The 56,013-nt window shown below is 70.7% G+C and carries 55 protein-coding genes, 1 tRNA gene and 1 pseudogene (2 of these 57 running past the window's edge); 32 read left to right on the top strand and 25 right to left on the bottom strand.

Annotation, left to right across the window (positions count from 1 at the left end):
- A protein-coding gene (locus M4I32_RS08380) for a helix-turn-helix domain-containing protein (RefSeq protein WP_319034030.1) crosses the window boundary here: on the top strand, positions 1-1,020 show its 3' portion. 444 nt of this gene lie to the left of the window's left edge; 1,020 of the gene's 1,464 nt are visible here — the last part of the coding sequence; its start codon lies beyond the left edge, outside the window; the stop codon is at positions 1,018-1,020.
- An 18-nt stretch (positions 1,021-1,038) separates the two neighbouring features.
- Here M4I32_RS08380 and M4I32_RS08385 read toward each other — a convergent pair whose 3' ends face one another.
- The gene (locus M4I32_RS08385) at positions 1,039-2,574 is read right to left on the bottom strand and encodes a PucR family transcriptional regulator (RefSeq protein ID WP_319034031.1); all 1,536 of its coding nucleotides are present in this window, start codon (positions 2,572-2,574) and stop codon (positions 1,039-1,041) included.
- An 89-nt stretch (positions 2,575-2,663) separates the two neighbouring features.
- Between M4I32_RS08385 and gabT the strand changes: the two genes are divergently transcribed.
- From gabT to rplA, 8 genes are all read left to right on the top strand, one after another.
- The gene (gabT, locus tag M4I32_RS08390) at positions 2,664-4,022 is read left to right on the top strand and encodes a 4-aminobutyrate--2-oxoglutarate transaminase (protein WP_319034032.1); all 1,359 of its coding nucleotides are present in this window, start codon (positions 2,664-2,666) and stop codon (positions 4,020-4,022) included.
- Positions 4,023-4,036: 14 nt separating this feature from the next.
- Positions 4,037-5,500 carry an NAD-dependent succinate-semialdehyde dehydrogenase gene (locus tag M4I32_RS08395; protein ID WP_319034033.1) on the top strand — a complete coding sequence of 488 codons (1,464 nt, stop codon included), beginning with the start codon at positions 4,037-4,039 and terminating at the stop codon, positions 5,498-5,500.
- Positions 5,501-5,656: 156 nt separating this feature from the next.
- Positions 5,657-6,094 carry a pyridoxamine 5'-phosphate oxidase family protein gene (locus M4I32_RS08400; RefSeq protein WP_319034034.1) on the top strand — a complete coding sequence of 146 codons (438 nt, stop codon included), beginning with the start codon at positions 5,657-5,659 and terminating at the stop codon, positions 6,092-6,094.
- 153 nt (positions 6,095-6,247) lie between these two features.
- Positions 6,248-6,320 (top strand) — tRNA-Trp (locus M4I32_RS08405).
- Between the two features lie 49 nt (positions 6,321-6,369).
- Entirely contained in the window at positions 6,370-6,648 is a 279-nt protein-coding gene (gene secE / locus M4I32_RS08410; RefSeq protein ID WP_319034142.1) for a preprotein translocase subunit SecE, read from the top strand.
- An 81-nt stretch (positions 6,649-6,729) separates the two neighbouring features.
- Positions 6,730-7,761, top strand: coding sequence for a transcription termination/antitermination protein NusG (gene nusG, locus M4I32_RS08415; RefSeq protein WP_319034035.1), 1,032 nt, complete (start codon positions 6,730-6,732; stop codon positions 7,759-7,761).
- A 164-nt stretch (positions 7,762-7,925) separates the two neighbouring features.
- Positions 7,926-8,357: a 50S ribosomal protein L11 gene (gene rplK, locus M4I32_RS08420; protein WP_319034036.1), complete on the top strand. Its 432-nt coding sequence runs from the start codon at positions 7,926-7,928 to the stop codon at positions 8,355-8,357.
- A 14-nt stretch (positions 8,358-8,371) separates the two neighbouring features.
- A complete protein-coding gene (rplA, locus tag M4I32_RS08425; RefSeq protein WP_319034037.1) occupies positions 8,372-9,061 on the top strand; it encodes a 50S ribosomal protein L1 in 690 nt (229 codons plus the stop codon).
- A 71-nt stretch (positions 9,062-9,132) separates the two neighbouring features.
- On the opposite strand, the gene M4I32_RS08430 is transcribed toward rplA, so the two are convergent.
- The 6 genes from M4I32_RS08430 to M4I32_RS08455 all read right to left on the bottom strand — a co-directional run bounded on the left by M4I32_RS08430 (position 9,133) and on the right by M4I32_RS08455 (position 15,025).
- On the bottom strand, positions 9,133-9,402 hold the full coding sequence (locus tag M4I32_RS08430; protein WP_319034038.1) for an acylphosphatase: 270 nt from the start codon (positions 9,400-9,402) through the stop codon (positions 9,133-9,135).
- Positions 9,403-9,448: 46 nt separating this feature from the next.
- On the bottom strand, positions 9,449-10,471 hold the full coding sequence (locus tag M4I32_RS08435; RefSeq protein WP_319034039.1) for an NADP-dependent oxidoreductase: 1,023 nt from the start codon (positions 10,469-10,471) through the stop codon (positions 9,449-9,451).
- Between the two features lie 110 nt (positions 10,472-10,581).
- The gene (locus M4I32_RS08440) at positions 10,582-11,046 is read right to left on the bottom strand and encodes a MarR family winged helix-turn-helix transcriptional regulator (RefSeq protein ID WP_319034040.1); all 465 of its coding nucleotides are present in this window, start codon (positions 11,044-11,046) and stop codon (positions 10,582-10,584) included.
- A gap of 5 nt (positions 11,047-11,051) precedes the next feature.
- Positions 11,052-12,764: an MDR family MFS transporter gene (locus M4I32_RS08445; RefSeq protein WP_319034143.1), complete on the bottom strand. Its 1,713-nt coding sequence runs from the start codon at positions 12,762-12,764 to the stop codon at positions 11,052-11,054.
- 201 nt (positions 12,765-12,965) lie between these two features.
- A complete protein-coding gene (locus M4I32_RS08450; RefSeq protein WP_319034041.1) occupies positions 12,966-13,601 on the bottom strand; it encodes a YqaJ viral recombinase family protein in 636 nt (211 codons plus the stop codon).
- 230 nt (positions 13,602-13,831) lie between these two features.
- Positions 13,832-15,025, bottom strand: a complete 1,194-nt coding sequence (locus tag M4I32_RS08455) for an integrase (RefSeq protein WP_319034042.1) — start codon at positions 15,023-15,025, stop codon at positions 13,832-13,834.
- Between the two features lie 354 nt (positions 15,026-15,379).
- Here M4I32_RS08455 and rplJ point away from each other — a divergent pair, with 354 nt between their 5' ends.
- Positions 15,380-15,895, top strand: a complete 516-nt coding sequence (gene rplJ, locus M4I32_RS08460) for a 50S ribosomal protein L10 (protein ID WP_319034043.1) — start codon at positions 15,380-15,382, stop codon at positions 15,893-15,895.
- 46 nt (positions 15,896-15,941) lie between these two features.
- Entirely contained in the window at positions 15,942-16,334 is a 393-nt protein-coding gene (gene rplL, locus M4I32_RS08465) for a 50S ribosomal protein L7/L12 (RefSeq protein WP_319034044.1), read from the top strand.
- Between the two features lie 71 nt (positions 16,335-16,405).
- Here rplL and M4I32_RS08470 read toward each other — a convergent pair whose 3' ends face one another.
- On the bottom strand, positions 16,406-17,446 hold the full coding sequence (locus tag M4I32_RS08470; RefSeq protein ID WP_319034045.1) for a LacI family DNA-binding transcriptional regulator: 1,041 nt from the start codon (positions 17,444-17,446) through the stop codon (positions 16,406-16,408).
- A 239-nt stretch (positions 17,447-17,685) separates the two neighbouring features.
- Between M4I32_RS08470 and M4I32_RS08475 the strand changes: the two genes are divergently transcribed.
- The 3 genes from M4I32_RS08475 (at position 17,686) to M4I32_RS08485 (ending at position 21,199) form a co-directional block, all read left to right on the top strand.
- Positions 17,686-19,017 (top strand): ABC transporter substrate-binding protein, encoded by a 1,332-nt coding sequence (locus M4I32_RS08475; protein ID WP_319034046.1) that lies wholly within the window; start codon positions 17,686-17,688, stop codon positions 19,015-19,017.
- Positions 19,018-19,094: 77 nt separating this feature from the next.
- Complete coding sequence (locus M4I32_RS08480) at positions 19,095-20,228, top strand: sugar ABC transporter permease (RefSeq protein ID WP_319034047.1); 1,134 nt, start codon at positions 19,095-19,097, stop codon at positions 20,226-20,228.
- Positions 20,228-21,199: a carbohydrate ABC transporter permease gene (locus tag M4I32_RS08485; RefSeq protein WP_319034048.1), complete on the top strand. Its 972-nt coding sequence runs from the start codon at positions 20,228-20,230 to the stop codon at positions 21,197-21,199. Before M4I32_RS08480 ends, M4I32_RS08485 begins: the two co-directional genes overlap by 1 nt.
- A 114-nt stretch (positions 21,200-21,313) precedes the next feature.
- Here M4I32_RS08485 and M4I32_RS08490 read toward each other — a convergent pair whose 3' ends face one another.
- Entirely contained in the window at positions 21,314-22,042 is a 729-nt protein-coding gene (locus M4I32_RS08490) for a DUF305 domain-containing protein (RefSeq protein ID WP_319034049.1), read from the bottom strand.
- A 3-nt stretch (positions 22,043-22,045) separates the two neighbouring features.
- Positions 22,046-22,744 (bottom strand): DUF3105 domain-containing protein, encoded by a 699-nt coding sequence (locus M4I32_RS08495; RefSeq protein WP_319034050.1) that lies wholly within the window; start codon positions 22,742-22,744, stop codon positions 22,046-22,048.
- A 241-nt stretch (positions 22,745-22,985) separates the two neighbouring features.
- Between M4I32_RS08495 and M4I32_RS08500 the strand changes: the two genes are divergently transcribed.
- From M4I32_RS08500 to M4I32_RS08550, 11 genes and pseudogenes are all read left to right on the top strand, one after another.
- A complete protein-coding gene (locus M4I32_RS08500) occupies positions 22,986-24,215 on the top strand; it encodes a multidrug effflux MFS transporter (protein WP_319034144.1) in 1,230 nt (409 codons plus the stop codon).
- Between the two features lie 26 nt (positions 24,216-24,241).
- Positions 24,242-24,829: pseudogene (locus M4I32_RS08505) on the top strand (phosphatase PAP2 family protein); the annotation flags it as partial.
- Positions 24,830-24,910: 81 nt separating this feature from the next.
- Positions 24,911-27,343: an FdhF/YdeP family oxidoreductase gene (locus M4I32_RS08510; RefSeq protein ID WP_319034145.1), complete on the top strand. Its 2,433-nt coding sequence runs from the start codon at positions 24,911-24,913 to the stop codon at positions 27,341-27,343.
- The gene (locus M4I32_RS08515) at positions 27,343-28,896 is read left to right on the top strand and encodes an SDR family oxidoreductase (RefSeq protein ID WP_319034051.1); all 1,554 of its coding nucleotides are present in this window, start codon (positions 27,343-27,345) and stop codon (positions 28,894-28,896) included. The genes M4I32_RS08510 and M4I32_RS08515 overlap by 1 nt, the downstream gene beginning before the upstream one ends.
- A 9-nt stretch (positions 28,897-28,905) precedes the next feature.
- Positions 28,906-29,406, top strand: coding sequence for a MogA/MoaB family molybdenum cofactor biosynthesis protein (locus M4I32_RS08520; protein ID WP_319034052.1), 501 nt, complete (start codon positions 28,906-28,908; stop codon positions 29,404-29,406).
- Positions 29,406-29,837 carry a molybdenum cofactor biosynthesis protein MoaE gene (locus tag M4I32_RS08525; RefSeq protein WP_319034053.1) on the top strand — a complete coding sequence of 144 codons (432 nt, stop codon included), beginning with the start codon at positions 29,406-29,408 and terminating at the stop codon, positions 29,835-29,837. Before M4I32_RS08520 ends, M4I32_RS08525 begins: the two co-directional genes overlap by 1 nt.
- Positions 29,838-30,021: 184 nt before the next feature.
- Positions 30,022-30,930 carry a transporter substrate-binding domain-containing protein gene (locus M4I32_RS08530; protein WP_319034054.1) on the top strand — a complete coding sequence of 303 codons (909 nt, stop codon included), beginning with the start codon at positions 30,022-30,024 and terminating at the stop codon, positions 30,928-30,930.
- Positions 30,931-30,948: 18 nt separating this feature from the next.
- A complete protein-coding gene (gene ehuC, locus M4I32_RS08535) occupies positions 30,949-31,680 on the top strand; it encodes an ectoine/hydroxyectoine ABC transporter permease subunit EhuC (protein WP_319034055.1) in 732 nt (243 codons plus the stop codon).
- Positions 31,677-32,333 (top strand): ectoine/hydroxyectoine ABC transporter permease subunit EhuD, encoded by a 657-nt coding sequence (ehuD, locus tag M4I32_RS08540; protein WP_319034056.1) that lies wholly within the window; start codon positions 31,677-31,679, stop codon positions 32,331-32,333. The genes ehuC and ehuD overlap by 4 nt, the downstream gene beginning before the upstream one ends.
- On the top strand, positions 32,317-33,138 hold the full coding sequence (gene ehuA, locus M4I32_RS08545; protein WP_319034057.1) for an ectoine/hydroxyectoine ABC transporter ATP-binding protein EhuA: 822 nt from the start codon (positions 32,317-32,319) through the stop codon (positions 33,136-33,138). The genes ehuD and ehuA overlap by 17 nt, the downstream gene beginning before the upstream one ends.
- A 191-nt stretch (positions 33,139-33,329) precedes the next feature.
- On the top strand, positions 33,330-33,860 hold the full coding sequence (locus M4I32_RS08550; RefSeq protein ID WP_319034058.1) for a hypothetical protein: 531 nt from the start codon (positions 33,330-33,332) through the stop codon (positions 33,858-33,860).
- A gap of 74 nt (positions 33,861-33,934) precedes the next feature.
- On the opposite strand, the gene M4I32_RS08555 is transcribed toward M4I32_RS08550, so the two are convergent.
- Genes M4I32_RS08555 through M4I32_RS08575 form a run of 5 tightly spaced genes read right to left on the bottom strand, consistent with a single transcriptional unit; the run spans position 33,935 to position 38,075 of the window.
- On the bottom strand, positions 33,935-34,168 hold the full coding sequence (locus M4I32_RS08555; protein ID WP_319034059.1) for a MoaD/ThiS family protein: 234 nt from the start codon (positions 34,166-34,168) through the stop codon (positions 33,935-33,937).
- A complete protein-coding gene (locus tag M4I32_RS08560) occupies positions 34,168-35,037 on the bottom strand; it encodes an NTP transferase domain-containing protein (protein ID WP_319034060.1) in 870 nt (289 codons plus the stop codon). Before M4I32_RS08560 ends, M4I32_RS08555 begins: the two co-directional genes overlap by 1 nt.
- 7 nt (positions 35,038-35,044) lie before the next feature.
- Positions 35,045-35,518: a cyclic pyranopterin monophosphate synthase MoaC gene (moaC, locus tag M4I32_RS08565; RefSeq protein ID WP_319034061.1), complete on the bottom strand. Its 474-nt coding sequence runs from the start codon at positions 35,516-35,518 to the stop codon at positions 35,045-35,047.
- A complete protein-coding gene (glp, locus tag M4I32_RS08570; protein WP_319034062.1) occupies positions 35,515-36,762 on the bottom strand; it encodes a gephyrin-like molybdotransferase Glp in 1,248 nt (415 codons plus the stop codon). The genes moaC and glp overlap by 4 nt, the downstream gene beginning before the upstream one ends.
- Positions 36,759-38,075 (bottom strand): HesA/MoeB/ThiF family protein, encoded by a 1,317-nt coding sequence (locus M4I32_RS08575; protein WP_319034063.1) that lies wholly within the window; start codon positions 38,073-38,075, stop codon positions 36,759-36,761. Before M4I32_RS08575 ends, glp begins: the two co-directional genes overlap by 4 nt.
- A gap of 147 nt (positions 38,076-38,222) precedes the next feature.
- Between M4I32_RS08575 and M4I32_RS08580 the strand changes: the two genes are divergently transcribed.
- From M4I32_RS08580 to M4I32_RS08595, 4 genes are read left to right on the top strand one after another with little or no spacing between them, the layout of a single operon-like run.
- Positions 38,223-38,615: a TOBE domain-containing protein gene (locus M4I32_RS08580; RefSeq protein ID WP_319034064.1), complete on the top strand. Its 393-nt coding sequence runs from the start codon at positions 38,223-38,225 to the stop codon at positions 38,613-38,615.
- Positions 38,616-38,644: 29 nt separating this feature from the next.
- Positions 38,645-39,394, top strand: coding sequence for a molybdate ABC transporter substrate-binding protein (gene modA / locus M4I32_RS08585; protein WP_319034065.1), 750 nt, complete (start codon positions 38,645-38,647; stop codon positions 39,392-39,394).
- 58 nt (positions 39,395-39,452) lie between these two features.
- Positions 39,453-40,217 (top strand): ABC transporter permease, encoded by a 765-nt coding sequence (locus M4I32_RS08590; protein ID WP_319034146.1) that lies wholly within the window; start codon positions 39,453-39,455, stop codon positions 40,215-40,217.
- The gene (locus M4I32_RS08595) at positions 40,214-41,350 is read left to right on the top strand and encodes a sulfate/molybdate ABC transporter ATP-binding protein (RefSeq protein WP_319034066.1); all 1,137 of its coding nucleotides are present in this window, start codon (positions 40,214-40,216) and stop codon (positions 41,348-41,350) included. The genes M4I32_RS08590 and M4I32_RS08595 overlap by 4 nt, the downstream gene beginning before the upstream one ends.
- Positions 41,351-41,633: 283 nt before the next feature.
- Here M4I32_RS08595 and cydC read toward each other — a convergent pair whose 3' ends face one another.
- The 4 genes from cydC to M4I32_RS08615 form a co-directional block, all read right to left on the bottom strand.
- The gene (gene cydC, locus M4I32_RS08600) at positions 41,634-43,271 is read right to left on the bottom strand and encodes a thiol reductant ABC exporter subunit CydC (protein WP_319034147.1); all 1,638 of its coding nucleotides are present in this window, start codon (positions 43,269-43,271) and stop codon (positions 41,634-41,636) included.
- Between the two features lie 80 nt (positions 43,272-43,351).
- Positions 43,352-45,118, bottom strand: coding sequence for a thiol reductant ABC exporter subunit CydD (cydD, locus tag M4I32_RS08605; protein WP_319034067.1), 1,767 nt, complete (start codon positions 45,116-45,118; stop codon positions 43,352-43,354).
- A gap of 26 nt (positions 45,119-45,144) precedes the next feature.
- On the bottom strand, positions 45,145-46,158 hold the full coding sequence (gene cydB, locus M4I32_RS08610) for a cytochrome d ubiquinol oxidase subunit II (RefSeq protein WP_319034068.1): 1,014 nt from the start codon (positions 46,156-46,158) through the stop codon (positions 45,145-45,147).
- Between the two features lie 9 nt (positions 46,159-46,167).
- Entirely contained in the window at positions 46,168-47,586 is a 1,419-nt protein-coding gene (locus M4I32_RS08615; RefSeq protein WP_319034069.1) for a cytochrome ubiquinol oxidase subunit I, read from the bottom strand.
- A gap of 238 nt (positions 47,587-47,824) precedes the next feature.
- Between M4I32_RS08615 and moaA the strand changes: the two genes are divergently transcribed.
- Positions 47,825-48,922, top strand: a complete 1,098-nt coding sequence (gene moaA / locus M4I32_RS08620; protein WP_413466801.1) for a GTP 3',8-cyclase MoaA — start codon at positions 47,825-47,827, stop codon at positions 48,920-48,922.
- Positions 48,923-48,960: 38 nt separating this feature from the next.
- The gene (gene fdhD, locus M4I32_RS08625; RefSeq protein WP_319034070.1) at positions 48,961-49,851 is read left to right on the top strand and encodes a formate dehydrogenase accessory sulfurtransferase FdhD; all 891 of its coding nucleotides are present in this window, start codon (positions 48,961-48,963) and stop codon (positions 49,849-49,851) included.
- Between the two features lies 1 nt (position 49,852).
- On the opposite strand, the gene M4I32_RS08630 is transcribed toward fdhD, so the two are convergent.
- From M4I32_RS08630 to M4I32_RS08645, 3 genes are all read right to left on the bottom strand, one after another.
- Positions 49,853-50,512, bottom strand: coding sequence for a cation transporter (locus M4I32_RS08630; RefSeq protein ID WP_319034071.1), 660 nt, complete (start codon positions 50,510-50,512; stop codon positions 49,853-49,855).
- Positions 50,513-50,603: 91 nt separating this feature from the next.
- Positions 50,604-51,236, bottom strand: coding sequence for a helix-turn-helix transcriptional regulator (locus tag M4I32_RS08640; protein ID WP_319034072.1), 633 nt, complete (start codon positions 51,234-51,236; stop codon positions 50,604-50,606).
- Between the two features lie 33 nt (positions 51,237-51,269).
- On the bottom strand, positions 51,270-52,355 hold the full coding sequence (locus M4I32_RS08645) for a zinc-binding dehydrogenase (protein WP_319034073.1): 1,086 nt from the start codon (positions 52,353-52,355) through the stop codon (positions 51,270-51,272).
- A gap of 34 nt (positions 52,356-52,389) precedes the next feature.
- Between M4I32_RS08645 and M4I32_RS08650 the strand changes: the two genes are divergently transcribed.
- On the top strand, positions 52,390-52,956 hold the full coding sequence (locus M4I32_RS08650) for a TetR/AcrR family transcriptional regulator (RefSeq protein WP_319034074.1): 567 nt from the start codon (positions 52,390-52,392) through the stop codon (positions 52,954-52,956).
- 120 nt (positions 52,957-53,076) lie between these two features.
- On the opposite strand, the gene M4I32_RS08655 is transcribed toward M4I32_RS08650, so the two are convergent.
- The 3 genes in view from M4I32_RS08655 to M4I32_RS08665 are tightly spaced (at most 56 nt apart) and all read right to left on the bottom strand, a layout consistent with a single transcriptional unit that may run on beyond the window.
- The gene (locus tag M4I32_RS08655) at positions 53,077-53,229 is read right to left on the bottom strand and encodes a hypothetical protein (protein ID WP_319034075.1); all 153 of its coding nucleotides are present in this window, start codon (positions 53,227-53,229) and stop codon (positions 53,077-53,079) included.
- Between the two features lie 56 nt (positions 53,230-53,285).
- Complete coding sequence (locus tag M4I32_RS08660; RefSeq protein ID WP_319034076.1) at positions 53,286-55,346, bottom strand: heavy metal translocating P-type ATPase; 2,061 nt, start codon at positions 55,344-55,346, stop codon at positions 53,286-53,288.
- A gap of 20 nt (positions 55,347-55,366) precedes the next feature.
- Positions 55,367-56,013, bottom strand: the final stretch of a protein-coding gene (locus M4I32_RS08665; protein WP_319034077.1) for a heavy metal translocating P-type ATPase. Its footprint extends 1,576 nt past the window's final position; the window shows 647 of its 2,223 coding nt (coding positions 1,577-2,223); its start codon lies off the right edge, out of view; it ends in the stop codon at positions 55,367-55,369.

Here is a 56,013-nt window from a genome sequence, read left to right on the forward strand (position 1 = left end):
AACGTCGACCTGCGCCATCTCATGCGCGAGCAGAAGAACTACTTCGGCGATCTCGAGAACCAGGCCGGGAAGATTCTGGATGCCGTCGGTCACCCGGGCGGTCCGCTCACCCAGCGCACGGCATCCGACATCGCCGCCCACCTCGGATTCACGCTGCACTACGTCGCCGACCTGCCCCAGACCACCCGCAGCGTCGCCGACCTGCGAAACGGACGGCTGTATCTGTCGAGCCGGCTGTCGGCGAAGGGCGACCCGCGCACGGCGGTGCTGCAGGCGCTGTCGAGCCGCATCCTCGGCCACACCGAGCCGCGCAGCTACGCCGAGTTCCTGCGCCAGCGGGTGGAGACCAACTACCTCACGGGCGCTCTGCTGATCCCCGAGGGCCACGCGGTCCCGTTCCTGCAGGAGGCGAAGGCGAACCGGGCGATCTCGATCGAGGATCTGCGCGATGCCTACTCCGTCTCGTACGAGACGGCGGCGCACCGCTTCACCAACCTCGCGAGCGTGCACCTCGGCATCCCGGTGCACTTTCTCAAGGTGCACGAGTCGGGCACGATCACCAAGGCCTACGAGAACGACGACGTGAACTTTCCCACAGACCGGCTCGGGTCCATCGAGGGGCAGATGTGCTGCCGGCGCTGGACGAGCCGCGTCGTCTTCGACGAGGACGACCGCTTCAACCCTTATTACCAGTACACGGACACCGGCAACGGCACCTACTGGTGCACCGCGCGCGTCGAGCACTCGAGCGAGGGCGCGCACTCGGTGAGCGTGGGGGTGCGCTTCGACGACACCAAGTGGTTCCTCGGTCGCGACACGACGAACCGGGGAGTGTCGAAGCACTCGGTCGAGGTGTGCTGCCGACGGGCGCCCGCCGAGCTCGAAGCCGCGTGGCGCGAGAACGCATGGCCGAATGTGCGCACCCCGCGCACGCTGCTCGCGACGCTGCCGACGGGCTCGTTCCCGGGCGTGGACTCGACCGAGGTGTACGAGTTCCTGCAGGCGCACGCGCCGGCGTAGCGCCGGCATCGGCTCGCGTCACCCCCCGAGCGCGCGCAGATCGGCCCAGAGCTCCGCGCGGGCCGCGAAGGCGCGCAGGTCGCGGTCGAGCAGGCGGGCGGCGAGCGCGGTGCGGGTGCGCACCGTGTGCCGGTGGATGCCGAGGGTGCGGGCTGTGGCCTCGCCCTCGCCGTCGTGCTCGAGCCATGCGCGCAGCGTCGCGATGAGCTCCGAGCCGTGCGCGGCATCGTGATCGACCAGCGGCGCGAGACGCGCCCGCGCCACCGCGCGTGCCGCTTCGGCGGGCACCAGACCGATCACGCCCAGGTGCGCCGTCTCGTCGAAGCGCCAGACGCCCGCACGAGCCCCGCTCTGCAGGGCGATCCGCGCCTGGACCAGCCCGTCCTCGAAGCGGTCGTACGGCACGGGATCCGACTCCCCGAAGCGCACGCCGTGCCGTGCGGCGACGTCGGCGAGCGCATCCGCACCGGTGCCGACCGCGGGCCGGACGAGCACGACGCTGTCCTGCACGCCCGCGTAGATCACCGGTCCCGCGTCCGCCCTCGTATCCAGAGCCTCGAGCAGGGCCTCGCGGCGGTCGGATGCCGCATCCGTTACGGCGATCCGAACCGGCGCCGCGGGAAGGCCGCCCCAGAGCTCGCCGGCGACGCGTTCGGCGATCGGCGTCGCCCCGAACCGCAGCAGCTCGATGAGTGCGCCGCGCAGCCCGGAGCGCGCGACGCCCAGGCTGCGCTCCTGCTCCAGCGCGAGTCCCGCCAGTGCCACGACGAACGTGACGACGCCGCGCGCCTCGGGGTCGAGCCCGCCCTCCGTCGCGATCACCCCGCGCACGCGGGCCCCCGCGCCGACGGTCTGGAGCAGGTACGACGCGCCGGCGACCTCCACCGTCGCAGCCGCGTGCCCGCCACGACGCAGCATGTGACGCGCCTCGTCTCCGAGCGACGGGGGAGCGGCGGATGCCGCCGGCCCGGCCGCGTCGTGGCGCTCGAGCACACCGGCCGCATCGAACAGCCCCACCCACCCGTTCAGCTGCCGCGCGAGCTCGGCGAGCGTCGCGCCGAGGGCGTCGGGCTTCAGCGCAGCCAGGGCGATCTGGCGCTGCGCGCCGAGCGCCCAGCTGCGACGCGCATACGCCTGGGCGGCGACGGCCTCGGCGTTCGCCCGGGCGATGGCGATGAACGGCGTGCCGTACGGCACCTCGAACAGGGGGATCCGATGCCGGCGGCATGCGGCGATCAGCGCCGGCGGCACGCCCTCGCGCACCACGTCGGTGCCGAACCCCAGCGCCACCACACCGCTCGTCGCGAGCCGGGCGACGTACGCGTCATACACACCGGACCCGTCGGCCCCGGTGAACTGGATGCCGGTGGTCAGCAGCGCCAGGCCCTCCGAGAGGAAGGGGGTCGGGTCGGCGAGGTCCGAGCTGTGCACCCACCGGATCGGATGGTCGAGCGCAGCGGCATCCGCCTCCATCGCGCCGCCCGCCGGACGAAGGTCGAGGTCCGCGTTCGTCAAGAGCGTGCGCAGGGTGGGCGGTGGCGGCGAGACGTGCATGGTTCATGTGTACACCGCGTATGGTCTGCGGCCAAGAGTTGTACGAGGTGGCGGATGTCCTGCGCGGGGATCGGTCGTACGCTCGCCCCATGACCGTGATGGATGACGACCGCCCGATCCTCGCCGGCGGGCCCGCGCTCGCCCAGGAGCGGCGCCTGCTGACCAGCCTGCCGGGGCCCCGATCCCGCGAGGTCCTCGAGCGCAAGGCCGCAGCCGTCGCGGCCGGAGTGGGGCACGCGGTGCCCATCGCCGCCGTCGCTGCGGGGGGCGGCGTGGTGGTGGATGCCGACGGCAACTCGCTCATCGACCTCGGCTCGGGCATCGCAGTGACGACGGCCGGCAACGCCAACCCGCGGGTCGTGGCCGCGGTGACGGAGCAGCTCACCCGCTTCACACACACCTGCTTCATGGTCTCGCCCTACGAGTCGTACGTGGTGGTCGCCGAGGCACTGAACCGGCTGACGCCCGGCGACCACGCGAAGCGCTCGGTGCTGTTCAACTCCGGCGCCGAGGCCGTCGAGAATGCGGTCAAGATCGCGCGCAAGCACACCGGGCGGCAGGCCGTCATCGCCTTCGAACACGCGTACCACGGCCGCACCAACCTCACGATGGCGCTGACGGCCAAGAACATGCCCTACAAGCACGGCTTCGGCCCGTTCGCGGGCGAGGTGTACCGCGCGCCGGTGTCGTACCCGTTCCGGGATCATCTGACGGGGCCGGATGCGGCGGCGCTCGCGATCGCACAGATCGACAAGCAGGTCGGCGCCGACAACATCGCCGCGGTCGTCATCGAGCCGATCCAGGGTGAGGGCGGCTTCATCGTGCCCGCCGAGGGGTTTCTGCCCCAGCTGGCGGCGTGGTGCCGCGACAACGGCATCGTATTCATCGCCGACGAGGTGCAGACCGGCTTCGCACGCACGGGGCGCTGGTTCGCGAGCGAGCACTTCGGGGTCGTGCCCGATCTGGTGGTGACGGCCAAGGGGATCGCCGACGGACTGCCCCTGGCAGCCGTGACCGGCCGTGCCGACATCATGGACTCGCCGCACGTCGGCGGGCTCGGGGGCACCTACGGCGGCAACCCGCTCGCGTGCGCCGCGGCGCTGGCCACCATCGACGCGTACGAGCACGACGGTCTGCTCGCCCGCGCCGACGAGATCAGCACGCGCCTGCTCGACCGGCTGCGCCGCGTGCAGGCGAGCGACCCTCGCCTGGGAGACGTGCGCGGACGCGGCGCGATGGTCGCCGCCGAGTTCGTCGATCCGGCGACGAACGCCCCGGATGCCGCGCTCACCGCCCGCGTGGCGGCGGCGTGCATCGCGCAGGGGGTCATCGTGCTCACCTGCGGCACCTACGGCAACGTCATCCGCTTTCTGCCGCCCCTGACGATCCCCGACCACCTTCTCGAGGAGGGCCTCGACGTGCTCGAGGCCGCCCTCGCGCAGGCCTGACCGAAGGAGTACCGATGACCGACGCGACCGAACGAGTCCTGCTCGAGAGCCTGCCCGGCGGGCTCTTCATCGGCGGGGAGTGGGGCCCCGCCGCAGACGACCGAACCTTCGAGGTGCGCGACCCGGCGACGGGGCGCGTGCTCGCCGAGGTGGCCGATGCGTCGCCCGAGGACGGCATCCGCGCCCTCGACGCCGCCGTCGCCGCGCAGGACGAGTGGGCCCTGACGGCGCCCCGACGGCGCAGCGACATCCTGCGCCGCGCGTTCGACCTCGTGCAGGAGCGCAAGGAGGAGCTCGCCCTGCTGATGACGCTCGAGATGGGCAAGCCGCTCGCCGAATCCCGCGGCGAGGTCGTCTACGGCGGCGAGTTCCTGCGCTGGTTCTCGGAGGAGGCGGTGCGCATCGCCGGCCGCTATGGTGGCAACCCCGAGGGCACGGGACGTATCGTCGTCTCGCAGCGCCCCGTCGGGCCGTCCTTCTTCATCACGCCCTGGAACTTTCCGCTCGCGATGGCGACGCGCAAGATCGCCCCCGCACTGGCGGCCGGCTGCACCGTCGTGATCAAGCCGGCGGGGCTGACGCCGCTGACGACCCTGCTGTTCACGCAGATCCTGCAGGATGCCGGAGTGCCGGCGGGCGTGGTCAATGTGGTCACCTCGTCGTCCTCGTCGTCGCTCGCGGCGCCGATCATCGCCGACCCGCGCCTGCGCAAGCTCTCGTTCACCGGCTCGACCGAGGTGGGGCGAAAGCTCATCGCCCAGTCGGCGGAGGGCGTGCTGCGCGTGTCGATGGAGCTCGGTGGCAACGCGCCCTTCGTCGTGTTCGACGACGCCGACCTCGACACGGCGGTCGACGGCGCGATGCTGGCCAAGTTCCGCAACATCGGCCAGGCGTGCACGGCGGCCAACCGCTTCATCGTGCACGAGTCGGTCGCCGACGAGTTCGCCGACCGCCTCACGCGCCGCGTGGCGCAGATGCGGGTCGGGCGGGGCACCGACGACGACGTGCAGATCGGCCCGCTCATCGACGAGGATGCCGTGGCCAAGGCCGCCGCGCTCGTCTCCGACGCCGTCGAGCGCGGCGCCCGGCTGCGCACCGGCGGGAGCGCGCGGGAGGGCGAAGGCACATTCTTCGAACCGACGGTCGTCAGCGACGTCGCCGCCGGCAGCGACATCCTGCGGGAGGAGATCTTCGGGCCCGTGCTCGCGATCGCCACGTTCGCCGACGAGGACGAGGCCGTGCGCATGGCCAACGACACGCCCTACGGGCTCGTCTCGTACGTCTTCACCGAGGATCTCGCGCGCGGGCACCGCATGATCGACCGCATCGAGACGGGCATGATGGGGCTGAACGCGGGGGTGGTCTCCAACGCGGCGGCGCCGTTCGGCGGCGTGAAGCAGTCGGGCGTCGGCCGTGAGGGCGGCTTCGAGGGCATCCACGAGTACCTGTCGACGAAGTACACGCTCATCCCCGCCTGAACCGGTCCCGAATCCCGGCGAGAACGCGCGTGCACGTCTTCGGCGCGAAACCGAGACATGCGCGCGTTCTCGGTGCCGGGGGACGGGTTATTCACGGCGCGTGGGGGTGGTGCGCCGTGCGTGCACGCGGGAGCATGGGACGAGGAGGTGTGCCTCATGAGCGAGACACAGGATGCCGTGAGCCGACTCACGGACAAGGAATGCTGGGAACGGCTGCACCATCAACAGCTGGGCAGGCTCGTCACGAGCGTCGGCGACGTCGTCGACATCTTTCCCGTCAACTACGTGGTGGATGCTGGGGCCATCGTGTTCCGCACCGCGGAAGGCAGCAAGCTGTTCGAGCTCACCGTCAACGACGAGGTGCTGTTCGAGGTCGATGACCACACCGACAACGACGCGTGGAGCGTCGTCGTGCGGGGTTGGGCGAAGCGCCTCGACGACGCCGACGAGGTCGAGGCGGCGGACGGGCTTGGTCTCGTGCCGTGGATCCCGACCCTCAAGTACAACTACGTGCGCGTGACCCCCCACACCCTCACGGGCCGTGCCTTCGAATTCGGCCCGGAGCCCGACCGCTACGGCATCGCCGAGTACTGAGGCGCAGCGTGCCCTCGGCATTCGCGGGGCCGATCGAGCATGCCGTACACTTGAGCGTGCAGTAGAAGTCTGCATTCTTTCGCCGTGCCCGTAGACCGGGTGAGAGTTCGGTTCGCGTCGCGGTGAAGTGCGGAACGGGATCGCAAGATCTCTAGGGCGGTAGCTCAATTGGCAGAGCAGCGGTCTCCAAAACCGCAGGTTGCAGGTTCGATTCCTGTCCGCCCTGCGCGTCAGCTCTCGTGCTGACACACGAAAGGTATATTCAGGTGAGTTCAGTGGCCGGAGACGAGCCGAACCGCGAGATCGTCGCGTCGGGCAAGTCGCGCGGGGAGAAGAGTCCCAACGTCTTCTCGCGTATCGCATTGTTCGTACGGCAGGTGTTCGCCGAGCTCCGCAAGGTCGTCACGCCGACCCGGCAGGAGCTGCTGAAGTTCACGGCGGTCGTGCTGGGGTTCGTGGTCGTCATGATGGCGATCGTCTACGGTCTCGACTTCGTGTTCTCCTGGATGGCCTCGGTCGTGTTCGGAGCCCCCGGCGGAGCCGTGGTCTCCTGACCTTCGGGGGCCCTGCGCCCCAGTCAGACCCATCAGTGACGGACCGACGAACCGGCCGCCGCATTCGACGGAAGTGATCCAGTGACCGAAAGACATGTCGACGACGCCGACTGGGCGACCGCGGCCGAGCAGTCCAGCGAGGACGACGAGGCCCAGGAGGGCAACGAGCTCGCCCGGCAGGAGCACTCCGCTGACGCCGCCGAGCACGTCGCGGTGCACGTGGTGAACGAAGATGACGAGGCAGAGACCTCGGAGGGGAACGACGTCGAAGTGAGCGACCCAGAAGCAGACGCGATCGTCAACGACGCACTCGAGATCGACGAGACGGCCGAGGTCGAGGCCGCGGCAGAGGTGCTCACCGATGGCCTGCAGGAGCAGCAGGAGGATGCGGCGGAGGAAGCCGCGGACGAGCCGGCCGCGGATGAGACCGCTGACGGCGAGCCCGTTGTCGATGAGACCGCCGCAGACGACGCCGAGGAGGAGCCGGCTGAGGTCGACCCCTACGAGGCGTTCCGGGCCGACCTGCGCGTGCTGCCGGGCAAGTGGTATGTCATCCACTCCTACGCCGGCTTCGAGCGCAAGGTGAAGGCCAATATCGAGCAGCGCAAGTCCACGCTCGAGGTCGAGGACGACATCTACCAGGTCGAGGTCCCGATGGAGGACGTCGTCGAGATCAAGAACGGCCAGCGCAAGATGGTCACGCGCGTGCGTATCCCCGGGTACGTGCTCGTGCGGATGGACCTGAACGAAGACACCTGGTCGGTCGTCCGGCACACCCCCGGCGTGACCGGCTTCGTGGGCAACGCCCACAACCCGACCCCGTTGCGCTTCGAAGAGGCCTTCAACATGCTGAAGTCCCTCGTCGAGATCAAGGATGTCGCCCCGGCCAAGACCGGCGCCGCGAAGGGCTCGCCCACGACGGCTCGCACGATCCCGGCCGACGTCGACTTCGAGATCGGCGAGACGATCACCATCAAGGAGGGCTCGTTCGCGGGCCTGCCCGGTTCGATCAACGAGATCAAGCCCGAGAGCGGCAAGCTCACCGTGCTCGTCTCGCTGTTCGAGCGCGAGACCCCGGTCGAGCTGTCGTTCGACCAGGTCACCAAGCTCTGACCGGCTGTTGAGCGAGCGCAGCGAGTCGAGACGACGTTTCGTGGTTTCGACTCGGGCCTGCGGCCCTCGCTCAACGACCGGGAGATAAGACACCGCTTTCAGGAAAGGCCTGAACCGCGGGAGAGCGGATGCCGACGGCATCCGGTTCGACGAAAGGAAGAAGAATGGCACCGAAGAAGAAGGTGACCGGCCTGATCAAGCTCCAGATCAGCGCGGGCGCCGCCAACCCGGCGCCGCCGATCGGGCCCGCGCTCGGTCAGCATGGCGTCAACATCATGGAGTTCTGCAAGGCGTACAACGCCGCCACCGAGGCGCAGCGCGGCAACGTCATCCCCGTGGAGATCACCGTCTACGAGGACCGCAGCTTCACCTTCATCCTCAAGACGCCGCCGGCAGCAGAGCTGATCAAGAAGGCCGCCGGCTTGCAGAAGGGGTCCGCGACCCCGCACACGGCCAAGGTGGGCAAGATCACCAAGGACCAGGTGCGTGAGATCGCCGAGACCAAGCAGCCCGACCTGAACGCGAATGACATCGAGGCAGCCTCGAAGATCATCGCCGGCACCGCCCGTTCCATGGGCATCACGGTCGAGGACTGAGGGGGATAACGACCATGGCTACCAAGTCCAAGGCCTACCAGGCCGCCGCGGCGAAGATCGCCGCTGACACGTTCTACACGCCGACCGAGGCCGTCGCCCTGGCGAAGGAGACCGGCTCTGCGAAGACCGACTCCACCGTCGAGGTGGCGCTCAAGCTCGCGGTCGACCCGCGCAAGGCCGACCAGATGGTGCGCGGCACCGTCATCCTTCCGCACGGCACCGGCAAGACCGCCCGCGTCATCGTCTTCGCGACGGGACCGGCCGCCGAGGCCGCGATCGCTGCGGGCGCCGACGAGGTCGGTGGCGCCGATCTGATCGAGAAGGTCGCCGGGGGATACACCTCCTTCGACGCGGCCGTCTCGACGCCGGAGCTGATGGGACAGGTCGGTCGTCTCGGAAAGGTACTGGGCCCCCGCGGCCTCATGCCCAACCCGAAGACCGGCACCGTGACCCCCAACCCGGCAAAGGCCGTGGAGGAGATCAAGGGCGGAAAGATCGAGTTCCGCGTCGACAAGCACGCCAACGTGCACTTCGTGGTCGGCAAGGCGTCGTTCTCGGCGGAGCAGCTCGACGAGAACCTCAAGGCCGCGCTCGATGAGATCGTGCGCCTGAAGCCCTCGAGCTCGAAGGGTCGCTACATCCAGAAGGGTGCGGTCTCGACCACGTTCGGCCCCGGCATCCCGCTGGACGTCAACGCGATCTGACGCGTCGTCACGACAGGAAGGCCCTCGCTTCGGCGGGGGCCTTCCTGCGTGCGGGGGCGAACGACGTCCCGCTACAGCCGGATGTCGAAGCCCGACCCGCCGGTGGGCGCGACGTCGGTGACCGACACCTCCGTCACGGCCGCGGTGCCGGGGCCGCGGCCCATCCACTCGAGCATGGCGTCGACGTCGGCGCTCGTCCCCTCGATCTCGGCCTCGACGGCATCGCCGTCCCGATTGCGGATCCATCCCGACACCCCGAGGCGGAGGGCCTCGGAACGGGCTGCCACCCGAAAGCCCACGCCCTGCACTCGCCCCGTCGCGGTCACCCGTACGCGTCGCATGGGTCCATGGTGGACCACGCACCGCCAGTGCGCATCCCCCGCCGCGTCAGTCGTCGCTCACGCGCAGCACGACCTTGCCGCGCGTGTGGCCGCCCTCCAGCATCCGATGCGCCTCCGCGGCCTCCGCGAGGTCGAACACGCGGTCGACGTAGACGTGCACGGCCCCCGAGGTCAGCAGCCGGCCGATCGTGGCCAGTGCGCCCCCGTCGGGCACCACCTTGTAGGTGGTCGCGCGCACCTGAGCGGCCGCGGCATCCTCGAGGAAGGTCGGCCAGCTGCCGGTGGGCACGTTGACGATCATGCCGCCGGGGCGCAGCACCTGCAGTGAGCGCGTCCCCGTCTCGTCGGCGGCGTTGCCGACGAGATCGATCACGACGTCCACGTCCGAGACCTCTTCCTCGAAGCGGGCCGAGGTGTGATCGATCACCTCGACGGCGCCCATCTCACGCAGCCAGGAGATATTGCGGGCGGATGCCGTCGCCGTGACCTGTGCGCCGAAATAGGCTGCGAACTGCACCGCGAAGTGGCCGACGCCGCCGCTGCCCGCGTGGATCAGGATGCGCTGCCCTTCGTGTGCGCGTGCGGTGTCGACGACGAGACCCCAGGCGGTGAGCGCTGCGAGGGGCACTCCGGCGGCCTCGACGTGCGACAGCGAGGTCGGGATCTTCGCCACCGACAGCGAGGACACCACGATGTACTCGGCGTACGACCCCGAGGTGCGCGGAAACGTGGTCATGCCGTGCACCGCGGTGCCGGGCGGCAGGGGGTGCGACTCGAACGGCGCCTGGACGACCACCCCGCTGAAGTCGTATCCCGGCACCGCGGGCAACGACGGAATGTGCGCGGTGACCCCCCGTCCGGCCCGCGTCTTGGCGTCGATCGGGTTGGTGCCCGCGGCGACGACGCGCACGAGCAGCTCGCTGAGGAGCGGCCGCGGCGTGGGGACCTCGGCGGCGTGGAGCACGTCGGGACCGCCGGGAGCGTCGAAGACCATCGCCCGCATGACCTCGGGTATCGGTGAGGTCGGGCTGGCGACGTCGGTCGCCCCCTCCGGCGCTCGGGAATCCATCGTCTGCCCCCTTCTGCGCGACGTTGCGCATGCCGCACGCGTTGCTCTCTGTGTGAACACAGTAAAGCCGGGCATTGTCTCGCCGGTGTTACGCCGGTGCTACCGCGCCGCTACGCCTCGGGCGGTTCGCCGGAGCGGAGCGCATGCAGCAGGCGCGTGAGGGTGCGGATGTCGTCGGTCGACCATTCCCGCAAGGACTCCATCAACCCGCCGCGTTTGTCGGCGCGCGCTTCGCTCAGCGCCGCGACGCCATGCTCCGTGGCGGCGATGAGTGTGGAGCGGCCGTCCGAAGGGTCGGGGGAGCGCTCGACCAGCCCGAGCCCTTCGAGGTCGCGCACGGTGCGGCTCACCTGGCCCTTGTCGATCAGGAGCGTCTCGGCCAGAGCCGAAGGGGTGATGGGTCCTCGTCGCACGATCGTGGTGAACGTCTTGTATGCGCCGGGCAGCATCCCCGGGCTCAGGCGCTGTGCGCTGTCATGGATCACCCGGCGCAGGCGCGCGATCAGCTCGCCGAACTCGCCCTCGAGTGCGCGCACGGCTTCGCTGCGGGTGTCCTCGAGCTCGTCCACACTCATCGACACTAGCGGCCGGGGGACTCGGCGTCGGTCGGCGCTGCACTGCGCGACTGCGCCGCCTGCTCGTCGCGAGCGGCGACCCGTGCCGACGCACCGGCCACGGCCTCGCCGGCCGACTCGGTCGCGAGTCCGGCCTCGCCAGCGGCGAGCCGTTCTCCCGTGGTCAGGCGAGTGAGCGGGATGTTCGGGAGGAAGATGATCGCCACGAGGCTCGCCAGCGCGAGCGGCACGGCGATCAGGAACGAGTGCGCGATGCCCTGGGCGTAGATGTCCTCGACGATCACGCGCACGGGCTCGGGCAGAGTGGACACGGCGGGGAGCGTGCCGGACTCCAGGGACCGCGCGACGGCGGCCCCGGCGGTGCCGAGCTCGGCGATCGCGGCGGCGAGGGCCTCGCGGTAGGTGCCGAACAGATCCGTCACGCTCGCAGCGAGTGCCGCACCCATCGTCGAGACCCCGACCGTCCCCCCGAGGCTGCGGAAGAACGCCACTCCCGCGCTCGCGGCTCCCATGGCCTCCGGCCGGGCCGTGTTCTGCACGATGAGCACGAGGTTCTGCATCGTGCTGCCGACGCCGGCTCCGAGCAGGAACATCGACACGGCGGCGAAGACGTAGGGGGTGTCGTACTCGAGCGTGGACAGCATGGCCGCCCCCGCCGTCATCGACACCGCTCCCGCGATCAGATACGGCTTCCAGTGCCCATAGCGGGTGATGAGCTGCCCGATGCCGATCGACGCCGTCAGCAGGCCGGCGATCATCGGCAGGGTCATGAGGCCTGCCTCGGCGGGCGTCGCCCCGCGCGCCATCTGCATGTACTGGCTCAGGAAGACCGTGGCGCCGAACATCGAGACCCCCGTGGCGATCGATGCCGTCACGGCGAGCGTGAATGTGCGGTCGCGGAACAGCCACAGCGGGATGAGGGGCTCACGGCTGCGCAGCTCGACGACGATGAACAGCGCCGCGGCGACGACGGCGCCCCCGGCCATCAGTGCCGTCGTCCAGCTCCACCAGTCGAACCCGGTTCCCGCGTTGGTGATCCACACGAGCGTCAGCGAGACCGCGGTGGCGAGCAGAACGATGCCGACGTAGTCGATCGACACCCGCCCGCGGCGCGTGTGCGCAAGGTTGAGCGTGCGCTGCAGGATGATCAGCGCCGCGACGGCGAAGGGGATCGCGACGTAGAAGTTCCAGCGCCAGCCGATCGCATCGGTGATGAGACCGCCCAGCAGCGGCCCGCCGATGGTGGCGAGCGCCATGACGCCGCCGAACAGCCCCATGTACTTGCCCCGCTCGCGGGGCGAGATGATGTCGGCCATGATCACCTGGCTGAGCGCCGCCATGCCGCCGGCGCCCAGGCCCTGCACCGCTCGGAAGGCGATGAGCGTGCCGGGATCCTGCGCGAAACCGGCCGCCGCCGTGGCGAGCACGAAGATCACGAGCGCGGTCTGGATGAGCCGCTTGCGCGGGAACAGGTCCGCGAGCTTCCCCCAGACCGGGGTCGAGATCGCCGTGGTCAGGAGCATCGCCGTGACGACCCAGGTGAGCGCGGCCTGGTCGCCGCCGAGGTCGTGCACGATCACGGGAAGCGACGTCGACACGACCGTCGCGGCGAGCATCGACACGAACATCCCCAGCAGAAGCCCGCTCAGCGGTTCGAGGATCTCTCGGCGGCGGGCGCGTGCGGCGGCGAGGAGAGCGGGGTCTGCGGTGCGCGACATGGGGTCCTTCACTGGTTGATCTGCGTCAGCCATAAATGAATGCTTGATCTGCGTCAACCAGTTTGTGGGAGCGGAACGGCGCCGGCCGAGTGTCGGCCCCTCCTCAGCGGGTCGCCAAGGAATGTCGCCGGTGGGGCCTTGAAGGCGCGTTTCCTGGCGACCGGGCGTGCGTGGAACGGTCGGATGCCGTCCGCGAGTGGATCAGTCGGCGAGGGCGAGGGCGCGGTAGGCCTCTCGCGCAGGTCGTGCGGTGGCGCCGGTGGTGCGCCGGTAGAGTTCGTCGATCAGACCTGAGGCGAGACGAACGAGGCGCGCGATCTCGGTGTCGTCGCGATCGACCCAGGCGCAGCGCGGCTCATCGTGCACGGGCACGAAGTCGTCGTGCTGCTCCCAGACCACGAGCGTGCGCTCGGCGCCGAGTACGTGCTGCTGCCACCAGACCTGCCGCAGATAGCTGCGGGGGATCGAGCGCCAGGCCTTGTTGGTCGTCTTGATCTCGGCGAGCATCACGGCGCCGTCGGGCCCGACGGCGACCCCGTCGGGCGTGGCCAGGTGGCGCTTCTCGACGACGGCGCGGAAGAGGGCGGAGGAGGGCTGGATGCCGTGGGTCGCGGCGACCCACGCGGCGATCTCGGGTTCGCGGCGGCGCCCGTGGTCGGTGTAGACGTTGCCCGAGAAGCGCGAGCCCATGAGCTTCTGGTCCGCGGCCTTGCGGATCGCGTTCTCGCTCGTGAGGGCCGCGACATCCGTGGCGGTGATGCCCCGTGAGCGGGCCCGCACCCACGCGACGCGGTCGCGGCTGTCGGCGACGATGCGCGCGGCGAGTTCGGGGGTCACCCTTCGACCCTAATCGCGCTCGCCTCGGCATCCGTGCGGCATGCCGAGGGTCGTCGGATGGATGCGGGTGCGGTATGCGGATGCGGCATCCACCACGTTCATCCGTCGCACCTTGCGGGTCCTCCGCCGCAGTGCCCGCAAAGTGCGACGGATGACGAGTGGTCGTCTTGCCTCACGTCAAGATGTCCGGGAGTGATTGATGGGTGCCTCACGTAATTTGTCCGCGTAGCTCAGGCGGCGGGGCGGGTGCGTTGGGTGCGTGCGGTGGCGAGGTCGATGAGGTGCCGCTGGATCTGGTTGATCCGTTTCGTGATCCGTGCGGGGTTCAGTCTCTCGTGCTCGCGGGCGAGGCGCGCGGCGGTGGTCTGGTCGAGGGCGCCGGCGTCGAGGAGTCGCTGGTAGGGGGTGCGTGGGGCGTCGTAAACGCGCTTCTTCCGCCCCGATTTCATGTGGGTCCAGCCGGTCGCTTTCACGCAGGGCAGCAGGTGGTTCTTCCGGGCCATCACGAGGCCCCAGAGCTCGTTCAGCAGCGCCATCTCGGCGTCGGTCTCGTAGCGGTAGCGGAATGCGTGTTTGCGGACCCAGTCGCCGTTGCGTTGCTCGACGTGCGCGTTGTCGTTGTGTTTGTAGGGGCGGCCGCGGGTGAGGGGGATCTCGCGTGTGTCGGCCCAGGCGATCACGCCCCAGTTCATGAACTCGGATCCGTTGTCGAAGTCGAGGCCGGCGACCGGGGCCGGCGCGTGCTTTGTCATCCATTCCAGGGCCCCGTGGACGTGGACGTAGGCGTTGTTGCGGATCGTGCGCAGCATCGTCCACCCCGCGACCGGGTCCGTCGCCGTCAGGGTGCGGAGGAACTCGCCCTTGAGGGTGTGGCCGCAGTGCGCGACGGTGTCCAGCTCCAGAAACCCCGGGACGAGCAGCGGGGCGTCCATGCTGGTGCGCGTCGGGATCGAGGACCGCAGGATATGACTGGGTTTCGTGCCCGACAACGCGACCGGGTACGCAGCGTCCTTGTGCGGTTTCAGATACCGGTCGATCGTCGCCGCGCTCATCGACCGCACCTCACCCAGTACCTCGGCACTCACGCGTGGGTCGACCTTCCCGAGTTCCCGGAACCGGATCAGTCGCTCGAGGGTGTCGTCCATGATCGCGGCGAGGTATTTCCCCGATGGTTGCCCGGAGAGCCGCCAGACCTCCTGCAGCACCACGAGCGCGTCGTAGGAGAACTTCCGTGGTCGTGGTTTGCGGTCCTGCTGATGCACGGCACCCTTCCGGGCGTTCGCGGCACGGATCGCACGCCGCGCATGATCGCGGGCCCAACCCGTCGCATGCACGAGCTCGTCCAGCAACCGACCCTTCTCCACCTTGCCCGCATTGGCATATTCACGGGCGAACTTCTTCGTGATCTCACGGCGCGACGCCATCGACAACTCCCTGTGCACACGGCCAGGGAACCACCACCGCTACGCGGACATTCTCAAATGAGGCACGCGCAGCCCTTCCCGGACCTTTTACGTGAGTCAAGTCGGTGGTTGGTCATACGGCCGCGATGCGGGTATGGTTGTTCCCAACCGAAGACCGCCGGTCGTCGGTGCGCGCGCAAGCGGGCATCGATCGAAGCACTGCACAGCAGGGGCCCGCGCAGGTGTCACGAACGATTCCCCGATTCTCGGGGGTACCAGCTCCGTGCGCTTGCGCTCGGAGCTTTTTCTTTGCGTGCGACGGGTTCGGCTGGTGTCCCGCCACCGCGGGCCACCTCGTATACACAAGGAGTGGCCATGGCGCAGAAGGATGCATCGGTCGCCGAGCTCACGAAGCATTTCGAGGACTCGACCGCCGTATTGCTGACCGAGTACCGCGGCCTGACGGTTGCGGAGCTCAAGGAGCTTCGCAACAGCATCCGTCAGGACGCGGAGTACGCCGTGGTGAAGAACACGCTGACCAAGATCGCCGCTCGCAAAGCGGGGATCGAGGTGCTGGACGACGAGCTCACGGGCCCGTCTGCCGCCGCCTTCGTGCACGGTGACACCGTCGCCGTCGCCAAGGGTCTGCGCAACTTCGCCAAGGCACACCCTCACCTGGTGATCAAGGGCGGCTACTTCGACGGTGCCGCCCTGTCCGCCGATGAGGTCAACAAGCTCGCCGACCTCGAAAGCCGTGACGTCCTGCTGGCGAAGCTCGCCGGCGCGATGAAGGCTTCGCTGTCCGGCGCTGCAGCGCTGTTCAACGCCCCGCTGTCGAAGACCGTGCGCACGGTCGACGCGTTGCGTGAGAAGCAGGAGTCCGCCGCCTGACACCTCGCGGGCGCGGAGACGACAACACCAACCAAGGAGAAACATCATGGCAAAGCTCACCACTGAAGAGCTTCTCGACGCGTTCAAGGAGCTCACGCTCATCGAGCTGAGCGAATTCGTCAAGCAGTTCGAGGAGACGTTCGACGTCACCGCTGCCGCCCCGGTCGCCGTGGCCGCCGGTGCCGCCGCGGGCGGTGCGGGCGCCGCCGCCGAGCCCGAGGAGGAGAAGGACTCGTTCGACGTCGTCCTCGAGGCCGCCGGCGACAAGAAGATCCAGGTCATCAAGGTCGTCCGCGAGCTCACCTCGCTCGGCCTCGGCGACGCCAAGGGCCTCGTCGACGGCGCCCCGAAGGCCGTCCTCGAGGGTGCGCCCAAGGACGCCGCCGAGAAGGCGAAGGCTTCGCTCGAGGAGGCCGGCGCGACGGTGACCCTCAAGTAGGGATTCTCTCTTCACGACGACGAAGGCCCCGGGGTTCTCCCCGGGGCCTTCGTCGTTCTCGTGTGCGGCGCTCAGCCGGTGAACGCCGCGGTCGACGCGCGCACGACGAGGCGCGTCGACGCCTCCGTGCGCCCCTGGTCCGGCGGGCCTCCCTCGAGCATCCCGAGGATCGCGAGGGCCGCGTGCTCACCCTGCTGCTGCGGATGCTGCTCGACCGTGGTGAGTGCGAACATCTCGGCATAGTCGTGTCCGTCGACGCCGATCACGCTCAGCTGCGACGGAACCGCGATGCCCAGCCGTCGCGCGGCGATGATCGTGCCGATCGCCACTTCGTCGCAGGCCGCCACGATCGCGCTCGGGCGACTGCGCCGGTCGGCCAGCAGCGATGCCGCCGCCGCATACCCGGCGGTCACGGTCAATGATGCGGCCCAGGTGCGCACTTGCGATGCGAGGCCCGACTCCGCCATCGCGTCGCGGTACCCCCGCACCCGGTCCTCCACGTCGAGGACGGCGGCCTCCTCCGGGGGTGTCGCGCCGAGGAACGCGATGTCGGTGTGGCCGAGCTCGATCATGTGCTGCGTGATCATCCAGCCGATCGCGGCGTTGTCGATGCCCAGGGTCGCCAGGCCTTCCAGGTCGTTGCCGATGCAGACGGTGGGTTTGCCGAAGCCGACCAGACGCGAGACCTCTTCGTCGTCAGGTTCCAGCGCGACGGCGATCAGCCCGTCGAACCGCTTGCGCGCGAGGAAGTGGCCGTAGAGCGTCTCACGGTCGCGGGTGTGCGGTTCGGCGACGTAGAGCGTGAGGTCGTAGCCGTGCGGCAGCAGGGCGCGTTCGGCTCCCTCGAGGATCGATGCGAAGTACCACCTCGTCACCCGCGGCACGACGACGGCGATCGCGCGGTTGCGGCCGGTCACGAGGCTCGCCGCGTTGGTGGAGGCGACGTAGCCGAGCGTGTCGGCTGCGTGCCGCACCCGTTCGCGGGTGGTGGGGGCGACGTAACCGCGGCCGGTGAGGGCGCGGCTGGCTGTCGACTGCGACACCCCGGCCGCTCTCGCCACGTCCGCGATTCCGCTCACCGTGTTCTCCGTTCGGTCCGCTCGCGCGCTCATGGGAGCGCTCCTTGTGGAAACCCTTCCATATTCGGATGCCGTCTGCGCGGTTTTCTTGGAGGTGTCGCCACGGCCGTCGATTCAGCGCCAGGCGCAGCGGCGGCGGCGTTATCCAGTTGTGACGAATGGCTCATTGTGGCGGCCGGGGTCCTCGTCTACGTTGAGCATGGAAGCGCTCCCGGACGAGTGGAGAGCTCACCATGGCGCGAGGATTGCGCGGACTCGACGAGGAGGACCTGATGGCAATGATGCGACGCGGCCGGGTGATCGGAACGGCATCCGTACTCGCTTTGGGCGGACTCGTGCTGGCCGGCTGTACGGGCGGGCCGGGCACAGGCGACGGCGACGGTGGCGGGGGCAGCGGCGAGGGCGATGTCGTCACGGTTTACGGCACCATCTCGGGTACGGAGGCCGACCTGCTCAACGAATCCTGGGCCGAGTGGGAGGAGGAGAGCGGCATCGACATCGAGTACGAGGCCTCGCAGGAGTTCGAGGCGCAGATCGCCGTGCGAGCGCAGGGCGGCAACGCCCCCGACCTCGCGATCTTCCCGCAGCCGGGCCTGCTCGCCGACATGGCCTCGCGCGATTATCTGGTGCCCGCGCCCGAGGCGGTCGCCGAGAACGTCGCCGAGTACTGGTCGGAGGACTGGGCCGAGTACGGCACGGTCGATGGAACCCTGTACGGCGCGCCCCTCATGGCGAGTGTCAAGGGCTGGATCTGGTACTCGCCGTCGACGTTCGAGGAGAACGGCTGGGAGATCCCGACCACGTGGCAGGGCCTGCTCGATCTGACGGCCGACATCCAGGCCGAGACCGGCGAGCCCCCGTGGTGTGTCGGCTTCGGCTCGGATGCGGCTACAGGATGGCCCGGTACGGACTGGATCGAGGACGTCGTGCTGCGCCAATCGGGCCCCGAGGTCTACGACCAGTGGGTCGCCAACGAGGTCGCGTTCACCGACGAGCCGATCGCGTCCGCGTTCGACGAGGTCGGCACGATCCTGCTCGACCCCGACTACGTCAACGCCGGCTTCGGCGGTGTCGGCTCGATCGGAACCACGCCGTTCGGAGACCCGGCCAACGCCCTCGTCTCGGGGGAGTGCCTGCTGCACCACCAGGCCTCGTTCTATGACGGCTTCATCACGGATGCCGGGGGTGAGGTCGCCGAGGACGGGGACATCTGGGCGTTCCTGACCCCGCCGTTCGAGGACGGCGCCGAGGGATCCGTCGTGACGGGCGGCGGCGAGATCGTCGGAGCGTTCGATGACCGCGAGGCCGTGCAGGAGGTGCAGGCCTACCTCTCGAGCCCGGAGTGGGCGAACTCCCGCGTGGAGCTGGGCGGGGTGATCTCGGCCAACAATGGCCTCGACCCCGAGAACGCCTCGAGCGAGATCCTCTCGGAGGCGATCGAGATCCTGCAGGACCCCGAGACCACCTTCCGATTCGACGCGTCCGACCTGATGCCCTCGGCAGTCGGCGCGGGAACGTTCTGGCAGGGCATGCGGGACTGGGTCAACGGCACGGACACGGCCACGATCCTCGAGCAGATCGAGGCGGGCTGGCCCGACAGCTGACATCGTGACGGTGCCGCCCGCGTGGGCGGCACCGTCACGGCAGCCCGAGTCCGACGACGTGCTCGAAAGGAACCGACGTGACCGCCTTCTTTGAGTGGCTGAGCACACTCTCGCCCTGGCTCGAGATACCTATCCTGATCGGCGCTTTTCTCGCCGTGATCGGGCTTCTCCTGTTCATGATCGAGATCGCGCCCCGTTCCGGCCGCATCTACACGGTGATCCGGCTGGCCGCGTGCGTGCTGCTGCCCCTGCTGGTGCTGTGGGTGCTGCAGTCGTACACGTGGGCGATCATCGCCGCCGGGGCGCTCGGCCTGGTCTTCTTCTGGCTCGACTACCGTGCGCGCGCCGGCTCCGGCTATCTCTTCCAGCTCGTCGGCTTCCTCACCCCCGCACTGCTGCTGCTGCTCGTCGGGCTGGTCGTGCCCCTCATCCAGACGTCGGTTCAGGCGTTCATGAACTCCCGCGGCACGGCCTTCGTCGGTCTCGACAACTTCGCCTGGATCTTCACGCAGCCCCAGGGCATCCGCACGGTCATCAACACGATCGCGTGGGTGCTCATCGCGCCGGTCGTGTCGACCATCGCGGGCCTCGCCTACGCCTACTTCATCGACAAGACCCGAGGTGAGAAGTACTACAAGATCCTCGTCTTCCTCCCGATGGCGATCTCGTTCGTGGGGGCCTCGATCATCTGGCGCTTCATGTACACGCCCCGTCCCGAAGACCAGGAGCAGATCGGCTTCCTCAACCAGGTGATCGTGTGGTTCGGCGGCGAGCCGTTCAACTTCCTGGCCGCGGACCCCTGGAACACGCTGTTCCTGATCGTCGTGCTGATCTGGGTGCAGACCGGTTTCGCGATGGTGGTGCTCTCGGCCGCCATCAAGGGCGTGCCGTCCGAGCAGCTCGAGGCCGCGGAGCTGGACGGCACCAACGCGTGGCAGCGGTTCATCAACGTGACCGTGCCCAGCATCCGCGCCTCGCTCGTCGTGGTGCTCACCACCATCTCGATCGCGTCGCTCAAGGTCTTCGACATCGTGCGCACGATGACGGCCGGCGCGAACAACACATCCGTGATCGCCAACGAGATGTACACGCAGTTCCGCAGCTTCGAGACCGGGCGGTCGGCGGCGTTCGCCGTGATCCTCTTCCTTCTCGTGATGCCGATCATCATCTACAACGCGCGACAGCTGCAGAAGCAGAAGGAGGTGCGCTGATGAGTCAAGTGGCGCCGGTGGAACTGCCGCTCGACGACGACACCCAGCGCGAACTCGACCGGGGCGAGCGCAGGGCCGAGAACCAGGCGCTCGGACGCACGAAGAAGCGGCTGACGTCGCGGTGGGCGACGCTCGCCGCGCTCGTCATCGCGGTCCTGTGGACGCTGCCGACGTTCGGCCTGTTCATCTCGTCGTTCCGGCCGCGCGAGCTGATCCAGACCACGGGCTGGTGGACGGTCTTCGAGAACTGGGGCTGGACGCTCGACAACTACATCACGGCGCTGCAGTCGGGCAACAGTCAGCTCGACATGGCCGGTGCGTTCGTGAACTCGGTCGCCATCACCCTGCCGGCGACCGTGATCCCCATCGTGATCGCCTCGCTGGCGGCCTACGCCTTCGCCTGGATGGACTTCCGCGGCAAGAACATCCTCTTCGTCGCTGTGTTCGCGCTGCAGATCGTGCCGATCCAGATGGCGCTGATCCCGATGCTGCAGCTGTTCTCACAGGGCACGATCTTCGGCTTCCCGGTCATCCAGGCGTTCGGGTCGCCGGGCTACACGCAGGTGTGGATCGCGCACACGATCTTCGCGCTGCCCCTCGCGATCTACCTGCTGCACAACTTCACCTCCGAGATCCCCGCAGACGTGATCGAAGCGGCCCGCGTGGACGGCGCGGGCCACGGCCAGATCTACTTCCGGGTCGTGCTGCCACTGACGGTGCCGGCGCTCGCCTCGATCGGCATCTTCCAGTTCCTGTGGGTGTGGAACGACCTGCTCGTCGCCCTCATCTTCGCCGACGGCAACGTCGCGCCGATCACGAAGCTGCTGGCCGAGATGACGGGAAGCAGGGGGCAGGACTGGTACCTGCTCACGGCGGGCGCGTTCATCGCGATCATCGTGCCCCTCATCGTCTTCCTGCTGTTGCAGAGGTTCTTCGTGCGTGGACTGCTCGCCGGCTCGACGAAGGGGTGAAACGAGCGCGGTGAGACGGGCGGGCGGGAGTCACGGGGGCTCCGCCCGCCCGGTCTCCGCGTCGTCGCCGAGCGGGGCGAACGATGAGTGGATGCCGCGGGCCGGTCGAGCGACTCAGCCGCAGCCGAGTCGCTCCGCGGAGGCGGCCATCGCCTCGATCTCGAAGCGCTGCGTGTCCTTCATCGACTGAGCCACGCGCAGCACGCGAGGCTCGTCGCCGAGCTCGAGCACCGCGTCGACCATCTCGATCGCGCCCTCGTGGTGTGTCGTCATGAGATCGAGGAACATGCAGTCGGCGGCGGTGCCGGAGGCGTTCTCGAAGGCATCTAGCTCGGCATCCGAGGCCATGCCCATCGCGGCGCGCATCTGCTCACCGGTCAGCGGCTCCCCGGATGCGGTGCCGCCGTGGTCGTGGCCTTCGACCGGCGTCATCCACGCCATCGTGGTGTCGCCGACCGGGGGAACGCCCCAGCCGACGAGCCAGGAGTACATCTGCCCGATCTGCGCCGACTGCGCCGTGGCGATGTCGTAGGCGAGCACCCGCAGCTCCGGGTCGTCGGTGCGCTGGTACAGCGACATCGCCATCTCGACCGCCTGCGCGTGATGCACCTGCATGTCGCGGGCGAACCCCGCCTCGGCCGAATCGCTCGTGGGAGCGGCAGCGCCCTGAAGCGCACCGAACGTGGAGAACCTCCCGGCGGCGAATGCGAGCGCGCCCACGGCGAGGATCGCGAGGACGACGAGCAGCCACCGCGGTGGCCCGGAGCGCGGAGCGGTGTCCTCGTCGATCCGGTCGTGCGGGCCGGCGTCCTCGGCGTCGGGCTCCACGCCGGCCGTCGTCACCGGCTAGACCCGGCCTTCGCCGTCGATCGCGCCGTGGCAGACGGCGGTGGGCTCGGGAACCTGATCGCTGCGCCAGTACTCCTCGAAGAACTGCGGGATCCGCTCGTCATCCACGGAATCGAGCGTCAGCTGCGCGTTCCATGCGCTGAGCGCGAGCGGGCTGTCGAGTCCCTCGTAGGGCGAGAGCAGGTAGTAGTCGGCCGGCATGTGAGAGCGGAGGGTCTCGAGGTCCTCGCCCGAGACGCGCTCGGGGTCATACGTGACCCAGACGGCGCCGTGCTCGAGCGAGTGCACGGCGTACTCGTTCTGCTGCGGCTCGGAGTACTCGCCGCAGTTGAGCCAGTACTGGTTGTGCGGACCACCCGCGGGCGGGTTCTGCGGGTAGTCGACGGTGCCCTCGACGTGGGTGGTGTCGTTCTGGAACGTCTCGACGCCGTCGATCTCGACACCGGGGCCGGTGCCGGCGTCGTACGAGACGGGCGCGGGGGGCTGGAAGACGATCGACGCGACGACGACGCCCGCCACGGCGACCGCGGCGACACCCCCCACGACCCACCACATCAGACCGCGCCGCCGGCGGCGTGCGATCTGCCGCTGGTACTCCGCCAGCTTCTCGTTGCGCTTCTGCTCTCGCTGCTGCTTGACGGTCTGCGCGGCCGCGGCCTGCTTGGCCGGGTCGCCGCTCTTGCGCTGGGGGGACATCGAAAGCTGCTCTCGCCGGGATCATTCGGGGTGGTGCTCGCGCACCTCGGTCGAGTTTATGCGGGTGCATCGGATGCCGCCTGTAGACTTGCTGTGTCGAATCGATTCGACACTCGGCATCCACCCCGTCTTCCGCCTGAGGTTCTCCGTGCCCGCCACCGGTCCCGCGTCCACCCACCCGGCTCGTCCCCGGACGGGTGCGATCCGTGCGCTCGGCTCGAACCCCGCGACGGCGCCCGTGATGCTGCATCCCGGCGACAGCATCTCGGCCGGGCGCCGCCTGCTCTATGTGGTGCTGCTGGGCGCGCTCACCGCCCTCGGGCCGTTCACGATCGACCTGTACCTGCCGGCCTTCCCCCTGCTCGAAGCGGACTTCGACACCACCGCTGCGGCGATCCAGCTGACACTCACCGGCACGATGCTCGGCTTCGGCCTCGGTCAGCTGCTGGTGGGGCCCCTGAGCGACGCCGTCGGCCGCCGCATCCCGCTGATCGCCGTGACGGCGGTGCATGTGCTCGCGAGCGTCGCGGCAGCCCTCGCGCCCGACCTCGTCTCGCTCGCGGCGATCCGTGTGCTGATGGGGGCGGGAGCGGCCGCCGGCGGCGTCGTCGCGATGGCGATCGTGCGCGACCTGTTCGGCGGCAAGCGCCTGGTGGTGATGCTCTCGCGGCTCGCGCTCGTGACGGGCGTGGCCCCCGTCGTGGCGCCCCTGCTCGGCTCCTGGCTGCTGCTGGTGATGCCCTGGCGCGGCATCTTCGTCGTCCTCGCCGTCTACGGGGCCGTGATGCTCGTCGCGACCCTGGTGTTCATCCCCGAGACGCTTCCGCGCGACCGGCGCTCGGCCGGTGGCGGTCTGACCGTGCGCGAGCGGTACCGCAGCGTGCTCAGCGACCGGGTCTTCCTCGGCGTTCTCATCATCGGCGGCATGGTCTTCAGCGGGCTCTTCTCGTACCTGTCGGCCTCGTCCTTCCTCTTTCAGAACTCCTACGGTTTCGACCCCCAGCAGTACGGGGTGCTCTTCGCCGTCAACTCGCTCGGGCTGGTGCTCGGCGTGCAGACCGCCTCGCGGCTGGCCGCGCGCTTCGGTCCGCAGTGGGTGCTGGCGTTCGCCACGGCCGCTCTGGCCATCAGCGCGATCGCCATCATCGTCGCCGATCAGCTCTCGCTCGGGCTGTGGGGCACGATCGTGCCACTGTTCGTCTTCATGACCTCGTGCGGCTTCAGCTTTCCCTGCGTGCAGGTACTCGCCCTCGACCGTCATCCGCGCGCCGCGGGAACGGCGGCGTCCCTGCTCGGCGCCGTCAACTTCGGCGTCGCGGGCATGGTCTCGCCCCTCGTCGGCGCCATCTCGGGTGATGCGGCGATCACCGCCACGACGATGGCGAGCGTGATGGCGGGATGTGCGCTGATCGGGGTGGTCGGTCTCTGGGCCGTCGTGCGACCGCGCAGCGTGCGCGAACTGAGCCCCTGATCGCGCGCCTGCGCGAGAATGGCCTGATGAGCGAAGACGCAAAGACACCGACGCGCGCTCGATTGCTGCTTGCCGTGGTGGCACTGGTGGCGGGAGTGTCGCTCGGGGCGTGGATCCTGTTCGGGCAGGCGAACACCCCGTTCGGCGTGGATCTGGGGTGGGCGGGGTGGGTCGCGGCTGACCCGTCCGATGCGCTCGTCTGGTTCTCGCTGGCGTTGAACTGGCTGGGCGGCGGCTGGTTCGCGGTGTTCGTCGTTCCCCTCGGGGTGGCGCTGATCCTCGTGCTGCAGCGCCGACCATGGGCTGCGCTGTTCTTCGTCGTCGCGGAGGCGGCCTCGGCCGGTGCCGTGCAGGTGCTCAAGCGCACCATCGGTCGCGCGCGTCCCGAAGAGATCATCGTCGCATCGGATTTCGGTTCATTCCCATCCGGACATGTCGCCAACGCGGCCACGATCGCGGTCGCGCTGTTCATCATCTGGCCGCACACGTGGGCCGCCCTCGCGGGTGTCGTCTGGACGCTGCTGATGGCGTTCTCCCGCACCTACGTGGGGGCGCACTGGCTGAGCGACACGCTCGGGGGCGCCCTGATCGGCGCCGGGGTCGCCCTCCTCGTCGCCGTCGCGTTCGCGCGCCTGCTCGATCGGGAGAGTCGCGCGCGGAGCCTGCCCCCCCGCCCCCTGATTTACGATGTGGGTATGGCGACCAAGCCCCCTACTCACGACATCGACGAATCGCGCGTACGCGTGACGGAACCGAAGAAGGTCGCCGTCGGCGTGCCGGCGGTTCTGCACGCCCTGCAGATCGCCAACGAGCAGATGGGTGTCGCGCGCAGCATCCAGACCCTTCTGCGGGTCAATCAGAAGGACGGCTTCGACTGCCCCGGCTGCGCGTGGCCGGAGGAGGACAAGCGGCACGTCGCCGAGTTCTGCGAGAACGGCGCGAAGGCGGTGGCTGAAGAGGCGACCGTGCGCCGCGTGGGTCCGGAGTTCTTCGCGCGGCACTCGGTGGCCGAGCTCGATGCCCACGACGACTGGTGGCTGGGGCAGCAGGGCCGCCTGACGCAGCCGATGCTGCTCGAAGACGGCGACACGCACTACCGCCCCATCTCGTGGGACGACGCCCTGCGCGAGATCGCCGACACGCTGCGCTCGCTCGACGACCCGGACGAGGCCGTCTTCTACACGTCGGGCCGCACGTCGAACGAGGCCGCATTCCTCTACCAGCTGCTCGTGCGCGGGCTCGGGACGAACAACCTGCCCGACTGCTCGAACATGTGCCACGAGTCCAGCGGCTCGGCCCTCACCGAGACGCTCGGCATCGGCAAGGGCACCGTCTCGATCGAGGACATGCACAAGGCCGATCTGATCATCGTGGCGGGCCAGAACCCGGGCACCAACCACCCGCGGATGCTGAGCGCGCTCGAGAAGGCCAAGAACAACGGCGCGACGATCGTGGCCGTCAACCCGCTGCCCGAGGCGGGCCTGATGCGGTTCGAGAACCCGCAGAACCCGCAGGGCGTGCTCCTGGGCGGCACGAAGCTCGCCGACCAGTTCGTGCAGATCCGCCTCGGCGGCGACCAGGCGCTCTTCCAGGCCATCGGCAAGCACCTGCTCGAGGCCGAGGAGAAGCACGGCGGCGTGATCGACCGCGCCTTCATCGAGGCGCACACCTCGGGCTTCGACGAGTACGCGGCGCAGCTGCGCGAGGTCACCTGGGACGAGCTCGTGGAGGCGACGGGCATCTCGGAAGGCTCTTTGCGGCACGTCGCCGAGACCGCCCGCACCTCGTCGGCGACGATCGTGTGCTGGGCGATGGGACTGACGCAGCACAAGCACTCGGTGCCGACCCTGCGCGACGTCGTGAACGTGCTGCTGCTGCAGGGCCACATGGGCCGTCCCGGCGCCGGCGTCTGTCCCGTCCGGGGTCACTCCAACGTGCAGGGCGACCGCACGATGGGCATCTACGAGAAGCCCGCCGAGGCCTTCCTCGAAGCCCTCGACGCCGAGTTCGGTTTCACCTCGCCCCGTGAGCACGGTTATGACACCGTCGAGGCGATCCGCGCGATGCGCGACGGCAAGGCCCGGTTCTTCATGGGCATGGGCGGCAACTTCGTCAGTGCGACGCCCGACACGCGCGTCGTCGAGAAGGCGCTGCGCAACACCGAGCTGAGCGTGCAGGTCTCGACCAAGCTCAACCGATCCCACGTGGTCACCGGGCGTCGGGCGATCATCCTGCCCACGCTCGGGCGCACCGACCGCGACAGCCGCGCCGGCGGCGAGCAGCGGGTGACCGTGGAGGACTCCATGGGCGCCGTGCACGCCTCGCGCGGACGGCTGCAGCCCCCGGCATCCGATCTGCTCAGCGAGGTCGCGATCGTCGCGCGCCTGTGCGGACTGCTCTTCGGCGCTGCCGACTCGCGCGCGTCGCGGCCGATCGCCGCTCCCGCCGGCGACATCGACCGGGGCCAGGCGGAGCGCACCGCTCCGGAAGAGGCGCATGGGCCGGATTCCGCCGGCACCGACAGTGCGAGCAATGTGCCGCACGCGGACTGGAAGGCGCTCGAGAGCGACTATCGCGGCATCCGCGATCACATCGCCCGGGTGGTGCCGGGGTTCGAGGACTACGACCTTCGGATCGCGAAGGGCCGCACGTTCTTCCTGCCGAACGGGCCGCGCGACGAGCTGCGGTTCGCGACGTCGACGGGCAAGGCGCGGTTCACGGGAAACCCGCTCGAGTACCCGCGCATCGCTGAGGGACGGCTGCTGCTGCAGACGCTGCGTTCGCACGATCAGTACAACACGACGATCTACGGCAAGGACGACCGGTACCGCGGCATCCACGACGGACGGCGCGTCGTGCTCGTCAATGCGGAGGACATCGCGGCTCTGGGCTTCGCCGATGGCGACATGGTCGACCTCGTCTCGGAGTGGCCTCGTGCGGACGGCGGTCTTGAAGAGCGCCGCGCCGAGGACTTCCGCATCGTGGCGTACCAGACACCCGTGGGCAACGCGGCGGCCTACTACCCCGAGACGAACGTGCTCGTGCCGTTGGATTCGACCGCGGATGTCTCGGGAACGCCGACCTCCAAGTCGGTGACGGTGCGACTGGAGCGCGCGAGCGGCGTCTGATGCAGACGGCGGCGCCCACGGGCCGAGAAGCAGCCCTGCGGGCGCAGCCCCGTGCCGACGGCGACGCGCCCCGGGCTCTCGTGATCGGATCGACCGGCTACGTCGGCGGGCGGCTCGTGCCGCGGCTGCTCGCCGCCGGCTATCGCGTGCGAGTGCTCGCGCGCAACGCCGAGCGCGTCGCGTCGGCCGACTGGGGCGATGACGTCGAGGTCGTGATCGGCGACGCGTCCGATCGGGATGCGGTCATCGCCGCCGTCGACGATGTCGACGTGCTCTACTACCTCGTGCACTCGATGGGTGGCGGGCGCTCGTTCGAGCAGACCGACCAGCAGGCCGCACAGACGGTGGCGGATGCCGCGGCATCCGCGGGCGTGGGACGCCTGGTCTATCTCGGGGGCCTGCACCCCGACGACGTGCCGTTGTCGCGGCACCTGCGCTCCCGGGTCGAGGTGGGCGAGGTGTTCCTCTCCTCGGGCGTGCCGTCGCTGGTGCTGCAGGCGGGCGTCGTGATCGGCTCGGGCTCGGCGTCGTTCGAGATGGTGCGGCACCTGACCGAGGTGCTGCCCTACATGCCGGCGCCGAAATGGGTTCGCAACCGCATCCAGCCGATCGCCGTGCGCGACGTGATGCACTATCTGCTCGGCGCTGCGCGCGTGGATGCCGATGTGAATCGCGCTGTCGACATCGGCGGCCCGGACGTGCTGCGCTACGGCCAGATGATGAACGGCTACGCCGTCGAGGCGGGGCTTCGCCAGCGCCCGATCGCGGCGCTGCCGGTGCTGACACCGGGTCTCGCGTCGCACTGGGTGAACGTCGTGACGCCGATTCCGCGCTCGATCGCGCGGCCGCTCGTCGAGTCGCTGCAGAACGAGTGCGTCGTCAAGAACCGTGCCGTCGACGAGCTGATCCCGCCTCCGGAGGGCGGGCTCACGCCGTATCGCCGGGCCGTCGCGCTCGCGCTGGGTCGCGAGAGAATCGGCGACGTCGAGACGAGCTGGCAGGATGCCGCGGTGCACCACGCTCCGAGTGATCCTCTGCCCGGCGACCCGGACTGGGCCGGCCGGGTGGTGTTCACGGATGTGCGCAGCGTCGAGACGTCCGCGCCGGCGGAGGATCTGTGGGGCGTGGTCGAAGGGATCGGCGGCGAGCGCGGCTGGTATTCCTGGCCGCTCGCGTGGGCCGTGCGCGGCTGGATGGACAAGATCGTCGGTGGTGTCGGCCTGCGGCGGGGCCGACGGCATCCGGATCGCCTCGCCGTGGGCGACGCGCTGGATTTCTGGCGCGTCGAGGACGTCGAGCGCGGGGGCGCGTCGGACCCGTCGCAGCTGCGGCTGCGGGCGGAGATGAAGGTTCCCGGACTCGCGTGGCTCGAGATGCGCGCCGTGCCGACCGATCGTGGCGCACGGTACGAGCAGCGGGCCGTCTTCTTTCCGCGAGGGCTCGCGGGGCGCCTGTACTGGCTGGCCGTGCTGCCTTTCCACGGCTTCATCTTCGCGGGCATGGCCAACCGCATCGTCGCGGCCGCCGAGACCGCGAAGGGTTCGCCCGCATAGGCTGAGGGCATGCATTCGTCGACGTCCAGACCGCTGCCGGCGGCGGTGATCACGGTGTCGGACCGCTCTGCGGCCGGGCTGCGGGAGGATCGCAGCGGGCCGGCGGCGGTCGAGTTGCTGCGCGCGGACGGGTGGACGACCGACGAGCCCGTCGTCGTCTCGGACGGCGCCGACCAGGTCGCAGCGGCGGTGCGTGCGGCGGTGGCCGCGGGGGTGCGGCTCATCGTGACGACGGGCGGCACGGGCGTGTCTCCCCGTGATCAGACCCCCGAGGGCACGTCGCGCGTGATCACGCGCGAGGTCCCCGGGCTCGCCGAGCATCTGCGGCGCATCGGTGCGGACGAGAAACCCGCCGGGATGCTCTCCCGCGGCCTGGCCGGCGTCGTCGACCCGCAGGGCGTGCTCGTCGTGAACCTGCCCGGATCGACGGCGGCCGTCACCACCGGCATCCCCGCCGTGCTCTCGGTCGCGCGCCACGTGATCGACCAGCTCGAGGGGGGCGACCACTGATGCCCGCTGCGGTGCGGCTGGCGCGCGTCAGCGCCGATCCTCTCGACCTCGACGCGCACCTGGAGGCCGTCGATGACGATGCGGCGGGCGCCGTCACGACCTTCGTCGGGCGCGTACGCGATCACGATCCGGATGCCGGCGGGTCCGTCGTCGCGCTCGAGTACACCGCGCACCCGGACGCCGAGTCCGGCCTCGCGCGCCTGGCCGCCGCCGCGATCGGCGACACCGCTGCGATCGTCGCGGTCAGTCACCGCATCGGGCGCCTCGCGGTCGGGGATGCCGCCGTGATCATCGCGGTCGCCTCGCCCCATCGAGCGGAGGCGTTCGAGGTCTGTCGCCGCGTGATCGAGACGATCAAGACCGATCTGCCGGTGTGGAAGCGTCAGGTCGAGGCCGACGGAACCACGGCCTGGAAGGGCCTCGGAGGGTAGTTTCGACCCGCGCGTTGCGCAACCGGGTGGCACGACCGAGGTCGTCTGTCAAGCGGGCGACCGATTCCGGTCGGTTCCTCTAGGGTGGTTCGACCATGACCGCTTTCGGGTCGTTCGTGTCGGTCCTTCCTCGCGGGAGGAACGAGAGTTTCGTCCCACTGCCACGACCGAACAGAGGAGCATGATGGCTATTCATCGCCGTACCGCCGCACGAACCGGCCTCGCTGCCGGCGCCGTCCTCGCCCTCGGGGCGCTCACCGCCTGCGGAGGCGGCGACGGAGGGGGAGACGGGGGTGACGCGGGAAGCACGCTCGAGCAGCTGCAGGAGCAGGGGACCGTGACGATCGCGATCGCCGACGAGCGCCCGTACTCCTGGATGGAGGGCGACGAGCCGCTCGGTGCCACGATCGCCATGCACGAGGAGATCTTCGGCAACCTGGGCATCGACGACATCCAGATCGAACAGGTCGACTGGAACTCCCTCATCCCGGGCCTGAACGCCGGTCGCTTCGACGTCATCAGCGCGGGGATGTCCATCCTCCCCGAGCGGTGCGAGCAGGCCGCGTTCAGCGACCCCGAGATCATGTACACGACCGCCCTGATGGTTCCCGAGGGCAATCCCCAGGGACTGACCGACCTTGATTCGGTCGTGGACGCCGGCGGGGACGTCGACCTCGCCGTGCTCTCGGGCGGCATCGAGGAGGGCTACGCCGAATCGCTCGGCATCGAGAACGTGCAGACCGTCTCGGACGCTCAGTCGGGGATGGATGCCGTCTCCAACGGCCGCGCCGATGCCTTCGCGATGACCGCGATCTCGCTCAACTGGATGGCCGAGAACAACCCGGATGCCGGCGTGGAGACCACCGACGCCTTCGTCCAGGTCATCGACGGCGTGGAGCAGGTGGGTGCCGGCGCGACGGTCTTCCGTCAGGACGACACGGAGCTGCTCGAGGCCTACAACGAGGAGCTCGCGAACATCACGGGCGACGAGGACGCCTACCTCGGCCTGGTGGGGGAGTACGGCTTCACGGCCGAGAACCTGCCTCCCGAGACGATGACCACGGAGCAGCTGTGCGCGGGGGACCTCGAGTAGGCATCACGCCTTCCGCACATGGACGCTAATCTCGACGCGCTCGGGGAGGCGCTGCCGCTGATCCTGGAGGGGATGTTCATCACCCTCCAGCTGACGGTAGGCGGCGCCGCCCTGGCGCTGGTGATCGCGGTGACGCTCGGGCTGCTCGCGCGGCAGCACAATGTCTTGCTGCGCGGCACCGCCCGGGTGATCATCGAGTTCTTCCGCGGCACCTCGCTGGTCGTGCAGCTGTTCTGGCTGTTCTTCGTGCTGCCGCAGCTCGGGGTGGAACTGCCCGCGATGCTGGTCGGCATCGTCGCGCTCGGACTGAACTACGGCGCATACGCCGCCGAGGTCGTGCGGGGCTCGATCAACTCGGTTGCCGCTGGGCAGTGGGAGGCCGCCACCGCGCTCAGCCTGTCCCCGGCGCAGCGGATGCGGCGGGTCGTCTTTCCGCAGGCGTGGGCGTTGATGATCCCCTCGCTGACCAACCTGCTGATCCACCTGCTCAAGGGCACGGCCATCGTGGGCTTCATCACGATCGCCGATCTGACGTTCCGCCTCGACCAGCTGCGCATCGAGACCAACACCTTCTTCGCCTACGGGGTCGGCCTGGTGATGTACTTCGGCATCGCGTACCTCTTGACGCTCGGCATGAACGCCCTCGAGGTGCACGCCAAGCACCGGCTGGGCCGCGGTGAATCCCTGCGCGAGGCGCTCAGCCTGCGCTCGCCCGACACGGGCGTGGCTTCCGGGCAGGCGAGATCATGAGCGGCTGGAGCTGGAACTGGGAGCTGGCCTGGGAGGCCCTGCCCGAGCTGCTGTACGCCTTCTTCACGGTGACGCTCGTCGTGACGGTGCTCAGCACCGCGATCGCCGCGGTCCTCGGCCTGTTCATCGCCATCCTGCGGCGGTCGGTGCCGCGGGCGGTGGACCGGATCATCAAGTTCATCGTCGACTTCATCCGCATGACGCCCATCGTCGTGCAGCTGCTGTTCGCCTACTACACCTTCCTCGACGTCGAGCCGATCACCATCGGCATCGTGGTCTTCGGCATCCATTACTCCACCTACATGGCCGAGGTCTACCGCGCCGGGATCGACGCGGTGCCGCGGGGGCAGTGGGAGGCGAGCACGGCGCTGTCGATGTCGACGCGCCGCACCTGGACCGCGGTCGTCATCCCGCAGGCGCTGCGCGCCACCGTGCCGGCGCTGGGCAACTACGCCATCTCGATGTTCAAGGACACCCCGTTCCTCCTCGCGATCGGCATCGTCGAGCTGGTGCAGGCGAGCCTGGCCTTCGGGGGCAGCCACTTCCGGTACGTCGAGGCCATCACCCTCGCCGGCCTCATCTTCCTGGCGGCGAGCTACCCGACCTCGCTGCTGATCAGCCGATTGGAGAAGCGCCTTGCCTTCCGATACTGAGCACGAACCCGCCATCCGCTTCGAGGACGTCGAGAAGCGCTACGGCGACAACGTCGTGCTCGACGGATTGACGTTCCAGGTCGCCAAGGGCGACCGGGTGACGCTGATCGGCCCGAGCGGATCGGGCAAGACCACGATCCTCCGGTTGCTCATGACGCTCGAGGAAGCCACCGGCGGCTACATCTACGTCGACGGCGAGCCGCTCACGCACGAGGAGCGGGACGGCAAGCGCGTGGCGCTCAAGGAGAAGCACCGCCGCCGCCTGCGCACCCGCATCGGCATGGTCTTCCAGCAGTTCAACCTGTTCCCGAACATGACCGTGCTCGAGAACCTCATCGAGGCACCCGTACACGTGCTCGGGATGCCGAAGGCCGATGCCGTGCAGAAGGCCGAGGGTCTGCTCGAGCAGGTCGGGCTGGCCGACAAGCGCGACGCGCATCCGCTCGAGCTCTCGGGCGGGCAGCAGCAGCGCGTCGCGATTGCGCGAGCACTGGCCATGGATCCCGAGGTCCTGCTGCTCGATGAGGTCACCTCGGCGCTCGACCCCGAGATCGTCGGCGAGGTGCTGGGAATCCTCCGCCACGTCGCCGAGACGACCGATATCACGATGCTGATCGTCACCCACGAGATGCAGTTCGCGCGCGACGTGTCGAACCGGGTGCTGATGTTCGACGGCGGCCGCATCGTCGAGGAGGCCGCGCCCGAGGTGATGTTCTCGAACCCCCGGGAGGAGCGCACGCGCAGCTTTCTGCAGGCCGTGCTGGGCGACGAGAGGTCGGGACGGTCGGACACCGAGCCGGTCTGAGGCGGCGACGGGCGAGAAGACCGGTGCCGCCGCCGACGCGCCGTACCGGAGCCGGCACCGCCGGCGTGTTCAGGGCATCACCGGTATTTCGAGTCACTGCGGCCGACACTCTGCCGGAGTAGGGTGCCCCGGGTGGAGTGAACCGTGCCGGATGCCGTCGCCCAAGGTGCTGACGGTGGACTTGGAGGTCTATGAGGTTTGTGAAGGTCGTGGCCGGCGTCGTCGGGGGAGTCGTGCTCGCGATGTTCCTGACCGCGAGCGTCGGGATCCTCTCGCTTCAGGCGATGGGCCGTGAGGTGGGCGGAGTCTTCGACCTGAACAACGAGCTGGTCTCGATCAGACCCCCGTCGATACCGGTCCTCGAGTATGCGGGGATGGCCCTCTGTGGCGCCGCGGTGTTCTTCGTGGTCGGCGTTTGGGCGCGCCGAATTGGGCGCGGCATCCGCTGGGGTCTGTGGGTGGGCTTCGTGGCGGCATCGATCACCGTGGTCGTGTGGTCCCTCATCGTCGATTTCGAGACGGGGCCCGCGGGCGCGGAACCCTCGAGCTTCGCCCTCGAGGGATGGCCGGGCTGGCTGGAGTACGGCGGCACCAACCCGGCGGTGCACCTGCTGATCACCATCGTTCTCGTCTGCGCGGCCGTCGATCTGGTGGACGGCAGGCGGTGGCGGGCCGCACCGTCGGTCGGCCGAAACACCGGCGCCGCGAGCGACGCACCGTAGGGGCGCCGGGCTCGGCGGTGTGTCCGGCGACTCGCCGGTGTTTTGGGGCAGCAGGGGCGGGAGCGCCCCGGGCCTCAGCCGCCGGCGAAGGGCGGCAGGATGTCGACGACGGCATCCGTCGCCAGGGGCGTGTCGTCCTCGACCCGGGAGCCGCCGACGAGCACGGCGCAGCGGGGCAGGATGCCGGTGAGTCCGGGGTGCTCGGTCAGCAGCGCCTCGCGCAGGGCCCCGACGGTGGCTTCGCCGCGGGCCTCCTCGTCGCGGCCGACCGCCTCCTCGGCGGCGGCGAAGTATCGAACGCGCGCCATCAGGCCTCGTCCTCGGCCCACTGCGCCGACAGCGCCGTGACGGCCTCGACGGCCTCGCGCACCTGCTCCGGGGTGCCGCCCGCGCGCCCGGCCACGAGCCCGGCGGCGAAGGCGCTGAACGGTGCGGCGGGGCGTGCGACGTCATTGGCCACGTCGCGCGCGAGATCCAGGATCAGGCTGATGGGCAGGTCGTCCTCGGCCAGTCCGAACCGCTCGCGCAGTGCGGCTGCCCAGGCGTCGAGGGCCTCGGGGGGAAGGGTGCGGGGTTCTTCGGTCGCCATGGTTCGCTCCGTCTCCGGCGCGCGGGCGAGCCGGCGCGCCTGGTAGAAATCCTCCCACGTATCCACGTCGCCGGTCGCGCCCGCGGCATCCGCGACGAGCGCGAGCGAGAGTCCGGCGGTCAACGCACGCATCGGCGCGTTGCGGCCTGCATCGCTGAGCGCCCCCGCGGCCCGGCGCACGGACGCGGTGCGGTAGACGGCGGTGAGCCACTGCGTGCGGCCGGCGGCATCCACGAGGCAGGCGCCGTCGGATGCCGGGGCAGCGGCGGTCAGCGCCCGCACGGCCTCGCCGGCACGCGGCAGGTCGCACGCCAGCACGAGCACGCGCTCGGCCTCGATGTGCGCGAGCGCCGCCAGGATCCCCGCGACCGGCCCGCCGAAGGGCGGGTGCTCGCGCACCCACGTCACGCGCGGGTCATCGTTCAGCTGCTCGGAGGCGACGATGATGCGCTGGGCCCCGGCATCCGCCGCCGCGTCGATCGCCCGCGCGAGCAGGGTACGCCCGTCGATCTGCAGCAGCGGCTTGGTCGCACCGCCCAGGCGCGACGCGCGGCCGCCCGCGAGCAGGATCGCGTCGAGGTCGCCCATGGCGCGCCTACTCGCCAGGGCGGGTCCAGGCGCCCGAGCGGCCGCCCTCTTTGGCGGTGATGCGCAGGTTCTCGATCGAGCTGGACTTGTCGATGCCCTTGACCATGTCGACGATCGCGAGTGCGGCGACGCTGACGGCGGTGAGCGCCTCCATCTCGACGCCCGTGCGGTCGGCGGTGCGCACCGTCGCCTCGATCTCGACACCGTCGTCGGTGATGTCGAGATCGACGACCGCGCCGTGCACGCCGATGATGTGGGCCAGCGGCAGCAGCTCCGCGCACTTCTTGGCGCCCTGGATGCCGGCGATCCGCGCGACGGCCAGCACATCGCCCTTCGGGGCGGTGCCGCTGCGCAGGGCCTCGATCACGTGCGGCGCGCAGCGCACCATCCCGCGGGCGGTCGCGGCGCGGACGGTCGGCTGCTTCTCGGTCACATCGACCATGCGGGCGTGGCCGGCGGCATCCAGGTGCGTGAAGCTCATGTGATCAGCATGACATCGACCGGGTCGCCCGGTTCGACCGCGTCGACGTCGGCGGGCACGACCGCATAGGCCTCCGCGCGAGCCAGGCCCCCGGCCAGATGCGATCCCGAGCCGCCGGCGGTCGCGGGACCCACTCGCCAGCCCGCCGGGTCGGCGCGGTCGATGGCCGCGGGAAGGTACTGACGGCGCCCGGGCGGGGTGCGCCATCCGGTCGCGGCGGTGAGGCGGAGGAGCGGCCGGCGGATGTCGCGGCGCCCCTGCATCGCCAGCAGCGCCGGGCGCACGAACATCTCGAACGACACCGCCGAGCTGACGGGATTGCCCGGCAGGCCGAAGAACAGGGTGCCGTCGGCCAGTCGGCCGAACGCCTGCGGCTTTCCGGGCTGCATCGCGACCTTCACGAAGTCCACCTCGCCGCCTGACGAGAGCGTGTTCTTGACCACCTCGTACGCGCCGGCGCTGACCCCGCCCGAGGTGACGATGACGTCGGCACCGGCCTCGCGTGCCCGCTCGAGGATGTCGAGGAACGCGGCATCCGTGTCGTCGACGCTGGCGGTGAGCACGACGTCGGCGTCGGCGGCGCGGGCGAGCTCGGTGAGCAGGATGGAGTTGGACTCCGGGATCTGTCCTCGTCGAAGCGTCGCGCCGGGTGCCGCCAGCTCCGAGCCGGTCGAGACGACGGCGACGCGAGGCCGCCGGTGGGCGGTGACCGTCGCGACTCCGGATGCCGCGGCCGCAGCGAGCTGGAACGGCCCGAGGCGTTCGCCCGCCGCCACGATGGTGTCGCCGATGCCCGCGTCGCCGCCGCGGCGGCGGATGTGGGCGCCGAGCGACCGGGGGGCGCGGGTGACGCGGGCGGATTCGAGCGAGTCGTCGAGCCCGCCGGCGGTGTCCTCGAACGGCACGACCGTGTCGGCGGCGGCGGGCAGGGGGGAGCCGGTCATGATCCGCGCCGCCTCTCCCGCTGCCAGGGGCGGGTCGAGCTCGGTGCCGGCGGGCAGGTCGGCGACGACCCGCAGGATGACGGGCGCGTCGTCGGATGCCGAGGCCACATCGTGGTGGCGCACGGCGAATCCGTCCATCGCCGAGTTGTCGAACACCGGGATGTCCACACGTGCGCACACCGGCTCGGCGAGCGTGCGGCCGGCTGCGGCGGCCAGGGCGACGTCGGAGGCGCCGAGCAGGGGGGCTGCCTCGAGCACCGCGGCGAGGTGCTCTTCGACGGAGCGCAGCGCGTCGCTCACGCGCGTCCGCCTGCGTCCGTTGCCGTGCCGGCGCCGGAGAGCGCGCTGGTGCCGACGGTTTGCCGCTCCGCTCCGGTGTCGCGGATCGACGTCGACGGGCGCGTGGCGGGTCGGTCAGCGACAGGCGAGCGGGGGGTGGAGGAGGGCGCGGGCGAGGGCGCGGTCGGTGCGGAGGATGGCCAGGCGTCCATCCCGCCGGCGAGGACGACCGCGTCGACGCCGGCCGCGAGCAGGGCGCGGGCGGCGCGCTGCGCACGGGCACCCGCCTGGCAGATCACGACGCTCGGTGTGCGGGCGCCGTCGGGCGGGGCGGCCGCGGCCGGGTCCGCCAGCAGGGTCATCAGCGGCACGTGTCGGATGCCGGCAATCGCGCCGCGGTCCAGCTCCGAGGCTTCGCGCACGTCGATGAGGTCGGGCGCCGTGCCGTTCTCGACGGCGGCGGCGAGGGTGCCGGCGTCGACGCGGGCCGGTTCGGGGGTCGCCCGGACGGGGGTGGGGGAATCCTCCGCGGGCGACGCCCCCGCGGCATCCGCCCCCGCGTGTGCCTGCCTCGGCCGCAGCGGCACCTCGCGCTGGCGGGCCCGCAGCCCGTCGATCACGAGCACGCGGCCGAGCAGCGGCTCGCCGATCCCCGCGATGAGCTTGACCGCCTCGATCGCCAGAAGCGAGCCGACCTGCAGGCACAGGGCGCCGAGCACGCCGACATCGGCGCAGGTGGGCACGTCGCCGACGCTGCCCGCGGGGTACAGATCGCCCAGACGCACGGCGGGGCTTTCCGCGGGCGGCGCGGACCAGAAGACCGTCACCTGCGCGTCGAACTCCTGCACCGTGCCCCACACCAGCGGGATGCCGAGGGCCTCGGTGGCGGCGGCGACGGCCTCGCGGGTGTCGAAGGTGTCGGTGCCGTCGATCACCAGGTCGGCGCCCCGCAGCATCCGCTCGGCATTGGCGGGCGTGAGTCGCTCCGCGTAGGTGATGACGACGGTCTCGGGCGAGAGGCCGGCCGCGGCGGCGCGGGCGCTGTCGACCTTGCGCTGCCCGACCGCGGCGAGCGAATGGATCACCTGTCGCTGCAGGTTGGACGCCTCGACGATGTCGTCGTCGATGATCGTGAGGGTGCCGACGCCGGCGGCCGCGAGCGCCAGGATGACGGGCGAGCCCAGTCCGCCGGCTCCGACGATGGCGACGTGCGCGGCGGCGAGCCGGCGCTGCCCGATCTCGCCGAGGGAGAGCAGGCTGGCGTGGCGCGCGGTGCGGGCGCGCTCGGCGTGGCTGAGCGCGGCGACGGGGTCGACGAGCGGCGGCAGGGGCATTCCTCCAGGGTACGCCGGGAGCGAGCGCGAGGCCCGGCTCGTCCGCGGCCTGGCGCAGCGGGTCAGGACCGGCGCCGAACGGGGGCGAACCCGCAGGATCGGAGATTTCAGGGTGAGAGATCCGCGGATGCGGCTACCATTGTCGTCATGCCCGCCTACAAGATCGCCGAGGCCGCTCGCCTGCTCGGCGTCAGCGACGACACCGTGCGCCGGTGGATCGAGCAGGGTGCCCTGCCCACGACGGGAGCGGTTCCGGCGGAGGTCCCCGGTGCCGCGCTCGCGGAACGTGCCGTCGCGGTCGCCCGTGCGGCGGAAGATGCCGGCGACCGGCTCTCGAGCGCTCGCAACCGCTTCGTCGGCCTGGTGACGCGCCTGCAGGTCGGCGACGTGATGGCGCAGGTCGACATCCAGGCCGGCCCGCATCGCGTCGTCTCGCTGATGTCGTCGGAGGCCGTGCGCGAGATGCGGCTGGAGGTCGGTTCGCTCGCCGCCGCCGTCGTCAAGGCCACCACCGTCATCGTCGAGACCCCCGCCTCGTGAGGCGGCGGGGTTCGCGCGGATGGGGCGTCGTGGCCGCTGTGGCGCTCGGCCTGGCCGTTCTCGGCGGCTGCGCGGCATCCCCGGCTGCCGATGAAGCCGCCGGTTCCCCCGCCACGCTGACCGTGTATGCCGCGGCATCCCTGCAGGCGGCGTTCGACGAGATCGCCGATGATTTCGAGACAGCGCATCCCGAGATCGATATCCTGCCCCTCGTGTATGACGGATCGAGCACGCTGGCGACGCAGATCGTCGAGGGCGCGAGCCCCGACGTGTTCGCCTCGGCGGACGAGGCCAATATGCGGGCCGTGCAGGATGCCGGACTCGGCGATCCGGCCACGGTGTTCGCGACGAACACGCTCGTCATCGCCGTGCCTGAGGGAAACCCGGCCGGCATCATGAGCCTGCCCGACCTGTCCGACCCCGGGGCGACGGTGGTGCTCTGCGCTCCGGAGGTCCCGTGCGGCCATGCGTCCGCGCAGCTGCTCGAGCGCGCCGGCGTCGACCTGACTCCCGCCAGCCTCGAGCAGAGCGTCACGGCCGTCGCGACCAAGGTCGCCGTCGGTGAGGCCGACGCCGGCCTGATCTACACCACGGATGTCGCGACGCGCTCCGGCATCGAGGCGATCACCCCGCAGGGCGCGGATGCCGTCGTCAACCGCTATCCGATCGCGGCCCTCGCCGGCTCCCGGCATCCCGAGGCCGCCCAGGCCTTCGTCGACTTCGTGACCGGGCCCGAGGGCCGCGACGTGCTGGCACGATACGGGTTCGGCGCGCCGTGAGGGGCGGATCGTGATCGGCGGCCGCGCGCAGAGCCCCGGGTTCGTGCCGCGGATCCTGATGGTGCCGGCGCTGCTGGGGCTGGCGCTGCTGGTGGTGCCGCTCGGCGCTCTCGTCGCGCGCGTGCAGTGGGCGACGCTGTGGAGCGACATCACCGCACCGGCGGCGCTGCAGGCGCTCGGGCTCTCGCTCGGCACGGGTCTTGTCGCGACGGTCGTGTGTGTGCTGCTCGGGGTGCCGCTCGCGCTCGTGATCGCACGGGCGGGCTCGCGCATCGCGGGTCTGCTGCGCGTGCTGGTCACGGTGCCGCTGGTGCTGCCGCCCATGGTGGGCGGCGTCGCCCTGCTCTTCCTGTTCGGGCGCACGGGGCCCCTCGGCCAGGCTCTGGCCGAGTGGGGGGTGCAGATCCCGTTCACCACGACCGCCGTGATCATCGCCCAGGTGTTCGTCGCGCTGCCCTTCCTCGTGCTCGCCCTCGAAGGGGCGCTGCGCACCTCGGGCGTGGAGTACGAGCGTGCAGCGGCTACCCTCGGCGCCGGCCGGTGGCGCACGCTCTGGCGCGTCACGTTGCCGCTGGCCACGCCGGGTCTTGTCGCGGGCGTCATCCTCTGTTTCGCCCGCGCGGTCGGCGAGTTCGGCGCCACGGCGCTGTTCGCCGGCAACGCCCCCGGGGTCACCCAGACGATGCCGCTGGCCATCTACACCGCCTTCAACGGCGCCGGTGTGGAGCAGGGCACGGCCGTCGCGCTGTCGCTGCTGCTGCTCGTGACCGCCCTCGTCGTGCTGCTGCTCGTGCGCGGCTGGCGTCAGGGGGTGGCCCGGTGACGGGAGCGGAACTCTCGGCGCGGATCGCCATCGCGCGGCCGTCGCTGCGGATCGAGGCCGCGATCGACGCGCAGCCCGGCGAGGTGGTCGCCATCATGGGGCCGAGCGGTGCCGGAAAATCGAGCCTGCTCGGCGCCATCGCGGGACTCGTGCGCTTCGACGCGGGCACCGTGCGCATCGGCGACCGCGTCGTCGCGACGACCGAGAAGCCCCGCCGGCACCTGCCGCCCGCGCAGCGCGGTGCCGTGCTGCTGGGGCAGGAGCCCCACCTGTTCCCGCACCTGACGGCCCGCGAGAACGTCGCGTTCGGACCGCGGGCCGCCGGCATCCCGCGCCAGGTCGCCCGCGCCGAGGCCGACGAGTGGCTGTGGCGCGTGGGCCTGCCGGGAAGCGGCGGGCAGAAGCCCCGCGAGCTCTCGGGCGGGCAGCAGCAGCGGGTCGCGGTGGCGCGAGCGCTCGCGACGGGGCCGCAGCTGCTGCTGCTCGACGAACCCCTCACCGCGCTCGACCCCGAGACCGCCGCCGAGATCCGCGCGATGCTGCACGATCAGCTCACCGTGACGCGCTCGACCGCCGTGATCGTGACACACGACGCGGTGGATGCCGCGGCCCTCGCCTCGCGCCTGATCATCCTCGAGGCCGGGCGGGTCACCCAGCGCGGCGACGTGCGCGACGTGCTGAGTGCGCCCGCCACGCGATTCGCGGCGACCGTGGCGGGGCTGAACCGTCTGGAGGGCGTCGCCGACGGCGGCCTGTGGCGCGCGCCGGGCGGCGGGGTCGATGTGCTGATTGCCGCCGAGGACGAGGCGTCGCGCCGGGCGGCGGGCGATGAGGGCGCGCCGCTGGCCGCGGTGTTCCGGCCGTCGGCGGTGCGGCTGGTGCCGGCGGGCGAGTCGACCTGGACGGGCGCGCTGCGCCTGGCCGAGGCCGAGGCCGCCGTGCCCGGGGAGTGGCTCGCGCGCATCGTGCGGATCGAGCAGACGCCGGCGGGCGCCCGCATCCACACCGCCGACCCCGCCGTGGCGGTCGACGTCGCTCCGGACGAGATCGTCGCGGGGCGGCTCGCGCCGGGGATGCCCGTGCGCCTGCGCGTCGCCCCGGCCGACGTCCGTCTGCAACACGTCGGGCCTTAGCCGACCCGTTGCGCGCGCTCTTCTCTGCCGTTGTGGCTGCACTTTTCGGCCGCGGCGGCGCCGATTCCTGGCGCCGGCGCCGAAAAGTGCAGCCGCGGGGAGGACCGGGCGGGACGTCCGGGGTGAAAGCCTGCTCGGTGCGGCCCCAGACCCGTCGGGGCTGCACTTTTCGGCTGCGGCGGCGCCTATTCCTGGCGCCGGCGCCGAAAAGTGCAGCCACAACGGGGGTGGAGAACAGGGGTGGGGAACAGGGGTGGGAGCGCGGGGCGAGGGCGGGGTGGTGTCAGGGCTGCGCGGTCAGACGGCCGTCGGCCAGCCGCAGGCGGCGGTCGATCAGCCCCGCCGGCACGTCGACGTGCGAGATCAGCACCACGGCGCGGTCGGCCGGCACGGCTCGAAGCAGGTCGACGAGCAGGGCGTCGGATGCCGCGGCATCCACCCCCGCGGTCGGCTCGTCGAGCACGAGCACCGCGAAGTCGGCCAGCACGGCGCGGGCCAGCGCCAGCCGCTGGGCCTGGCCGCCCGAGATCAGCGCACCGCGCTCGCCGACCCGCGCGTCCAGGCCGCCGCGCTGCTCGACCCAGTCGTCGAGCCCGACCCGGGCGAGCACGGCGCGCAGCTCATCGTCGGTCGCCGTGTCGCGGGCGAACAGCAGGTTCTGGCGGATGTCCTCGTCGAAGATCATGGGCCGCTGCTCGCACAGCCCCACCGTGCGGCGCACGTCGTCACCGGCGAGGCGGGACACCGGCGTCCCGCCGATCTCATACGTGCCCTCGGTGTCGAGAAACCGCACGAGCACGTGGGCGAGCGTGGATTTGCCCGCCCCGCTCGAGCCGACGACCAGCAGCCGCTCGCCGGGCTGCACGTCCAGGTCGAGTCCCCGCAGCGCGGGGGTGGCCGCTCCCGGCCAGCGGGCCGTGATGCCGCGCAGACGCAGTCCGTCGCCCAGGGCGGGCGCCGCGCCGGTCGGCGGGGCGTCGTCGTGGACGAGCCCGTCGGGAAGATCCGCGGGTACGGCCTCGGCGATCCGTCCGGCGCTCGCCCTCACCTGGCGCCACGCGGCGGCGGCCAGCGGAACGGCGGCGAACACCTCGAACACGGCCATCGGAACGAGCACCGCGACGGCGAGGCCGGGGGCGCCGAGCGCTCCCGTCGCCACCGCGGGGGCGGCGACCGCGACCGCGGCGACCGAGGCGAGGCCCGCGAGCAGCGAGACCAGGGCGGCCGAACCTGCCTGCGCGGCGGCCCGGCGCACCGCGGCGCGGCGCACGGCGGCGTCGGCCACGCGGATGCGTTCGCGACTGCGCGCCTCGGCGCCGTAGGCGATCAGCACGTCGAGGCTGCCGAGATGATCGAGCACGGCGTCGGCGAGCCGCGCACGCAGCGGCGCCAGCGCGCGCTCGGCGCGGGCGCCGAAGGCCCATCCCCAGCCCGTCGCGACGGCGCCGGCGCCGACCAGGCACGCCAGCAGCGTGAGGGCGGCGGGCGGTGAGACGACGGCGACGAGCACCACCGCGCCGACGGCGACGAGCGCGGATGCCGCGAGGGGCTGCACGACCCGCAGGGGAAGGTTCTGCAGGTCATCGACGTCGTCGACGAGCGCGCCGAGCACCGAGCCCCGACGCGTCTGGCCGAGGCCGTCGGGTGCCAGCGGAATGAGCCGGCGCACCATGTCCGAGCGTGTCGCGGCGAGCTGGCGCAGCGCGGCGTCGTGACCCGCGAGCCGCTCGAGGTAGCGGAACCCGGCGCGGGTCAGGGCGAACAGCCGCACCCCGACGACCGCCACCGAGATCGCGAGCAGGAACGGCTGCTCGCTGGCGCGCACGATCAGCCAGGCGCTCACGGCCAGCAGCGCGACCGCCGACGCCTCGGAGAGGAATCCGGATGCCGCAGCCGGCCAGAACCGTCGCAGCGGCGGCATCGCGCGCTTCAGCACGCCGCGTGCGTCGGTGGCCGCCCCGCGTGCGTCGGTCGCGGGCCGCAGCGCGGAGCCGCGGGCGCTCACACCGTCACCCCCTCCGGCTGCATCCGCACGACGGCGTCGGCGCTCGCGCGCGCGCTGATCCGGTGCGAGACGAGGATGATGGCGGCGCCGGCATCCGCGAGCTCACGCAGGCTTCGCCAGAGCGCGGCCTCGGTGTCACGGTCGAGGGCCGCACTAGGTTCGTCGAGCGCGATGACGGGTGCGGCGTCGCTGCGCAGGTGGCGGTACAGGGCGCGCGCCACGGCGACGCGCTGCGCCTGTCCGCCCGAAAGCCCCGAGCCCTGCGCTCCCAGCTCGAATGCGGGGGAGATCTCGCCGGCGCGGGCCATGTCGAGGGCGCGGCGCACGAGCGCGTCGTCGGGGTCGTCGTCGCCGAGGGAGACGTTCGCGGCGACGGATCCGCCGACGAGGCCCGGCTGCTGTCCGGCCCACGCCAGCCAGTGCGCGGGGGCGAGGGTGCGGATGTCGCGCCGCCCCAGCATCGCGGTCCCGTCGAAGGCCGCCGCGCCGCGCAGTGCGGCCAGCACGCTGGACTTGCCGGCCCCACTCGGCCCCTCGAGCAGCACCAGCTCGCCCGGGCGCACGGTGAGGTCGACGGGAGCCAGCATCCGCTCGCCGCGGCGCACCTGCATCCCGCGAACGCGCAGTGCGGCATCCGCGCGTGCGCCGGCGTGCCCATTCCCGTCGGCCTGCTCACCCCCACCGGTCGCCAAGGATTGTCGCTCGGGGGACTCGGAGGCGACGTTCTGTGGCGACCCGTGGGGAGGGGTGGGTGCGCCCGCGGCACCGGCCGCGGCGTCGAGCACCGCGAATACGTCGTCGGTCGCCGCCACGCCCTCCGCCGCGGCGTGGAACTGCACCCCCACCTGCCGCAGCGGCAGATACGCCTCGGGCGCGAGCAGCAGCACGAACAGCCCGACCGTCAGCGTGAGCGAACCCTCGAGCAGCCGGAACCCGATCGACACGGCGATGATCGCCACCGAGATGCTCGCCAGGAACTCCAGAGCGAAGCCCGAGAGGAACGACACCCGCAGCACCTTCATCGTCTCGGCCCGGTACCGCTCGGTGACCGTGTCGATGGATGCCGCGGCGCGGTGCTGCCGGCCGAACACCTTGAGGGTGCCGAGGCCCTGCACGGTGTCGGCGAAGCGCACGGCGAGGTGCTGCAGCGTCTGCCACTGGCGCCGCTGCACGGCTCGGGTGGCGAGGCCGATGAGGATCATGAAGATCGGGATCAGCGGGAGGGTGAGCAGCACCGTCAGGCCGCTGATCCAGTCGGCCCACCACATCACGAGCACGATGATCGGCGTCGCGATCGCCGTCTGCACCAGCTGCGGCAGGTACCGGCCGATGTAGGCGTCGAGGGCTTCGAGTCCGCGCCCCGCCGTCACCGCGAGCGCGGCGGAGCTGCGGCCCTCGAGCCATCCGGGCCCCAGGCGTCCGACGGCGCCGATCACGGCGTCTCGCAGCTGCGACTGCACGCGCGCCGACGCGCGCGCGGCCACCTGCTCCCGTCCCCACAGCAGCGTCGCCCGAACGGCGACCACCCCCGCCAGGGCCGTGAGCGTCGCGGCGAGCTCGGATGCCGGCATCCCCTCGATCGCGCCGGTGATCGCGCGCGTGAGCAGCCAGGCGAACGCGACGATGACGACGGTCTGCAGCAGGGCGAAGGCCGCGAGCGCCACGAAGAGCCAACGGGATGCGCGGGCGTACCGCAGCAGCCGTGGATCCACCGGGGGCGTGCGCGCGGGCGGCGCGCCCCCCGCATCCGTCACATCACCCACAGCGGTCGAGGGTACCGGTGCCGGGGTCAATGCGCCTGCGCGGCGGCCTTCTCGATGTGCGCGCGCGAGACCCGGCGCCGGAACACCCAGTAGGTCCAGCCCTGATAGGCCAGCACGAGCGGCAGGAAGATCAGCGCCGCCCACGACATGATCGTGAGGGTGTAGTCGGTGCTCGATGCGTTCTCGATCGTCAGGCTGAAGGCCGGGTCGGTCGAGGAGGGCATCACGGCGGGGTAGAGGGCGAACCACAGGGTGCCCACGGCCGCCACGACCGTCGCTGCGGCGAAGCCGAACGCCCAGCCCTCGCGATCGCGCAGGTTCGCGCCGACCGAGAGGATGAGCAGCACCGCCGCCGCTCCGGCCAGCACCATCACGGGCACCCCGGGGTGGGCCAGCACGGTCCACAGCAGGAACGCCGCCGCGACGACGATGGTGAGCAAACCTGCGCGGGCGGCGAGGCGGCGGGCATCGTCGTGCACCTGGCCGTCGGTCTTCAGCGCCACGAAGCTGACGCCGTAGGTGAAGAACAGCAGCAGGGTCGTCGCACCGCCGAGCAGCGCATACGGGCTCAGCAGGGTGAACAGGGTGCCGGTGAACTCGAAGTCCTCGTCGATCGGCACGCCCTGCACGATGTTCGCGAACGCGACGCCCCACAGCAGTGCGGGCACGGCCGAGCCGACGACGATCATCGTGTCGAACCGCTTCTTCCAGCGCAGGTCGTCGCGCTGATGCCGGTACTCGAACGACACTCCCCGGGCGATGAGCGCGAGCAGGATGATCAGCAGCGGCAGGTAGAAGCCGCTGAACAGCGTGGCGTACCACTCGGGGAACGCCGCGAACAGGCTCGCTCCCGCGACGATCAGCCACGTCTCGTTGAGGTCCCAGACCGGTCCGATTGTGTTGATGATCTGCCGGCGCCCGATGTCGTCCCTGCCGAGGAAGGGCAGCGACATCCCGACGCCGAAGTCGAATCCGTCGAGCACGAAGTAGCCGATGAAGAGGAATCCGATGATCCAGAACCACAGGTATGCGAGATCCATGGCTGCCTCCTAGTAGACCGTCGTCTGGGGTGTGCGGGCGTCGTCGTGCTCGTCGTCGGGATCGGGATCGGGGTCGGGACCCTTCTGCGCGGCCTTGACGATGAGGCCGAACTCGACCACGGCCAGCGCGGCGTAGATCAGGGTGAACGAGGCGAGCGAGATCAGCACCGTCCACCCCGGCACGCGCGGTGAGACGCCGTCCTCGGTGAACATGAGGCTGAAGACGATCCAAGGCTGACGACCCATCTCGGTGAAGACCCACCCGACGAGGCTGCCGAGCAGCGGCAGCGGCGCCGACCAGATCGCGAGGCGCCACATCCAGGGCCGCACGGGGCGGGTGGCCTTCTTGCGCGTGATCCACAGGCCCGCGAGCGAGATCAGCGCGGCCGCACCGCCGAGGCCCATCATCCAGCGGAACGACCAGTAGGTCACCCAGATGATCGGCATGTAGCTGACGCCCTCCCCGAACTGCGTCTCGTACTGCGCCTGCAGATCGTTCAGCCCCTCGACGCAGCCGTCCAGGCTGTGGGTCGACAGGAACGACAGCAGGTACGGCACGCGCAGCGACCACACCTCCTCGGACCCGTCGGGTGTGCCGATCGAGAACAGCGAGAACGACGCATCCGCGCCGCAGGCCGAGTCCCACATGGCTTCGGCCGCGGCCATCTTCATAGGCTGTGTCGCGACCATCGCCAGGCTCAGCTGGTCGCCGCTGACGGCGACGCCGGCGAACGAGACGATCATGAACCAGAATCCGAACCGCAGCGACGAGCGCATCGTGTCGAGATGCTGCCCGCGGGAGAGGTGCCATGCCGAGACGGCGATCATGACCGCGGCAGCGAACATCCACGCCGAGAAGATCGTGTGCGGGAACGCGGCGAGCACGATGGGATTGGTCAGCACCGCGCCGAAGTCGATCAGCTCGGCGCGTCCGCCGTCGGCCGCCATCTGGAACCCGACGGGGTTCTGCATGAACGCGTTCGCGGCGAGGATGAAGTACGCCGAGAGGGTCGAGCCGAGCACCACCATCCACATCGACAGCAGGTGCAGCAGGCGCGGCAGACGGTCCCAGCCGAAGATCCACAGCCCGATGAACGTGGCCTCGAAGAAGAAGGCCATCAGCCCCTCGAACGCCAGCGGGGCGCCGAAGACGTCCCCGACGAACCGCGAGTAGGCCGACCAGTTCATGCCGAACTGGAACTCCTGCACGATGCCCGTGACGACGCCCATCGCGAAGTTGATCAAGAAGATCTTGCCGAACAGCCGGGTCAGGTGCAGCCACTTGATGTCGCCGGTGCGGTACCAGACCGTCTGGAAGATCGCGACGACGAGCGCCATGCCGATCGTGAGGGGCACGAACAGGTAGTGGTACAGGGTCGTCAGGCCGAATTGCCATCTCGCCAGGAGGAGGGGATCGAGCAACTCCACGGCAGGACTCCGATCGCTCAGGGGGCGGTTCGCGATCACGTTAGCATGTGGTCTGACCACACCGGATGCGGGTTTCTCGACATCGAGATTCCCGCAAGACAACGGCGTCGCGCCGTCGGTCGAGCCGTGAATAATCGCGTCCGCCTCCGGCCCGGACCGCCCTCGGTCCGGACTAGGCTCGGTGCATGTCCGGCCAGAGAAACGGTGCGATCGTTGTGCGTATAGGCGGAGGGCGCGCGTGAGCGCGGTGCCCGTCACGATCGGCACGCGGATGCCGCCACCGGCCGTATCCGCCGACGCCCCCGCATCCGGCGCCCTGCTCGACACGCACGGCCGCGTGCACCGCGACCTGCGCATCTCGCTGACGGACCGCTGCTCTCTGCGGTGCACCTACTGCATGCCCGAACAGGGCAACGAGTGGCTGGCGAAGACCAGCATCCTGACCCTCGACGAGATCGAGCGGGTGGCGCGGATCGCCGCGGCCGCCGGCGTGACGACCTTCCGGCTGACGGGTGGGGAGCCGCTGCTGCGTACCGACATCGTCGAGATCGTGCGCCGCCTGGCCCGCATCGAGGGGCCGGAGGGGCATCCCGAGATCGCCATGACCACCAACGGCATCCGCCTGCCCGAGGTGCTGCCCGACCTGATCGACGCCGGGCTGTCGCGTGTGAACATCAGTCTCGACACGGTGCAGCGCGAGCGTTTTCGCGAGCTGACCCGGCGGGACCGGCTCGATGACGTTCTCGCCGGCATCGCGGCCGTGCAGGCCTCGCCGCTGCGCCCGCTCAAGATCAACGCCGTCGCGATGCGCGGGGTCAACGACGACGAACTCGTCGATCTGGTCGAGTTCGCGGTCGCCCACGACGCGCAGATGCGCTTCATCGAGCAGATGCCGCTGGATGCCGGGCACACGTGGGACCGCGCGAGCATGGTCACCCGCGACGAGATCCTCACTGCGCTCGGCGAGCGGTGGTCGCTCGCGCCCGTGCCGGGACGCGGCGGCGCTCCCGCTGAGCGCTGGATGCTGGACGGCGGCGAGCACACGGTCGGTGTGATCGCGTCGGTCACGGCGCCGTTCTGCGGCGACTGCGACCGGCTGCGGCTGACCGCCGACGGCCAGCTGCGCAACTGCCTGTTCTCGACGACCGAGTACGATCTGCTCCCGATCCTGCGGGCGGATGCCCCGGGGTCGTTGAGCGAGCGAGGCGAGACGAAACGGGACACCGACCTCGACGCGATGCTGCGCTCCTGCGTGCGCGGCAAGCTGCCCGGTCACGCGATCAACGACCCGTCGTTCCTGCAGCCCGCGCGCGGCATGAACGCGATCGGCGGCTGAGCGGTCCCGGCATCCCACCGCGGGATTAGCATGGCGGGATGGGCCGCATCACCGCGCGCAGGCCGATCACGCGCATCACCGTCGGCACGGAGGAGGGCGACCGCGTCGCCCGTCGCTCCGACACCCTCACGGTCGAGGAGCCGCTCGAGATCCGTGTCGGCGGCACGTCGCTCGCCGTCACGATGCGCACGCCCGGCGCCGACGTCGAGCTCGCCGCCGGCTTTCTCGTCTCGGAGGGCGTGATCTCGCGCGGCGACCAGTTCCGCAGCGCGATCCACTGCGGCGGCCCCGGCACGGGCGGCCCGCTGGCCGGCCAGACCGAGAACACCTACAACGTGCTCGACGTCTCGCTCGCCCCGGGCGTGCCGCTGCCGGACCCCGACATGGCGCGCAACTTCTATACGACCAGCTCCTGCGGCCTATGCGGCAAGGCCTCCATCGACGCGGTCGAGACGGTCTCGGCCTACGACGTGTCGCGGGATGCCGCGGTGCTCGATGCCGCAACCCTCACGGGCTTTCCCGACCGCCTGCGCGCGGAGCAGGCGGTGTTCGACAAGACCGGGGGACTGCACGCGGCGGGGCTGTTCGACGCCGCCACGGGCGAGCTCGTCGTGCTGCGCGAGGATGTCGGGCGCCACAACGCCGTCGACAAGGTCGTCGGGTGGGCCGTGCTCAACGACCGTCTGCCGCTGTCCGGTCACGTGCTCATGGTCTCGGGCCGCGCCAGCTTCGAGCTCGTGCAGAAGGCGGTGATGGCCGGCATCCCGATGCTCACCGCCGTCTCGGCGCCGTCGTCGCTCGCGGTCGAGCTGGCGGCCTCGTCGGGCCTCACGCTCGTCGGCTTCCTGCGGGGCGCGTCGATGAACGTCTACACCGGCGCCGACCGCATCCGCGTCTCGGAGGCCGAGGCGGTGGCGACCGCGCCCTGAGTCAGTCGTCGTCCATCTCGCTGAGCACCTCGAACGGCGACTCGACGTCGCCTCGCCAGGCTTCGATCCCCTCGCGCACGGCGAGTGCGGCGACCACCAGCGCGGCGACCGAATCGGCCCACCACCAGCCCAGCAGGCTGTTCAGCAGCAGCCCCACGAACACAGCCCCCGAGAGGTACACGCACAGCAGCAGCTGCCGGGCATCGGCGAGCACGCTCCGCGAGCCCAGCTCGCGGCCCGTGCGGGTCTCGTACCAGGCCAGCAGCGGCATGACGACGAGGCTCAGGGCCGTGATCCCGAGTCCGAGCGGGCTGTGCGCCGGAGCATCCTGTGCGACGAGGCCCCATACGGCATCCACGGCGACGTACGTCGCGAGGGCGAAGAACGCCACCGCGATGGCGCGCACGGTCGCCTTCTCCCAGCGCTCCGGATCGGCGCGGGTGAACTGCCATGCCACGGCGGCGGCCGAGAGCACCTCGACCGCCGAGTCCAGCCCGAATCCGATCAGCGCGACCGACGAGGCCATCACACCCGCAACGAGGGCGACGACCCCCTCGATGACGTTGTAGGCGATGGTGAACGCGACGATCAGACGCACCCGGCGATGCAGGCGTTCGCGCCGCGCGGGCGTCACCGTGCTCACAGGTTCGCCCCGCAGCATCCGGGCACGGTGCAGGCGGGATCCACGCAGGGGGCGCTCTCATTCACGGCGAGCGCGACGTCCATGGTGCTGACCATTCGGCGGCGAACCGTCAGCTCGAGGTCAGCTGCACGACGCACTGCGCGGGGTCGCAGGAGGGGTGCATGCCGTCGACGTGCAAGGGCCCGCGAGCGCCGCTGAGCACACCCTCCATGATCGCCAGATGCACGGTGCACAGCGTGTCGCGGTGGCCGGACTGCGCCGAGGCGTGCGGGCACGGCGACAGGTCGATCGTCAGGGCTGTCTCGTCGACGAGCGGGTCGAAGCCGGACTCGGCGAGGTGGTCGACGATGGCGTCGATCTGGTGCACGGCCTCGGTGCCCAACTCGGTGGCCGGAGCGCCGGATGCCATGCTCGTCCACGGCATGACCCGGCGCATCAGGTCGCCGCGCTCCGCGGCTTCGCGCGCCTTGCGGCGCAGCACGGAGCTCGAGGTGTCGGCTTCACCGGTCGCGGCGCTGAAGAGCACGCGCGGTCGGCCGCGGGTGGTGCGCCGCTCGGTCTCGCGCACGACGTGCCCGGCTTCGACCAGTCGGTCCAGATGCTCGCGCACAGTGTTCGCGTGCAGGCCCGTCGCCGCAGCGAGTTCGGCGATCGTACGCTGCGGGGCACGCTGCACGAGGTGGAGGATCTCGACGCGACTGTAGCTCGAGATCGCGCTGTAGGTGCCGCTCGTGCCGACCATGCCCCCATTATCGTCGCGGACCGCGCCGCGGACCTAGGGGTTCAGCACGATCTTCCCGACGTGTCGCCGACGGGCGAGCTGCTCCTGTGCCTCGGGGGCCTGCTCGAGGGGGAACGTGGCGGCGATCACGGGCTGCACGCCTGCTGAGCGGGCGATGTCCATCAGCAGGGCGAAGTGGCCGGGCGTGTGCATGCTCGACCCGACGATCCGGGCGTTGTGCAGGTACAGTCGGCGGACGTCGAACGCCACGTCGTGCCCGCCCAAGGCGCCGGCGATGACCCAGCTGCCACCTTCGCGCAGCATCGGCAGCCCCCGGCCCACGAGATCGCCGGCGACCACGTCGAGAACGACGTCGATGCCGTCCGTGGTGGCAGACCGCGCCTGTGCGACGACGTCGTGCGCGCGGTCGATGACGGCATCCGCGCCGGCGGCGCGCACCTCATCGAGCTTGTCGCCGCTGCTGACGGCGAGCACGGTGGCGCCGCGCTCCCGCGCGAGCTGCACGAGGGCGAGGCCGACCCCGCCGGATGCGCCCGTCACGAGCACCGTGTGGCCCGCGGTGACGCGTCCGCGCTCGAGCATGCCCAGGGCCGTGCCGTATGCGGTGGGGAGGCTCGCGAGCTGGTCGTCCGAGAGCGGCGAGCCGGACACATCGTGCACGCGGTCCACGGGGGCGGTGACGTACTCCGCGTAGCCGCCGTCCCGTTCGCTGCCCATGAGGCCGACCGGGTTCGCCTCGGGCCCGGAGCCGTCGTAGATCGCCGGGTCGATCACGACGCGACGGCCGACGAGCGCGGCATCCGTGTCGGCGCCGACTGCCACCACCCGTCCCGCCACGTCCGCGCCCTGGATGCGGGGGAGCGTGACCGGGCCGCGCCACCCCGCCAGAGCGTCGGGGTCGCCTGGCAGGCCATAGGCGCCCTGCCGGGTCCACAGGTCGGTGTTGTTCAGCGCGACGGCGCGCACCTGCACGAGCGCTTCCCCGGCGGCGGGCCGGGGGAGGGGCACCCGCGCGGACTCGAGGACCTCCACTCCGCCGTGTGCCGTCATCCGAACGGCACGCATGTCGTCGGGAAGAGGCGGGAGCGCCTCGTGGTGATTACACTGATCGGTGAACATCACCCGAATGTACACCGATCGGTAAAGGCGCGCAATGACGACCACGGAGCCTTTGACGCCCGCGGGGCGGCGCATCGTCGCGGCCGCCGAAGACCTCTTCTACGCCCGCGGCATCACGGCTGTGGGGGTGGACCTCATCGCCGAACGCTCGGGAGTGACCAAACGCACGCTCTACAACCGATTTGGCTCGAAGGACGCCTTGGTCGCGGCGTATCTGCGCGAGCGCGATGGTCGTTGGCGTGCGCTCGTGCAGCACGTGGTCACCACGTGCTCCGACCCGGTCGACGCCGTCACCGCACCGTTCGTGGCGCTCGAGCGGTGGACCGGTGGCCGAGGGTGCGCCTTCGTCAACGCTCTGGCCGAGCTGCCCGATCCCGACCATCCCGCCCACCGCATCGCCGCGGATCAGAAGCGCTGGCTGCGGGGGCTCTTCGCGCAGCTGGCCACGACGGCGGGCTGCGCCGAGCCCGAGACGCTCGCCGCACGGCTGTTCGTGCTCCACGAGGGCATACTCGCGGCTCAGCCGGTACAGCCTGACACGGGCGCGGTCGGCACCGCTCTGGCGAAGGACCTCGTGCGCACGGCATCCGCGCGCCCCTGAGGCGACGTTCTCCGCCGACTGGCGGACGCGGGGTGCCGCGCGCATGTGGCGGCTCGCCAAAGGATGTCGCTTCCGGCGCGTCGAGGGGACGTTCTGTGGCGACGGGTGGGTGGCAACGGGCTAGCGCCGCTGAATGTGGATCGGAAGCGCGACCGCGAGCGAGACGAGCAGGATGCCGCCGACGAAGACGAACGCCTGCCACTCCGTGATCGAGAACGCGAATCCCGTGAGGTACATCCCCGCGATGAAGAGGATCAGGGCTACGACGAACATTCGCTCTCCTTGGTCGTTCGGTCGAGTCAACGATACCCATCCCGTGGCGATGGTGCCTACCGGGGGTCGCCGAGCACGGCATCCGGACGCAGGTCCAGGCGGCGCAGCAGCTGGGCGTTGAGTGCCACCACGACGGTCGACAGCGACATCAGGATCGCCCCGACCGACATCGGCAGTACGAATCCGATCGGTGCGAGCACGCCTGCGGCAAGCGGCACCGAGACGAGGTTGTACCCCGCGGCCCACCACAGGTTCTGCGTCATCTTGCGGTAGCCGGCGCGGGAGAGCTCGATGACCGACACGACCGAGCGGGGGTCGTCGCTCGCGAGTACGACGCCGGCCGAGGCGATCGCGACGTCGGTCCCTGCGCCGATCGCGATGCCGACATCCGCGCGCGCCAGCGCGGGCGCGTCGTTCACGCCGTCGCCGACCATCGCCACCCGGCGCCCCTCGTGCTGCAGCTGTGCGACCTTCGACGCCTTGTCCTCGGGTCGCACGCCCGCGAAGTACCGATCGATGCCGAGTCGCTCCGCCACCGACCGCGCGACGGAGTCGGCATCGCCGGTGATCATCACGACATCCACCCCCCGCTCCTGCAGCGCCGACACGGCCTGCGCGGACTCGGGGCGGATCTCGTCGGCCAGGCGCAGCGCACCGATCACCGTTGCGTCGACGAGCACGTGCAGCACGGTGGCGCCCTCGTCGCGCCACGAGCGTGTGCCCTCGAGCTCGTCCGCACCCTCCTCGTCGAGCAGGTGTGGACCCCCGACCCGCACCTCGCGTCCGTCGACATCGGCCCGCACGCCTACGGCCGGTGCGGAGGAGAAGCTCGCGGCCGCGGGCACCGTCAGCTCACGTGCTGCGGCGGCCTCGACGATCGCGCGGGCGAGGGGGTGCTCGGAGTCGGCTTCTGCCGCCGCCGCCAGGCGGAGCACATCGTCGTCCGCCCTGTCCGACGCGGCGATGACGCCGGTCACCGCGGGTGCGCCGACAGTGAGCGTGCCGGTCTTGTCGAACAGCACCGCATCCACGCGTCGCATCGTCTCGAGTGCGAGGCGGTCCTTCACCAGCACCCCGGCGCGGGCCGCGCGCTCGGTCGCGATCGAGATGACGAGCGGGATCGCCAGGCCGAGCGCGTGGGGGCACGCGATGACGAGCACCGTGATGGTGCGCACGACGGCGGCATCCGGCATGCCGAGGAGGCTCCACGTGACCGCCGTGAGCGCTGCGGCGCCGAGTGCGTACCAGAACAGCCATGCGGCCGCCTGGTCCGCCAGGCGCTGGGCGCGAGACGAGGATTGCTGGGCGTCGGCGACGAGCTTCTGGATGCCGGCGAGCGCCGTGTCGTCGCCCACCGCGGTGATGGTGACCCGCACCCCGGAGTCGGTCGCGACCGTGCCGGCCACGACGTCGTCGCCTTCTGCGCGGCGCACCGAGCGCGACTCGCCGGTGATCATCGACTCGTCCATCTCGGCGGCGCCCTGCACGATGCGCCCGTCCGCGGGGACACGGCCGCCGGGACGCACCAGCACGATGTCGTCGACTCGCAGCTCGGCCGGCGGGACCGATTCGGTGCCGTCCTCGGTGACCCGCTCTGCCGCATCGGGCAGGAGGGCAGCGAGGGAATCCAGTGCGGATGTCGTCTGCGCGAGCGATCGCATCTCGATCCAGTGCCCGAGCAGCATGATCACGATGAGGAGGGCGAGTTCCCACCAGAATTCGAGCTCATGGTGGAGCAGGCCCAGGGTGGCACCCCACGAGGCGAGGAAGGCGACCGTGATCGCGAGGCCGATCAGGAGCATCATCCCGGGCGCGCGCGAGCGCAGCTCCGAGGCGGCGCCCGTCAAGAAGGGGCGACCGCCCCACACGTACATGACGGTGCCGAGCACCGGCGACACCCACGTCGCCCAGGCCAGATCCGCAACGTCATACCCGATCAGCATGCCGAACATCGGCGAGAAGGCCACCACGGGGACGGCCAGGACGAGCATCGTCCAGAACAGGCGCCGGAACTGCGCCACATGATCGCCGTGTCCGGCGTGCTCGCCATGGGCCGCGTGGGGAGTCTCTTCGTGATCCGCGTGCTCGTCGCCCGATGTCCCTTCGGGTGTGCTCATAGGTGTGTCGCCGTCTTGCATCATTCCTCCGGTCCGGATGCCGCGGCGCGGAAGCGCCGCAGCCGCAGGCTGTTGGTCACGACGAACACCGACGACAGCGCCATCGCCGCTGCGGCGATGAGCGGGTTCAGCAGCCCCAGCATCGCCAGCGGCAGGGCGGCGACGTTGTACGCGAACGCCCAGAAGAGGTTGCCCCGGATGATGCCGAGGGTGCGGCGTGAGAGTCGGATCGCATCGGCGACCACGCGCAGGTCGCCCGAGACGACCGTGATGTCGCCGGCGGCGATCGCGGCATCCGTACCCCGGCCCATGGCGATGCCGAGGTCGGCGGCGGCGAGGGCGGCTGCATCGTTCACGCCGTCGCCCACCATCGCGACCACGCGCCCCTCCGCCTGCAGCCGCTGAACGGTCGCCAGCTTGCCGGCGGGCGTCGCCTCGGCCTGCACATCGTCGATGCCCACCAGCTCCGCGACGCGCGTGGCGGCGTCCCGGCTGTCGCCGGTGACCATCACGGTCGACAGCCCGAGCGCACGCAGACGGTCAACGGCTGTGCGGCTGGTGGGTTTGGGCGAGTCGGCGACCGCGATCGTGCCGAGCAGCTCGCCGTCGCGTGCCACAGCGACGGCGCTGGCGCCGTGAGAATCCGTCGATTCGGGGCTCACGGCCA

Origin of the sequence: Microbacterium sp. LRZ72 (assembly GCF_033792225.1) — a bacterium.
Lineage (GTDB): Bacteria > Actinomycetota > Actinomycetes > Actinomycetales > Microbacteriaceae > Microbacterium.

Bases quoted from the DNA above. Each gene is read 5' to 3' on its own strand.
- M4I32_RS08385 (WP_319034031.1), bottom strand. From the start codon at position 2,574: ATGCACGTCTCGCCGCCACCGCCCACCCTGCGCACGCTCTTGACGAAC.
- gabT (WP_319034032.1), top strand. From the start codon at position 2,664: ATGACCGTGATGGATGACGACCGCCCGATCCTCGCCGGCGGGCCCGCG.
- M4I32_RS08395 (WP_319034033.1), top strand. From the start codon at position 4,037: ATGACCGACGCGACCGAACGAGTCCTGCTCGAGAGCCTGCCCGGCGGG.
- M4I32_RS08400 (WP_319034034.1), top strand. From the start codon at position 5,657: ATGAGCGAGACACAGGATGCCGTGAGCCGACTCACGGACAAGGAATGC.
- rplK (WP_319034036.1), top strand. From the start codon at position 7,926: ATGGCACCGAAGAAGAAGGTGACCGGCCTGATCAAGCTCCAGATCAGC.
- rplA (WP_319034037.1), top strand. From the start codon at position 8,372: ATGGCTACCAAGTCCAAGGCCTACCAGGCCGCCGCGGCGAAGATCGCC.
- M4I32_RS08430 (WP_319034038.1), bottom strand. From the start codon at position 9,402: ATGCGACGCGTACGGGTGACCGCGACGGGGCGAGTGCAGGGCGTGGGC.
- M4I32_RS08435 (WP_319034039.1), bottom strand. From the start codon at position 10,471: ATGGATTCCCGAGCGCCGGAGGGGGCGACCGACGTCGCCAGCCCGACC.
- M4I32_RS08440 (WP_319034040.1), bottom strand. From the start codon at position 11,046: ATGAGTGTGGACGAGCTCGAGGACACCCGCAGCGAAGCCGTGCGCGCA.
- M4I32_RS08445 (WP_319034143.1), bottom strand. From the start codon at position 12,764: ATGTCGCGCACCGCAGACCCCGCTCTCCTCGCCGCCGCACGCGCCCGC.
- M4I32_RS08455 (WP_319034042.1), bottom strand. From the start codon at position 15,025: ATGGCGTCGCGCCGTGAGATCACGAAGAAGTTCGCCCGTGAATATGCC.
- rplJ (WP_319034043.1), top strand. From the start codon at position 15,380: ATGGCGCAGAAGGATGCATCGGTCGCCGAGCTCACGAAGCATTTCGAG.
- rplL (WP_319034044.1), top strand. From the start codon at position 15,942: ATGGCAAAGCTCACCACTGAAGAGCTTCTCGACGCGTTCAAGGAGCTC.
- M4I32_RS08470 (WP_319034045.1), bottom strand. From the start codon at position 17,446: ATGAGCGCGCGAGCGGACCGAACGGAGAACACGGTGAGCGGAATCGCG.
- M4I32_RS08475 (WP_319034046.1), top strand. From the start codon at position 17,686: ATGGCAATGATGCGACGCGGCCGGGTGATCGGAACGGCATCCGTACTC.
- M4I32_RS08485 (WP_319034048.1), top strand. From the start codon at position 20,228: ATGAGTCAAGTGGCGCCGGTGGAACTGCCGCTCGACGACGACACCCAG.
- M4I32_RS08495 (WP_319034050.1), bottom strand. From the start codon at position 22,744: ATGTCCCCCCAGCGCAAGAGCGGCGACCCGGCCAAGCAGGCCGCGGCC.
- M4I32_RS08500 (WP_319034144.1), top strand. From the start codon at position 22,986: ATGCTGCATCCCGGCGACAGCATCTCGGCCGGGCGCCGCCTGCTCTAT.
- M4I32_RS08510 (WP_319034145.1), top strand. From the start codon at position 24,911: ATGGCGACCAAGCCCCCTACTCACGACATCGACGAATCGCGCGTACGC.
- M4I32_RS08515 (WP_319034051.1), top strand. From the start codon at position 27,343: ATGCAGACGGCGGCGCCCACGGGCCGAGAAGCAGCCCTGCGGGCGCAG.
- M4I32_RS08520 (WP_319034052.1), top strand. From the start codon at position 28,906: ATGCATTCGTCGACGTCCAGACCGCTGCCGGCGGCGGTGATCACGGTG.
- M4I32_RS08525 (WP_319034053.1), top strand. From the start codon at position 29,406: ATGCCCGCTGCGGTGCGGCTGGCGCGCGTCAGCGCCGATCCTCTCGAC.
- M4I32_RS08530 (WP_319034054.1), top strand. From the start codon at position 30,022: ATGGCTATTCATCGCCGTACCGCCGCACGAACCGGCCTCGCTGCCGGC.
- ehuC (WP_319034055.1), top strand. From the start codon at position 30,949: ATGGACGCTAATCTCGACGCGCTCGGGGAGGCGCTGCCGCTGATCCTG.
- ehuD (WP_319034056.1), top strand. From the start codon at position 31,677: ATGAGCGGCTGGAGCTGGAACTGGGAGCTGGCCTGGGAGGCCCTGCCC.
- M4I32_RS08550 (WP_319034058.1), top strand. From the start codon at position 33,330: ATGAGGTTTGTGAAGGTCGTGGCCGGCGTCGTCGGGGGAGTCGTGCTC.
- M4I32_RS08555 (WP_319034059.1), bottom strand. From the start codon at position 34,168: ATGGCGCGCGTTCGATACTTCGCCGCCGCCGAGGAGGCGGTCGGCCGC.
- M4I32_RS08560 (WP_319034060.1), bottom strand. From the start codon at position 35,037: ATGGGCGACCTCGACGCGATCCTGCTCGCGGGCGGCCGCGCGTCGCGC.
- moaC (WP_319034061.1), bottom strand. From the start codon at position 35,518: ATGAGCTTCACGCACCTGGATGCCGCCGGCCACGCCCGCATGGTCGAT.
- M4I32_RS08575 (WP_319034063.1), bottom strand. From the start codon at position 38,075: ATGCCCCTGCCGCCGCTCGTCGACCCCGTCGCCGCGCTCAGCCACGCC.
- M4I32_RS08580 (WP_319034064.1), top strand. From the start codon at position 38,223: ATGCCCGCCTACAAGATCGCCGAGGCCGCTCGCCTGCTCGGCGTCAGC.
- M4I32_RS08590 (WP_319034146.1), top strand. From the start codon at position 39,453: ATGGTGCCGGCGCTGCTGGGGCTGGCGCTGCTGGTGGTGCCGCTCGGC.
- cydC (WP_319034147.1), bottom strand. From the start codon at position 43,271: ATGCCGCCGCTGCGACGGTTCTGGCCGGCTGCGGCATCCGGATTCCTC.
- cydB (WP_319034068.1), bottom strand. From the start codon at position 46,158: ATGGATCTCGCATACCTGTGGTTCTGGATCATCGGATTCCTCTTCATC.
- fdhD (WP_319034070.1), top strand. From the start codon at position 48,961: ATGGGCCGCATCACCGCGCGCAGGCCGATCACGCGCATCACCGTCGGC.
- M4I32_RS08630 (WP_319034071.1), bottom strand. From the start codon at position 50,512: ATGCTGCGGGGCGAACCTGTGAGCACGGTGACGCCCGCGCGGCGCGAA.
- M4I32_RS08640 (WP_319034072.1), bottom strand. From the start codon at position 51,236: ATGGTCGGCACGAGCGGCACCTACAGCGCGATCTCGAGCTACAGTCGC.
- M4I32_RS08645 (WP_319034073.1), bottom strand. From the start codon at position 52,355: ATGTTCACCGATCAGTGTAATCACCACGAGGCGCTCCCGCCTCTTCCC.
- M4I32_RS08650 (WP_319034074.1), top strand. From the start codon at position 52,390: ATGACGACCACGGAGCCTTTGACGCCCGCGGGGCGGCGCATCGTCGCG.
- M4I32_RS08655 (WP_319034075.1), bottom strand. From the start codon at position 53,229: ATGTTCGTCGTAGCCCTGATCCTCTTCATCGCGGGGATGTACCTCACG.
- M4I32_RS08660 (WP_319034076.1), bottom strand. From the start codon at position 55,346: ATGAGCACACCCGAAGGGACATCGGGCGACGAGCACGCGGATCACGAA.